51 protein-coding genes, 2 tRNA genes and 1 pseudogene (1 of these 54 only partly in view) are annotated in these 56,709 nt (G+C 62.5%); 20 read left to right on the plus strand and 34 right to left on the minus strand.

The annotated features are described in order from the left end of the window. Window positions 1-85: 85 nt before the first annotated feature. Window positions 86-1,252, plus strand: a complete 1,167-nt coding sequence (locus JQ624_RS31460; protein WP_212422792.1) for a tyrosine-type recombinase/integrase — start codon at window positions 86-88, stop codon at window positions 1,250-1,252. Window positions 1,253-1,278: 26 nt separating this feature from the next. Here the strand turns inward: JQ624_RS31460 and JQ624_RS31465 are convergent. Together JQ624_RS31465 and JQ624_RS31470 are read right to left on the minus strand one after the other, a co-directional pair. Then, window positions 1,279-1,363 (minus strand) — tRNA-Leu (locus JQ624_RS31465). 97 nt (window positions 1,364-1,460) lie between these two features. Continuing rightward, window positions 1,461-1,703 (minus strand): FliM/FliN family flagellar motor switch protein, encoded by a 243-nt coding sequence (locus tag JQ624_RS31470; protein ID WP_066505938.1) that lies wholly within the window; start codon window positions 1,701-1,703, stop codon window positions 1,461-1,463. A gap of 63 nt (window positions 1,704-1,766) precedes the next feature. On the opposite strand from JQ624_RS31470, the gene lipB reads away from it, so the two are divergent. Beyond that, entirely contained in the window at window positions 1,767-2,495 is a 729-nt protein-coding gene (gene lipB / locus JQ624_RS31475; protein WP_212422793.1) for a lipoyl(octanoyl) transferase LipB, read from the plus strand. Between the two features lie 121 nt (window positions 2,496-2,616). Beyond that, a complete protein-coding gene (locus JQ624_RS31480; protein WP_212422794.1) occupies window positions 2,617-2,916 on the plus strand; it encodes a hypothetical protein in 300 nt (99 codons plus the stop codon). A 39-nt stretch (window positions 2,917-2,955) separates the two neighbouring features. Here the strand turns inward: JQ624_RS31480 and JQ624_RS31485 are convergent, their stop codons facing one another. Then, window positions 2,956-3,384 (minus strand): 4-oxalocrotonate tautomerase family protein, encoded by a 429-nt coding sequence (locus tag JQ624_RS31485; protein WP_212422795.1) that lies wholly within the window; start codon window positions 3,382-3,384, stop codon window positions 2,956-2,958. A gap of 116 nt (window positions 3,385-3,500) precedes the next feature. On the opposite strand from JQ624_RS31485, the gene JQ624_RS31490 reads away from it, so the two are divergent. Continuing rightward, window positions 3,501-4,355 (plus strand): LysR family transcriptional regulator, encoded by an 855-nt coding sequence (locus JQ624_RS31490; RefSeq protein ID WP_212422796.1) that lies wholly within the window; start codon window positions 3,501-3,503, stop codon window positions 4,353-4,355. 81 nt (window positions 4,356-4,436) lie between these two features. Then, entirely contained in the window at window positions 4,437-5,951 is a 1,515-nt protein-coding gene (locus JQ624_RS31495; protein WP_212422797.1) for an ATP-binding protein, read from the plus strand. A 37-nt stretch (window positions 5,952-5,988) separates the two neighbouring features. Here JQ624_RS31495 and JQ624_RS31500 read toward each other — a convergent pair whose 3' ends face one another. Genes JQ624_RS31500 through JQ624_RS31510 form a run of 3 tightly spaced genes read right to left on the minus strand, consistent with a single transcriptional unit; the run spans window position 5,989 to window position 8,673 of the window. Further along, entirely contained in the window at window positions 5,989-7,425 is a 1,437-nt protein-coding gene (locus JQ624_RS31500) for a TIGR01777 family oxidoreductase (RefSeq protein ID WP_212422798.1), read from the minus strand. Then, the gene (locus JQ624_RS31505; RefSeq protein ID WP_212422799.1) at window positions 7,422-8,087 is read right to left on the minus strand and encodes a DUF4166 domain-containing protein; all 666 of its coding nucleotides are present in this window, start codon (window positions 8,085-8,087) and stop codon (window positions 7,422-7,424) included. Before JQ624_RS31505 ends, JQ624_RS31500 begins: the two co-directional genes overlap by 4 nt. 28 nt (window positions 8,088-8,115) lie before the next feature. Continuing rightward, complete coding sequence (locus JQ624_RS31510; protein ID WP_212422800.1) at window positions 8,116-8,673, minus strand: GbsR/MarR family transcriptional regulator; 558 nt, start codon at window positions 8,671-8,673, stop codon at window positions 8,116-8,118. Window positions 8,674-9,013: 340 nt separating this feature from the next. On the opposite strand from JQ624_RS31510, the gene JQ624_RS31515 reads away from it, so the two are divergent. Further along, window positions 9,014-10,879 carry a diguanylate cyclase domain-containing protein gene (locus tag JQ624_RS31515; protein ID WP_212422801.1) on the plus strand — a complete coding sequence of 622 codons (1,866 nt, stop codon included), beginning with the start codon at window positions 9,014-9,016 and terminating at the stop codon, window positions 10,877-10,879. Between the two features lie 101 nt (window positions 10,880-10,980). Here JQ624_RS31515 and JQ624_RS31520 read toward each other — a convergent pair whose 3' ends face one another. The 5 genes from JQ624_RS31520 to JQ624_RS31540 form a co-directional block, all read right to left on the minus strand. Next, on the minus strand, window positions 10,981-11,352 hold the full coding sequence (locus JQ624_RS31520; protein ID WP_212422802.1) for a nuclear transport factor 2 family protein: 372 nt from the start codon (window positions 11,350-11,352) through the stop codon (window positions 10,981-10,983). 126 nt (window positions 11,353-11,478) lie between these two features. Beyond that, on the minus strand, window positions 11,479-11,778 hold the full coding sequence (locus JQ624_RS31525) for an acylphosphatase (protein ID WP_212422803.1): 300 nt from the start codon (window positions 11,776-11,778) through the stop codon (window positions 11,479-11,481). Continuing rightward, window positions 11,775-12,644: an oxaloacetate decarboxylase gene (locus JQ624_RS31530; protein WP_212422804.1), complete on the minus strand. Its 870-nt coding sequence runs from the start codon at window positions 12,642-12,644 to the stop codon at window positions 11,775-11,777. The genes JQ624_RS31525 and JQ624_RS31530 overlap by 4 nt, the downstream gene beginning before the upstream one ends. Before the next feature lie 174 nt (window positions 12,645-12,818). Next, window positions 12,819-14,834, minus strand: coding sequence for an acetyl/propionyl/methylcrotonyl-CoA carboxylase subunit alpha (locus JQ624_RS31535; protein ID WP_212422805.1), 2,016 nt, complete (start codon window positions 14,832-14,834; stop codon window positions 12,819-12,821). A 139-nt stretch (window positions 14,835-14,973) separates the two neighbouring features. Then, window positions 14,974-15,183, minus strand: a complete 210-nt coding sequence (locus tag JQ624_RS31540) for a hypothetical protein (protein ID WP_212422806.1) — start codon at window positions 15,181-15,183, stop codon at window positions 14,974-14,976. Window positions 15,184-15,389: 206 nt separating this feature from the next. Here JQ624_RS31540 and JQ624_RS31545 point away from each other — a divergent pair, with 206 nt between their 5' ends. Then, on the plus strand, window positions 15,390-16,154 hold the full coding sequence (locus tag JQ624_RS31545; protein ID WP_212422840.1) for a thermonuclease family protein: 765 nt from the start codon (window positions 15,390-15,392) through the stop codon (window positions 16,152-16,154). 56 nt (window positions 16,155-16,210) lie between these two features. Beyond that, the gene (locus JQ624_RS31550; protein WP_409334396.1) at window positions 16,211-18,673 is read left to right on the plus strand and encodes a PAS domain-containing protein; all 2,463 of its coding nucleotides are present in this window, start codon (window positions 16,211-16,213) and stop codon (window positions 18,671-18,673) included. Between the two features lie 19 nt (window positions 18,674-18,692). On the opposite strand, the gene JQ624_RS31555 is transcribed toward JQ624_RS31550, so the two are convergent. Both JQ624_RS31555 and JQ624_RS31560 read right to left on the minus strand, forming a co-directional pair. Next, window positions 18,693-21,353 (minus strand): EAL domain-containing protein, encoded by a 2,661-nt coding sequence (locus tag JQ624_RS31555; RefSeq protein WP_212422841.1) that lies wholly within the window; start codon window positions 21,351-21,353, stop codon window positions 18,693-18,695. Window positions 21,354-21,504: 151 nt separating this feature from the next. Further along, window positions 21,505-22,032, minus strand: a complete 528-nt coding sequence (locus tag JQ624_RS31560) for a hypothetical protein (protein WP_212422808.1) — start codon at window positions 22,030-22,032, stop codon at window positions 21,505-21,507. A 343-nt stretch (window positions 22,033-22,375) separates the two neighbouring features. Here JQ624_RS31560 and JQ624_RS31565 point away from each other — a divergent pair, with 343 nt between their 5' ends. Continuing rightward, window positions 22,376-22,939: a phosphatase PAP2 family protein gene (locus tag JQ624_RS31565; protein ID WP_212422809.1), complete on the plus strand. Its 564-nt coding sequence runs from the start codon at window positions 22,376-22,378 to the stop codon at window positions 22,937-22,939. A gap of 62 nt (window positions 22,940-23,001) precedes the next feature. Here JQ624_RS31565 and JQ624_RS31570 read toward each other — a convergent pair whose 3' ends face one another. Then, window positions 23,002-23,493 (minus strand): ferritin-like domain-containing protein, encoded by a 492-nt coding sequence (locus JQ624_RS31570; protein WP_212422810.1) that lies wholly within the window; start codon window positions 23,491-23,493, stop codon window positions 23,002-23,004. 71 nt (window positions 23,494-23,564) lie between these two features. Continuing rightward, window positions 23,565-24,017 (minus strand): PPC domain-containing DNA-binding protein, encoded by a 453-nt coding sequence (locus JQ624_RS31575; RefSeq protein WP_212422811.1) that lies wholly within the window; start codon window positions 24,015-24,017, stop codon window positions 23,565-23,567. A 205-nt stretch (window positions 24,018-24,222) separates the two neighbouring features. Between JQ624_RS31575 and JQ624_RS31580 the strand changes: the two genes are divergently transcribed. Together JQ624_RS31580 and JQ624_RS31585 are read left to right on the plus strand one after the other, a co-directional pair. After that, window positions 24,223-25,128: a DUF6328 family protein gene (locus JQ624_RS31580; RefSeq protein WP_212422812.1), complete on the plus strand. Its 906-nt coding sequence runs from the start codon at window positions 24,223-24,225 to the stop codon at window positions 25,126-25,128. 184 nt (window positions 25,129-25,312) lie between these two features. Continuing rightward, window positions 25,313-25,651, plus strand: a complete 339-nt coding sequence (locus JQ624_RS31585; RefSeq protein ID WP_212422813.1) for a hypothetical protein — start codon at window positions 25,313-25,315, stop codon at window positions 25,649-25,651. 76 nt (window positions 25,652-25,727) lie between these two features. Here JQ624_RS31585 and JQ624_RS31590 read toward each other — a convergent pair whose 3' ends face one another. Next, complete coding sequence (locus JQ624_RS31590; protein ID WP_212422814.1) at window positions 25,728-26,030, minus strand: hypothetical protein; 303 nt, start codon at window positions 26,028-26,030, stop codon at window positions 25,728-25,730. A 201-nt stretch (window positions 26,031-26,231) separates the two neighbouring features. Here JQ624_RS31590 and JQ624_RS31595 point away from each other — a divergent pair, with 201 nt between their 5' ends. After that, window positions 26,232-28,082, plus strand: coding sequence for an alkaline phosphatase family protein (locus JQ624_RS31595; protein WP_212422815.1), 1,851 nt, complete (start codon window positions 26,232-26,234; stop codon window positions 28,080-28,082). A gap of 147 nt (window positions 28,083-28,229) precedes the next feature. Here the strand turns inward: JQ624_RS31595 and JQ624_RS31600 are convergent, their stop codons facing one another. Beyond that, window positions 28,230-29,285 carry an AraC family transcriptional regulator gene (locus JQ624_RS31600; RefSeq protein ID WP_249130214.1) on the minus strand — a complete coding sequence of 352 codons (1,056 nt, stop codon included), beginning with the start codon at window positions 29,283-29,285 and terminating at the stop codon, window positions 28,230-28,232. 194 nt (window positions 29,286-29,479) lie between these two features. Between JQ624_RS31600 and JQ624_RS31605 the strand changes: the two genes are divergently transcribed. Together JQ624_RS31605 and JQ624_RS31610 are read left to right on the plus strand one after the other, a co-directional pair. Beyond that, window positions 29,480-31,129 carry an NAD(P)/FAD-dependent oxidoreductase gene (locus tag JQ624_RS31605; protein ID WP_212422816.1) on the plus strand — a complete coding sequence of 550 codons (1,650 nt, stop codon included), beginning with the start codon at window positions 29,480-29,482 and terminating at the stop codon, window positions 31,127-31,129. Between the two features lie 109 nt (window positions 31,130-31,238). After that, window positions 31,239-32,432, plus strand: coding sequence for a serine hydrolase (locus tag JQ624_RS31610; RefSeq protein WP_212422843.1), 1,194 nt, complete (start codon window positions 31,239-31,241; stop codon window positions 32,430-32,432). A gap of 191 nt (window positions 32,433-32,623) precedes the next feature. Here the strand turns inward: JQ624_RS31610 and JQ624_RS31615 are convergent, their stop codons facing one another. From JQ624_RS31615 to JQ624_RS31625, 3 genes are all read right to left on the minus strand, one after another. Further along, entirely contained in the window at window positions 32,624-32,803 is a 180-nt protein-coding gene (locus tag JQ624_RS31615; protein WP_212422847.1) for a hypothetical protein, read from the minus strand. A gap of 41 nt (window positions 32,804-32,844) precedes the next feature. Further along, window positions 32,845-33,081, minus strand: coding sequence for a hypothetical protein (locus tag JQ624_RS31620; protein ID WP_212422817.1), 237 nt, complete (start codon window positions 33,079-33,081; stop codon window positions 32,845-32,847). 1,211 nt (window positions 33,082-34,292) lie between these two features. Continuing rightward, window positions 34,293-34,868, minus strand: a complete 576-nt coding sequence (locus tag JQ624_RS31625) for a hypothetical protein (RefSeq protein WP_212422818.1) — start codon at window positions 34,866-34,868, stop codon at window positions 34,293-34,295. Window positions 34,869-35,346: 478 nt separating this feature from the next. Here JQ624_RS31625 and JQ624_RS31630 point away from each other — a divergent pair, with 478 nt between their 5' ends. Further along, window positions 35,347-36,006, plus strand: coding sequence for a peroxiredoxin (locus tag JQ624_RS31630; protein ID WP_212422819.1), 660 nt, complete (start codon window positions 35,347-35,349; stop codon window positions 36,004-36,006). A 109-nt stretch (window positions 36,007-36,115) separates the two neighbouring features. Here JQ624_RS31630 and JQ624_RS31635 read toward each other — a convergent pair whose 3' ends face one another. Beyond that, the gene (locus tag JQ624_RS31635; RefSeq protein ID WP_212422820.1) at window positions 36,116-36,517 is read right to left on the minus strand and encodes a DUF2177 family protein; all 402 of its coding nucleotides are present in this window, start codon (window positions 36,515-36,517) and stop codon (window positions 36,116-36,118) included. Between the two features lie 112 nt (window positions 36,518-36,629). Further along, a complete protein-coding gene (locus JQ624_RS31640) occupies window positions 36,630-38,366 on the minus strand; it encodes a methyl-accepting chemotaxis protein (RefSeq protein WP_212422821.1) in 1,737 nt (578 codons plus the stop codon). A 110-nt stretch (window positions 38,367-38,476) separates the two neighbouring features. On the opposite strand from JQ624_RS31640, the gene JQ624_RS31645 reads away from it, so the two are divergent. Continuing rightward, entirely contained in the window at window positions 38,477-39,910 is a 1,434-nt protein-coding gene (locus tag JQ624_RS31645; protein ID WP_212422822.1) for a deoxyribodipyrimidine photo-lyase, read from the plus strand. Here JQ624_RS31645 and JQ624_RS31650 read toward each other — a convergent pair. Then, complete coding sequence (locus JQ624_RS31650) at window positions 39,907-40,791, minus strand: DMT family transporter (RefSeq protein WP_212422823.1); 885 nt, start codon at window positions 40,789-40,791, stop codon at window positions 39,907-39,909. The genes JQ624_RS31645 and JQ624_RS31650 overlap by 4 nt on opposite strands. A gap of 67 nt (window positions 40,792-40,858) precedes the next feature. Here JQ624_RS31650 and JQ624_RS31655 point away from each other — a divergent pair. Continuing rightward, window positions 40,859-41,041: pseudogene (locus JQ624_RS31655) on the plus strand (S-(hydroxymethyl)glutathione dehydrogenase); the annotation flags it as partial. A 114-nt stretch (window positions 41,042-41,155) separates the two neighbouring features. Beyond that, complete coding sequence (locus JQ624_RS31660; RefSeq protein ID WP_212422824.1) at window positions 41,156-42,307, plus strand: diguanylate cyclase; 1,152 nt, start codon at window positions 41,156-41,158, stop codon at window positions 42,305-42,307. Window positions 42,308-42,334: 27 nt separating this feature from the next. Here the strand turns inward: JQ624_RS31660 and JQ624_RS31665 are convergent, their stop codons facing one another. Next, the gene (locus JQ624_RS31665; RefSeq protein ID WP_212422825.1) at window positions 42,335-42,781 is read right to left on the minus strand and encodes a hypothetical protein; all 447 of its coding nucleotides are present in this window, start codon (window positions 42,779-42,781) and stop codon (window positions 42,335-42,337) included. Between the two features lie 341 nt (window positions 42,782-43,122). Here JQ624_RS31665 and JQ624_RS31670 point away from each other — a divergent pair, with 341 nt between their 5' ends. Further along, a complete protein-coding gene (locus JQ624_RS31670) occupies window positions 43,123-43,380 on the plus strand; it encodes a hypothetical protein (RefSeq protein ID WP_212422826.1) in 258 nt (85 codons plus the stop codon). A 155-nt stretch (window positions 43,381-43,535) separates the two neighbouring features. After that, window positions 43,536-43,612, plus strand: a tRNA-Arg gene (locus JQ624_RS31675). 117 nt (window positions 43,613-43,729) lie between these two features. On the opposite strand, the gene JQ624_RS31680 is transcribed toward JQ624_RS31675, so the two are convergent. The 10 genes from JQ624_RS31680 to polX form a co-directional block, all read right to left on the minus strand. After that, a complete protein-coding gene (locus JQ624_RS31680) occupies window positions 43,730-46,414 on the minus strand; it encodes a cation-transporting P-type ATPase (RefSeq protein WP_212422827.1) in 2,685 nt (894 codons plus the stop codon). A gap of 802 nt (window positions 46,415-47,216) precedes the next feature. Beyond that, window positions 47,217-47,474 carry an acyl carrier protein gene (locus tag JQ624_RS31685; protein WP_212422828.1) on the minus strand — a complete coding sequence of 86 codons (258 nt, stop codon included), beginning with the start codon at window positions 47,472-47,474 and terminating at the stop codon, window positions 47,217-47,219. Then, window positions 47,471-48,655 (minus strand): dihydrolipoamide acetyltransferase family protein, encoded by a 1,185-nt coding sequence (locus tag JQ624_RS31690; protein WP_212422829.1) that lies wholly within the window; start codon window positions 48,653-48,655, stop codon window positions 47,471-47,473. Before JQ624_RS31690 ends, JQ624_RS31685 begins: the two co-directional genes overlap by 4 nt. 18 nt (window positions 48,656-48,673) lie before the next feature. Continuing rightward, window positions 48,674-49,681, minus strand: coding sequence for an alpha-ketoacid dehydrogenase subunit beta (locus tag JQ624_RS31695; RefSeq protein ID WP_249130215.1), 1,008 nt, complete (start codon window positions 49,679-49,681; stop codon window positions 48,674-48,676). 6 nt (window positions 49,682-49,687) lie between these two features. Beyond that, window positions 49,688-50,629, minus strand: a complete 942-nt coding sequence (gene pdhA / locus JQ624_RS31700; protein WP_249130220.1) for a pyruvate dehydrogenase (acetyl-transferring) E1 component subunit alpha — start codon at window positions 50,627-50,629, stop codon at window positions 49,688-49,690. Between the two features lie 59 nt (window positions 50,630-50,688). Further along, on the minus strand, window positions 50,689-52,446 hold the full coding sequence (acsA, locus tag JQ624_RS31705; RefSeq protein WP_212422831.1) for an acetate--CoA ligase: 1,758 nt from the start codon (window positions 52,444-52,446) through the stop codon (window positions 50,689-50,691). 99 nt (window positions 52,447-52,545) lie between these two features. Beyond that, the gene (locus JQ624_RS31710) at window positions 52,546-53,025 is read right to left on the minus strand and encodes a universal stress protein (protein ID WP_212422845.1); all 480 of its coding nucleotides are present in this window, start codon (window positions 53,023-53,025) and stop codon (window positions 52,546-52,548) included. A gap of 86 nt (window positions 53,026-53,111) precedes the next feature. Then, window positions 53,112-53,576: a CBS domain-containing protein gene (locus tag JQ624_RS31715; protein WP_249130216.1), complete on the minus strand. Its 465-nt coding sequence runs from the start codon at window positions 53,574-53,576 to the stop codon at window positions 53,112-53,114. A gap of 207 nt (window positions 53,577-53,783) precedes the next feature. After that, window positions 53,784-55,130: a nicotinate phosphoribosyltransferase gene (locus JQ624_RS31720; RefSeq protein WP_212422833.1), complete on the minus strand. Its 1,347-nt coding sequence runs from the start codon at window positions 55,128-55,130 to the stop codon at window positions 53,784-53,786. A gap of 153 nt (window positions 55,131-55,283) precedes the next feature. Further along, window positions 55,284-56,709 carry the 3' portion of a DNA polymerase/3'-5' exonuclease PolX gene (polX, locus tag JQ624_RS31725; RefSeq protein WP_212422834.1) on the minus strand. 281 nt of this gene lie beyond the right edge of the window, so the window shows 1,426 of its 1,707 coding nt (coding positions 282-1,707); the start codon falls outside the window, past its right edge; the stop codon is at window positions 55,284-55,286.

A 56,709-nucleotide genomic window follows, 5' to 3' on the forward strand; every position in this document is an offset into this window, starting at 1 on the left:
CCTGATTTTGTCTATTTGGCCAAGGACGACGTCTATCGCTGCCCGGCCGGCGAGAAGCTGGCGCACCACTTCACCGCCGATGAAGATGGCCGGCACGGCTGAATTCGAGGCCGAGGTTGACACCGCGATCGCCGCTCAGATCGCGCTGTTCGGCAACGAGGGCGACTACATCAATGCGCAGAAGCAGCGCAACGAGCCGCGCCCTGCTCTGCCGGAGACGCCGGCGAAACCCGGCACGCTGCGCTGGTACTGGAACGGCTACAAGCAAAGTGACCACTGGCTGGGTGATCTCAGCGTCGGTCATGAGGGCTTAGCGGAATCGACCCGGCTGCAGCGCACTGGGCTGATCGAGTCGTTAGTGCCCGAGAATGGCGAGAAGCCGTTCGCAGTGTTAACACGCAAAGTCATAAAGGCGGAAATGAAGGCGCGCACGCCGTCTCAGGCCGGCAACCTGCTGTCGGCGCTGCGCGGCCTGATCCGCTGGATGATCGACGAAGGCCATCTCGATGAGGACGATGACCCGACTACCGGACTGAAGTCCGGCAAGGCAAAGGCGAGCCGCGAGACCGGCGGCTTTGTGCCCTGGAGCGAGGACGATATGGCGCGGTACCGAGCGAAGTGGCCGCTTGGGACCGAAGCGCGGCTGATGTTCGATATCCTCCACTATACTTTCCTTCGGCTGGGCGACGCGCATCGCTTCGGGCCGCCACATCTACGACAGATCGTTCGCAAGATGGCGGTGCAGATTGCGACCGAGAAAAGTAGGGGCAACACGACCGTTACGGTGCCCGTTCACCCCGAATTTGCAGAAAGTTTGCGTGCGGCCCGTACCTCGGGGATCATTGGCGCCGAGGTATTCACTGGCAAGGTTGTGCGCGGCCGAGTCGTGCCGATGAACAAAAAGGCCTGGGCGGCCAAGTTCAAGAAATATGCTGTTCTGGCTGGCGTGAACGAGCCCAAGAAGAGCTGCCATGGGGTACGCAAGGCCCGTGCTGAGGTTGCTGCCTACGCCGACTGCACCGAGAGCCAGATGATGGCGATGTTCGGCTGGACCGATCCGAAGATGCCCGCGCACTACATCGCGCAGGCGAATCGAGAGAGGCTCGGCATCAGCGGAATGGACAAGATCGTCGCGTTCGACCAGAGCCAGTCACTCGATGATTTCATGCCGCTGCCGGAGGCGAACAACGGGGGAACGCCACGCGGGAACGGAGTGGTAACATTCCCGGGTAACATCGGGAAAAAAGCTTAAGGATTTCAACGCGAAACGTGGGTTTATGGTGCGCTCGGAGGGACTCGAACCCCCACGATTTTACTCACTGCCACCTCAAGGCAGCGCGTCTACCAATTCCGCCACGAGCGCTTTGGGATACCGGCTGGAGCGATGCAGCCCGCCGGATCAACGGCGCCGATGTAACAAATCAGGGATGGGGGGACAAGGCAGTTTTGCGACCGAATAACTACCTGACATCAGGCGATTTCGGCAGCATTTGCTTGACTTCGACCGCGATACGGTTGCGATCGACCAGCACCACGCCTGAAGCCACCGGAAGGTTGTTGGCGAGGATCTTGACCTCGTCCGCCTCGGTGGCGTCCAGTTCGATGATGGCGCCGCGGGAAAGCCGCATCACCTGGTGGATGGGCATGGTCGTGGTGCCGAGCACCACCATGAGATCGACGCTGACTTTATCGAGGGTCGCCACTTATGAACCGCCAAACGGGGACTAGATTGCTGTGGTTCCACCTGACCACGTTATGGTTAGCCAATGGTTAATGACCGCCAAAGCCTTGATTTGACGACATTCGCGCGCTCCCAGGGCGGCGGCGAGGTCGAATGGCGGATTTCGGCCGATTCCGTGCCCTACCCCGAGGCCGTGACCGCGATGGAAGCCCGGGCGGCCGATATCGCCGAGCGAAAGGCGGCCGAACTGGTCTGGCTGCTGGAGCATCCCCCGCTCTACACCTCCGGCACCAGCGGCAAGCAGACCGACCTGCTCGACCCGCGCTTTCCGCTGTTCACCACCGGCCGCGGCGGGCAGCTCACCTATCACGGCCCCGGCCAGCGGGTGGCCTATGTGATGCTCGACCTGAAGCGGCGGCGGCCGGACGTGCGCGCCTATGTGGCGGGTCTTGAAGAATGGATCATCCGCACGCTCGACGCCTTCAATGTGCGCGGGGAACGCCGCGAGGATCGCGTCGGCGTCTGGGTCAGGCGGCCGGACAAGGGCGCAGGCTACGAGGACAAGATCGCAGCGATCGGCGTGCGGCTGCGGCGCTGGGTGTCATTTCACGGCATCGCCATCAACGTCGAGCCGGATCTTTCGCATTTTTCGGCGATCGTGCCCTGCGGCGTCGTCGACCCGCGGTATGGCGTCACCTCGCTGGTGGATCTCGGCCTGCCCGTGACGATGGAGGATCTCGACGTCGCGCTTCGGCGGGCGTTTGAAGACGTGTTCGGCGCCACCAGCGCGCGCCTGCCGGAAGCAACGGTCTAGCTGTTCTGGTCAAGGGTCAAACCCGCGGTCTCTTTTTGCGATCGGGCAGTGACGGATATTCCGTTTGGAGTGGACGGCGCCACATATCCAGAGGCAGGCGGATTTGGAACAGGAGGTCACGATGAAATCGCATCGGCTTCCCTTCGAGAACCGGTGGACCAACAGCGCGCACGCCTGGGAATGGAATTGCGAACTTGACCGCTTGGGCGTGCCGAATGTGCGGGCCATGTTCGCAGATCACGAAGCTCATGATCCCGAGAGGCCCGCCGTCGTATTCGATATTCCGACAGGCTTCGTCCGGGATTGGCTTGCCTTCCAGGATCGCCGGGCCGCGCGCCAACAACTTCTCTGGCGCGCCTCCGTGATTGCACTCACTCTTGTCGCAGCCACCGCAGCAGTGCTGGGTGCGCTAAGGGCGTGACCCACGCCATACTCGCGCCGTCCGCAAGTCAGGCTATCTTCACGCCGCCGCCTTCCGTGGTGCGACCTCGAGCTGGCCGGCGATGTAGCGGCGCTCCTGGGTTAGGCCGCCGAAGCCGTAAGAATCGCCCTTCACCTCGTCGACATGCGCGTAGCTCTCCTCGTGCAGCGGCCCGAGCAGTTCGCCCATGCGCTGGAACAGCGCGGCGAGATAGGCCGCCTTCTCGTCCTTGGTGTTGGTGCCCTCGCTGACATGAACGTCAAGCCAGAAGCTAGCGAGGCTCTGCTCGGCGAGCGACTTTCCACCGGCGAACCAGTCGGCGGCATCGACCGATTTCACGATGATTGCGGTGACCCTGGGATCCTTGCGCAGGATTTTGGCGGTGAGATCGCTGACGGCGGAGGCAATCTCGGCCTTCAGCGAAGGCGACTTGCGAACGCTGGAATAGGTGACTGATATGAGCGGCATGGTCGTTCTCCTTTTAGAGGCGCGCTGGCATCGCGCTCCCCCATACCTAGACCCGCGGCCATCATTTTGGTATCTTATCTCTGTTCATAACAGTGATAACATATGTTGATGATGAGATGAGCACGCTGGATATCGATACCGTTCAGGCGTTCCTGCTGGTCGCCGAACTGCAAAGCTTTACCCGCGCCGCCGAGGCGCTCGGCACCACCCAGGCCGCCGTCAGCATGAAGCTGCAGCGGCTGGAGAGTGTGCTCGGCAAGCGGCTGGTCGAGCGCTCGCCGCGGGCGGTCGCGCTGACCGCCGGGGGTGCTGCGTTCCTGCCCTACGCCCGCACGCTGATGGAAGCGCATGACCGCGCGCTGTCGGGCGAGACGCCCGCGCGCCAGCAATTGTCGCTCGGGATCTCCGATCACGCCGCGGGACCGGAACTGGTGCCGCTGCTCGAACGGCTGCACGCGATGTCGTCGCAGCTGGCGCTGTCCGTGACCATCGGCTTTTCGCGCGAGATGCTGGACGCCTACGATGCCGGCGAACTCGATGCCGTGGTGGTGCGGCAGGAAGGCAGCCGCCGCGGCGGCGAGAAGCTGACCGAAGACGCCTTCGGCTGGTTCGCCGCCAAGCGCCTCGTCTGGCGCCGCGGCGAGACGCTGCCGCTGGCCACACTGGCGCCGCCCTGCGGCGTGCGCGCGCTCGCTATCCGCGCCCTCGACAAGGCCGGCATCGCCTGGACCGAGAGCTTTGTCGGCGGCGGCGTCACCGCCGTGGTCGCAGCCGCATTGGCCGGCCTTGCGGTAGCGCCGCTGGCCCGGCGGATCGCGCCGCCGGGCCTGGTCGATATCGGGCCGGCCGAAGGGCTGCCGCGGCTGGCCTCTTCAAAGGTGATGCTGCACTCGAAGGTCAGCGATCCCGCCAAGCGCGCAGCATTGCGGACGCTGGCCGCGACGTTCAGGAGCGTGGTTGGCCAGGCGTAACGAACCGTTTCGTTAAAAAGACTGATTTTTCGGGAACCAATGGCCACGTTGTGCGTTTGCGCCGATTAAACGGGCAGTCGGATGTTCAAGAAAGATCAACAACAGGAAAGGGATCTCTTCGAATCCGAACGTAATTTCCGACTCCTGGTTGAAGGCGTTGCCGACTACGCGCTTTACATGCTGGATCCGACCGGGGTGGTGACGAGCTGGAACGTCGGCGGCCAGCGGATCAAGGGTTACTCGCCCACCGAGATCATCGGGCAGCATTTTTCCTGCTTCTACACCGAAGTCGACCGCGCCAACGGCAAGCCGCTCCGCGCCTTGCGCACGGCCCGGGAACAGGGCCGCTACGAGGAGGAAGGCTGGCGCGTCCGCAAGGACGGCACCTTCTTCTGGGCCAGCGTCATCATCGACCCCATCCACGAGGACGGCAGGCTCGTCGGCTTCGCCAAGATCACCCGGGACATTACCGAGCGCCGCGAAGCCCAGCTCCAGCTCGAGCAGATGCACCAGCAGCTTGCGGAATCGCAGAAGCTCGACGCGCTCGGCCAGCTGACCGGCGGCGTGGCCCATGATTTCAATAATCTCCTGATGATCATCAGCGGCAGTCTTCACACGCTGAGGAAAGCGGTGGGCGACGATCCCAAATGTCAGCGGGCGCTATCGGCGATCGAAGGGGCGACCAAACGCGGCGCCTCCCTCACCAGCCAGTTGCTGACATTCGCCCGGCGGCAGAGCGTCAACCCGCAAGCCGTCGATGTTGCCGAGCGCATCGATGCGGTGCGCGAAGTGCTCGATGCCGCCGTCGGCAGCGCGGTGAAGCTGCAATTCGACGTCGGCCCGGGCGTCTGGCCGGTCATGGTCGACGTCGCCGAGTTCGAGACAGCGCTGGTCAATCTCGTCATAAATGCACGCGACGCCATGACCGGCGGCGTCATCACGATATCGGCGCACAACGACACGTCCCAGGCTGGTGCCGGCGGCCATGTCGCGATCTCGGTGGCGGACACCGGCACCGGCATCGCGCCCGATATCCTCAGCAAGATCTTCGATCCCTTCTTCACCACCAAGCCGATCGGCAAGGGCACCGGTCTCGGACTGTCGCAGGTTCACGGCTTCGCGCATCAGGCCGGCGGAACGGTCAAGGTGGCGAGCGAACTCGGCAAGGGCACCAGGATCACGATCCTGCTGCCGCGAAAGGAAACCGCGCCCGCGGCCGAGGACGCCAATGTGGTGGATATCGGTGGCAGCGGCACCGTGCTGCTGGTCGAGGACAATCCGGAGGTCGCCTCCGTCAGCGCCGGGCTGCTCGAACAGCTCGGCTACACCGTCCGCAGGGTGGCGAATGCCGAAGCGGCCTTGCGCGAACTCGAGCTCGACGGAGTAGACCTCGTCTTCTCCGACATCGTGATGCCCGGCAAGATGGACGGCCTCGGTCTGGCGCGCCACCTGAAGGCTGTCAGGCCCAGACTGCCGATCCTCTTGACCAGCGGCTACAGCGACGCCGCGCTGAACGTGCGCGGCGATTTTCCCATTCTGCGCAAGCCTTACGAAATCCACGAACTCAGCCAGGCGATCGCAAAACTGCCGCGGTGATGGGACTAGCCCGGCTCCCGGCCGGTGCTTTCCCTCCTCACAGGATCGCCTCGAACGCGCTGCGCAGCGTTTCATGCCGGAACACGAATCCGTTGCTGAGCGCCTTGTTCGGCAACACGCGCTGGCCCCCCAGCAGCAATTCATTGGCGAAGTCGCCGCCGACCCGGCGCAGCAGTCCGCCGGGAATCCGGAAAATCGCGGGCCGATGCAGCCGGCGGCCCAATTCCTCGGTGAACTTCGTATTGGTCACGGGAATTGGTGCGGTGGCGTTGATCGGTCCTGCCAGTTCAGGCTTTGCGATCACATGGACGATCAGGCGGATCAGATCGTCGCGCTCGATCCAGGACATCCACTGCCGGCCCGAGCCCAGCGGCCCGCCGAGGCCGAACTCGAACGGCGTCAGCATTCGCGTGATAAAGCCGCCATCGGTGCCGATCACGAGGCCAATCCGCAGACAGACCACGCGTACGCCATGCTCTTCGGCTGGACGCGCCGCGTTTTCCCAGGCGTCGCAGAGTTCATGGCTGAAGCAGGCATGTGATTTTGCCGACTCCGTCAGCACCTGATCCTGCCAGAGCCCATACCAGCCAATGGCCGAACCGCTCACCAGCACGGCCGGCTTGCGTTCGAGCCGCGCGATCAGCCCGACCACATCGCCCGTCATGTTGATGCGGGAATCCAGGATCTTGCGGCGCTTGGCTTCGGTCCACAGCCCGTTGCCGATCGGCTCGCCTGCGAGATTGACGATCGCATCGATCCTTGTGTCCGCCGGCAGCTGATCGAGGCTCGTGATCAGCGTGATCGGCGGCGGCAGCATGTCGGCTTTCGTAGGGTCGCGCACCCGCGCGATGACCTGATGGCCTGCGCCACTCAGGCCTGCGACCAGGCGGCTGCCGATGAAGCCGGTGGCGCCGGTCACCAGCACGGTCTGCCGTGCGGGCAGTTTTTCGACCAGGCTTGCCGCGGGCGCGCAGGTCATGCGCGCAAGACGCTTCGACGCCGTGAAATCGCGCAGGCCGCACAGCGCAGCGCCAACGGCTGCCGCCGCCGCGATCAGGCTGAGCCAACCCGTGTAGGCCGACTTGACGCCGGTCGGCTGCCCTGCCCAGCCGATCAGGACCGGCAGCAGCAGCACCAGGATGGCGCCGTAATTGATCGCGAGCAGCGTGTGATTGATGCGTTCGCTGGCCGGCAATTTCCGGCTCATGTCCTCCTCGACGAAATCCATCAGCGTGATGACGATTTCCGCGACCAGCACTGCGATGATGAGAACGGCGAAGACGCCGTGCACCTCCAGCCAGCCCAGCACCAGGAACAGCAGCGCATAGAGCATGTTGCGTAGCGCATGAAGCTGCAGCTCGTAGCGCTGCGAGGGACGCCATGCGAGCCGTTCGGTCAGCTCATGGTGATAGAACGTGTCGAACACGCCCATCGCGACCTGAATGGCGATCAGGATCCAAAGCAACGACGTCATGATGCGGCCTCCCGGAACACGGCGGATTGACGAATGAGTCTTCCGAAGCGCGGATGAACGATCTCCAGCGTGAAGCGGAACGTGCCGCCGCCGAGATCGGAATGGGTCACGGTGAGATCGCCTGGCGTGAGCCGTGGCAGCAGCGGCAATCTCAACGGCCCGATCTGCAGGGAATAGCCGACGCTGCGAAACACCAGGGCTTCGTGCTCGACGGAGATGCGCAACGCGATGCTGACGCCGTGGCCGACATATTCTTCGAGCCCAGTCGGACCGGCAAAGCGCTTGGCGGAATGGATCACCTGCGGAAAGCCGTTGCTGCGCGCGCAGATGCGGGTCCAGATCTGGCCGCCGCTCGCCGCATCCTCGGTCACAGTCACGACCATCGGGACACCGGTCTCGCCGCCCGTCGGCAACGGCCCGCCGATCACGCGCGCAAGCTGCGCCAGCCACCAGCCGGCGCGGCTAAAACTCACTTCCTCCACCGTGCCGACATAGACGACGGTCTCGCCATCGGCAAAACGCTTGGAGAAGCGCCGCCAGATCGCCAGCGGCAGGCGGCCCCACTCCTCGTCGGGCAGCAGATCGTGGAAGCGGCGGTCGTCGAGCAGGATGGTGTTCGAGGCGGGTGTTGCGGGAAACCTTGGTGCTCTTGTGGACGCCATCACACGCTCCTGCTCAGCCCCTCTGCCCCTATCTGGATTTCCCCGCCGGCAAGAAACTGACGATCTTCTCGCCAAGCTTGATCAGCGCGACCAGCCTCGGCCGCGGCACCTTGAGCATCTGCGTGTACCAGCGGTCGACCAGTTCGGTGAAAGCCAGCATTTCCTTCAGCCGCTTAGCCGCGACCGGGCTGATGGTCGGATCGTCAGCCGCGTCGGAAACGCAGGCGCGCAGCGCATCGACCGCGGGGTCGATCTCGCGTTCCTTGCGGCCGGCGGCGATCCGCGCCGCCACTTCCCAGATGTCGGTCTCCGCCTCGAAATGATCGCGGCGGTCGCCGAGGATCGGCACCCGGCGGATCAAATTCCAGGCCAGCAATTCCTTGATGGAGTTGGAGACGTTGGACCGCGCCATGCCGAGCGTCTCGGCGATATCCTCCGCGGTCATCGGCGCCTCGGCGAGATAAAGCAGGCCGTGGATCTGGCTGACGGAGCGGTTGACGCCCCACTCGTCCCCCATGTCGCCCCAGTGAAGGATGAACCGTTCGACGACGGCGGGGAGTTTCTTTTTGTCGGTTGTTTCTGTCATAACAGAAATATCTGACGTAACTGTGCGGATGTCAAGTCCCGCGCGAGCCCGCACATTCCGGGTCGCGCCCGACGCAACCGCCCTCCGTCGAGGACCACGCTCCGCCTGGGCCGGGTTCCCCGACACGGAACTCTGTGTCGCACTTCGCTTCCGTTGTTTTCCCGGTCGATCCGTTAACCCTTTGGCACCGGTCGCCTCCTAGATTCCCTTCACGCGTTGCCGGCAACGAGGTCTGGCGCGATCATCAAGGCAAGCAATGCCCCATCGAAATACCCCAGACCCGGGCGGTCCGCCGCGGCGGGTAACATCGACGGCCGTGGTCATCACGTTTGCGCTTGTCATGACCGCCTGCGTCCTGGGCGTCATGGCCTGGAAGGCGCTCGACGCCAAGAAGGCCGCACTGGCGAGCGGCAGTGCCGAAATTCAGAACCTTGCCCATTCGCTTTCCGAGCATGCCTCGCACGCCATTCAGGCGGTCGATATCGCGATGGCAGGAATGGTGGACCTGCTGAAGTATAGAGATCCCGAGCCGGACCGGTTCAACACGTACCTGGCTGAGACGGCGAAAACGCTGCCACAATTGCGCGGGATCGGCGTCGCCGATGCCAAGGGCAACTGGACCTATTCGTCACTTCCGGAACAGCCGCGCCACAACGTCTCGGACCGGAATTATTTTGCCTACCATCGCGATACGCCGGACAACGCGCTTCGGATCAGCGAGCTGTTGCAGTCCCGTATCGACGAGCGATCCTCGATGATCGTTCTCTCGAAACGGATCACCAAGCTCGACGGCAGCTTCGGCGGGGTCGTCGCCGCAGCGATCGACAAGGATTACTTCAACGGCTTCTACCGGACGTTCAAGCTCGGTCCGGACGGCGGCATCAGCCTGATACGGAATGATGGCGCCCTCCTGATACGCTGGCCCTTGTCCGACAAGGGCGCAGATCTCTCAAAAACCGACCTGTTCTCAAGGCATCTCAAGCTGAGCTCTGTCGGATACTACAAGATCATCTCGCCGTTCGACGGCATCGTGAAGTATTTCGGCTACGAGGAAACGCCGCAATACCCGATGGTCGTCACCGTGGCCGTGTCGGAAGACTGGATTCTGGCCGAATGGTGGAAGACCCTGCGGACCGATGTCATCGTTGCCGGCGTGCTGCTGTGCATGATCCTGATGCTGGCGGCGTTGCTCGCGCTGCAGTTCCACTTCCGCAGCAAGACCGAGCGTGCGCTGCGCGAGCTGGAGGCGCACTACCGATTGCTGGCCAACAACATTGCCGACATCATCATCCTGATCGATGCCCGCAGCCTGCTCCGCTACGTCTCCCATTCCGTTGAGCCGGTGCTGGGGCTGCGTGCCAAGGACCTGATCGGAAAATCATGCTTCGATCTGGTCCACCCCGAGGACCGGGAAAGCGTCAAGCAGGCGACCGCAAGGCTCAGGAGTATCGACAGCGTCAGCACGGTCGTGTTCCGGCACTATCGCGCCGACGGAACGCTGGCGTGGGTCGAAAGCAAGTTCAAGCTGGCGACGGAACCGAGCGACCCTGCCAGGACGGAATTCCTCTGCGTCATCCGCGACGTCACCGAACGCAAGCGGATGGAGGATGAGCTGACCCAGCTCAACCGCCGCCTCACCCAGCTCGCTGCAACCGACGGACTGACCGGGCTCACCAACCGCCGCACCTTCGACAGCTTCCTTCGGCGCGAATACGAAACCTGCGAAGAGATTTCGGTTTTGCTGTTCGATATCGACAATTTCAAGGGCTACAACGACACCTACGGACATCAGTCCGGCGACCGTTGCCTGCAGGCGGTTGCGAAAGCCATCGGCGATGCGGCCGCCGATACGTCAGGCCTTTCCGCGCGTTATGGTGGCGAGGAATTCGCCGTTGTGCTGCCGAATACAACGGAAGACGCCGCCCTGAAGGTCGCCGAGAGTATTCGGCTGACGGTGCGGGCGCTGGGCATTCCGAACACGGCCTCCAGCCGCGGCTACATCACCATCAGCGCGGGCGTCGCCGCCAAGAACCGCTCGACGATCGACGAGGCGGCGTTGGTGGGAGAAGCCGACACGGCGCTCTATGAGGCCAAGCGTCTCGGCCGCAATCGCAGCATCGTGTATTCCTCACTCGACCTGCGATATGTCGACAGCGCCTCCATCCAGCACGACGGCGAGTTCGCGCCGGGTGAACGGACGCATTAGCGGACGTAATCTCGATGTGGTTCTGTAGGAGGTCCGCTTTGCTTCGAAAGCGACTGGATTGCCGTGATGTCGCGAACTGACGCTACTCGCCGGCATTGGACTCACTCCACGATCTTCCAGTACGAGTCCTTGCGGATCACCTTGCCGTCGCGAAACGTGTAGAAGTCACAACCTCTGACCTCCTTTCTCGCGCCCTCGCGGGTGGTGCCCGTGAGGGTCCATTTTGAGATGCCGGTGCCCGCAGCCGAATCCACAAAATGCTCATCGTTGCCGTAGTGGACGTCAGGCAGACCTTCAAAGCGTGTTGCCAGCGCTTCCCGTACGTTCCGTTTGCCCTCGAAACGCGAACCCCACGGCTTGCTTCCCCTCGGCATCTCCAAGATGCAATCGTCAGAAAAGAACGTCATGATGCGATCAAGGTCGTGCGCGTTGAAGGCATCACATAGCTCCGTCAGCGTCGATCTAATGTCCATCGCGCGTCTCCATCCAATCGGATAAATTGATATCTTGTACGGCGCGTCGATGTCCGAAATAGGCCATTGGTGGCCAGGCCGGTCAAGATCGGGATCTCCGCATCTTGGTTCGGAGGGGTGCGGGCGCTAAATCGTCGGCAGCACCGAGAACCGCTCCCCTGCCTCCCGAAGGTTCAGCATGTCGGAACTGGCCGCTTCGTCCCGCAGCGCCTCCACCAGCGCCGATGCCGGCCCGCGCCGGCATGCCGCGATCATGGCCGTAACGGCTTCCGCGGAGCCGGCGAACACCGCCTCGACGCTGCCGTCCCGGCGATTGCGCACCCAGCCTTCGAGATCACGCGACCGCGCCGCGCGCTCGACAAAGTAGCGGTAGCCGACGCCCTGCACCCGCCCGCTGATCGTGACATGGCGGATCGTGTCGCTCATGGCTTTTTCAACCCGAGAAATGCGCCACCGCGTGCTTTCACGTCCGCTTCGCGCATCGCCCGGCCGGTCAGTTCGGACGGCGCCAGACCTTGCAGGTTCTTCGGCGACGTTCCCTCACGCAACGCCTTCAGCGTTTCATAGACGGCTTGGGTGGCGGCGGCGAACGGCGCGTGGCCCTGCAATGCGATCCGCACGCGCTGGCTTGCAAGATAATCGAGCGCGGTCATGTCCTCGGGCGCGCCGCCGAGCACGATCGGCAGCCTTGTTGCGGCGGAAATGGCTTCGAGCTCGCCTCGGTTCTTGATGCCGGTAAAAAACAGCGCATCGACACCGGTGGCCTCATACGCCCTCGCGCGGGCGATGGCGTCGTCGAGGCCGGTTATGGATACGGCGCCGGTGCGGCCCATGACGACCAGCGAGGAATCGCTGCGGCCATCGAGCGCGGCCTTCATCTTGCCGACGCCCTCCTCCAGCGAGATCAATTGCGTTCCGGCCTGCCCGAACGCCGGCGGCAGCAGCGTATCCTCGATCGTCAGGCCGGCCGCGCCGGCCGTCTCCAGTTCCTGCACGGTGCGGCGAACGTTGAGCGCGTTGCCATAGCCGTGGTCGGCATCGACCAGCACCGGCAAGGTCGAGGCGCGCGACATCCGGCGCATCTGCTCGGCCAGCTCCGTCAAGGTGATCAGCGCAATATCGGGATCGCCGAGCACGACCAGCGAGGCCACCGAGCCACCAAACATGCCGAGCTCGAAGCCGAGGTCTTCGGCAATGCGGATCGAGGTCGCGTCATAGACCGATCCCGGCCGGGCGCAGGTGGGGCCGTTGAGGATGGAACGCAATTTCTCTCGGCGCTGACGGAAAGCCATGGTGCCCTCAGTTCTATCCGCCGTCATTGCGAGCGAAGCGACTTGTCCGCCGTAGCTCGAAGAGCGAAGGCGGAAGCAATCCCGTTCTTTGCCTAGCTCAGGATTGCTTCGTCGCTGACGCTCCCTTGCGCAAACGCTTCGCGTTTGTCGCAGGCAATGACGGAACGGGAAGCGTTACGCAAACTCCAGGATCAGCGCGTCGACCGCCAGCGTGGCGCCGGCCGCGGCGTGGATCTTCTTCACCGTGCCGTCGCGTTCGGCGCGCAGTACGTTTTGCATCTTCATCGCTTCGACCACGGCCAAGGTTTCGCCCAACTTGACCTCCTGCCCTTCGCTCACGGCAATCGACACCACGAGCCCCGGCATTGGGCATAGCAGCTTCTTGCCGGTATCGGCCGCCGAGTTCACCGGCATCAGCCGGGCGGCGGCGGCCTCGCTTTCGGTGAAGACGTTGACCGCAACATCAAAGCCCTGATGCGCCAGGCGGATGCCGTTCGGAATTGCGCGCACCTGCATCGCCACGAAGTGGCCGTCGATGGTGCCCTGCCAGACCGGCTCACCCGGCGTCCAGGTCGAGACCAGATTGTGCGGATTGCCGGGTAGACCGTCGGTACCGATGAAGCGCACGGCGATGCCCTCGGCCTCGCGCGCCACATCGAGCGCGATTTCGTCGCGATCGAGCCACACCGCGCGGCGGCGTTCGCGCTGCACCAGGCGCCCGGTCAACTGGCCGGAAATCTGGCGCTTGCGCTCGCCGAGCACGTGGTCGATCGCCGCTCCCACGGCCGCCAGCCGCCGCGCGATCTCGCCTTCTGGCGGGCGCGCCGAAAATCCCTTCGGGAATTCCTCCGCGATGAAACTGGTGGAAAGTTTGCCCTCGCGCCAGCGCGGATGGTTCATCAGCGCCGACAGGAACGGAATGTTGTGCCTGATACCGTCGACGTAAAACGCGTCGAGCGCGGTGGACTGCGCCTCGATCGCAGCGGCGCGCGACGGCGCGTGCGTGACGAGCTTGGCGATCATCGGATCGTAGTGGATCGAGATTTCGCCGCCTTCCTGCACGCCGGTATCGTTGCGGATGGTGACGCCGTCATGGCTCGCTTCCGCGGGCGGGCGGTATTTCACCAGCCGGCCAATGGACGGCAGGAAGTTGCGGAACGGGTCCTCGGCATAGACGCGGGATTCCACCGCCCACCCCGTCAGCGTGACGTCCTTCTGAGCGATCGAAAGTCTTTCGCCGGCGGCGACGCGGATCATCTGCTCGACGAGGTCGATGCCGGTGACCAATTCGGTGACGGGATGTTCGACCTGCAGACGGGTGTTCATCTCCAGGAAGTAGAAGCTCTTGTCCTGGCCGGCGACGAATTCGACCGTGCCGGCGGAATCGTAATTCACGGCTTTCGCCAGCGACACTGCCTGCTCGCCCATCTTGCGGCGGGTGGTCTCGTCGAGCAACGGGGACGGCGCTTCCTCGATGACCTTCTGGTTGCGGCGCTGGATCGAACATTCGCGCTCGCCGAGATAGATCACGTTGCCATGCTTGTCGCCGAGCACCTGGATTTCGATGTGGCGGGGATCGACGATGAATTTTTCGATGAAGACGCGGTCGTCGCCGAACGAGGATTTTGCCTCGGCCTTGGAGACGTTGAAACCTTCGGCGACTTCCCTCTTCGAATGCGCGATCCGCATGCCCTTGCCGCCGCCGCCGGCGGAGGCCTTGATCATCACGGGATAGCCGATCTCGTCGGCGATCTTCACCGCATGTTTTTCGTCTTCGATGACGCCGAGATGCCCGGGCACGGTCGAGACTTTTGCTTTTGCGGCGGCCTTCTTGGATTCGATCTTGTCGCCCATCGCGGCAATGGCGCCCGGATTGGGGCCGATGAAGACGATGCCAGCCTTGGCAAGCTCGCGCGGAAACGCCTCGCGCTCGGACAAAAAGCCATAGCCGGGATGCACGGCCTCGGCGCCGGTCTTGCGGCAGGCTTCGATGATTTTATCGATCAGAAGATAGCTCTCGGCCGCCGCGGGCGGACCGATCAGCACGCCGTCATCGGCCATTTCGACATGGAGCGCATCGCGGTCGGCCTCGGAATACACGGCCACCGTCTTGATCCCCATCCGGCGCGCAGTCTTGATGACCCGGCAGGCGATCTCGCCGCGATTTGCGATCAGAATTCTCTTGAACATGTTCTTCTTGCTTGAGCTTTGGGCAGGATCCTCCCCCGCAATGTGACATGCGGGGACGCGGGTAACAAACCCGTGGTACAGCAAAAATCGGTGGAGGCAACGGTCTCGTATCAGCCTCGCCGCACCGGCCGGCGGCAATTCACCCGGAATAGGCGTTAAAGCGCCCCCGCGCATAGGCGCGGGATACCGCCTTCATCAGTTCACCGACCTCGGATTCCAGATATTCGTTGGCCACGATCAGCGCGCGGATCGTCGCCCTCAGGTCGCCGCCGCAGGCTGAAATCGCTTGATCCACCGCGGCTTCCAACTCGTCGTTCTCTTCGAATTTCGGCTGTGAAGAGGACGACATGGCAAATATTCCGTGTTGAGCGATGCCGGCCATGTTCCTATTTTGTTCTCATGAAGTCAATGCTCCGTTCGGCGCATGGCCGCAGGCGACGCCGACGGTTTTCCCCAACTCGCTTCATGCGCGATTAGCGCCAGCGCCTTGGTTCAATCACGTCACCTTATGCTAGAAGGCAGCGGCAGGTGTGGAATTGATTTGAAATGAAACAGATGCGGTCACGAATTTTTCTGGTTGCGGCGTTGCTATCGATCGTACTTGCGGCCAGCCAAAGTTCGGCCGCCACCGCCATAGTCCGGGATGGCAGCACGCTTCAGCTGGGCAATGTCACCTACCGGCTCGACGGCATCGATGTCCCAACCGTCGACCAGCTCTGCATCGACGAGCACGCCGATAGCTGGACCTGCGGTATCGAGGCGCGCGATCAACTGGCAAAACTGATCGGCGGCAAACAGGTCCGCTGCGACGATCTGGGTCCCGATCCCGCCTACAAGAAACGACACATCGGCGTGTGCAAGATCGAGGGCGAGACGACAAGTCTCAGCCAGTTGCTGGTCCGCAACGGCTTTGCCTTGAATGTCGAAGCCTCCGCCACCGGCCGCTTCAAGACGGACGAAGCCCACGCCAAGGACGACCGCCAGGGCTTGTGGAAAGGCTGCTTCGCCGCGCCGCGCGAGTTCCGCGCCGGCAAGAAGGACGGCGCCCTGCTCGGCGCCGCGTGCCGCACCGACCGCGACCGCGAAATCCGCGAGGCCTTGTTCCCCGAGGATCTCGTGATGCCGGCGAGTTGCAACATCAAGGGCAAATACGCGGTCCGCGCCCGCGTCACCGGGAACCTCGGCATCTACCACCTGCAGATGTGCCGCTCCTATCCGGGACTGACGAAGCCGGACCGCTGGTTCTGTTCCGAGGAAGACGCGCAGGCCGCCGGGTTCCGCCGAGCCTATAACTGCCGCTCAACCACCAAGAGCAAATGAAGCTGGCAAAGCCGGCGCGTCCTGTGTGAAAGTGCCGGCAGAGGTTGCCGGCACGCATGACCCCTTCCGACACTGCAAACGTTTTGCCTGAAATTGCCGCCGCCGAACGCTTGCGGCAACATCTGCAGGAAATCGCGGACGAGCGCGACAGGGCTCATCGCGCCTTGCAGGAACGCGAAGCGGAGCTGGCGCGGATCCAGCGCATCGCCGGTGTCGGCGGCCTCGAAATCGATTTCCGCGACGGCGTCAAGAACCGCCGCTCCCCCGAATATCTCCTGGTTCACGGCTTGCCGCCCGAGGCGGCCAACGAGACCTACGAGGAATGGGTCAGCCGAATCCATCCCGAGGATCGCGAACGAACGGTCCAGCATCTGTTCGGCGTCCTGAAAAGCGAGAGCGAGGACTATTCGGCCGAATACCGCATCGTGCGGCCGAACGACGGCACGACCCGCTGGATCCGCGTCGTCGCCAAGATCGAGCGCGACCGCGACGGCCGCGCGCTGCGCCTGGTCGGCGCCGATTGCGACGTCACCGCTCAAATGCTGGCGCAGGCGACCTTGCGCGAAAGCGAGGAGCGCTTCCGCCTGATCGCCGACAGCGCGCCGGTGCCGATCTGGGTGACCAAGCTCGACCGCACGCGTTCCTTCGCCAACCAGGCCTATGTCGATTTTCTCGGACTGCCGTTCGAGGAAGCCATCGCATTCGACTGGCGCAAGCGGTTACATCCGGACGACCAGCAACGCATCGTGCAGGAATCAATCGCCGGCGAGGCTTCGCTCAAGCCGTTCGTGCTGGAAGCGCGCTACCGGCGCGCCGACGGCGAATGGCGGTGGCTGCGGTCGGAATCCCAGCCGCGCTGGGACCCGACCGGCGCGCACATCGGCTTCATCGGCGTCGCCCACGACGTCACCGCCGCCAAGCAGGCCGAGCACGATTTGCGCCGGCTGAACGAAATCCTCGAATTGCGGATCACCGAGCGGACGGCGCAGCTGGAATCCAGCGAAGCCCAGATGCGCGCGATCCTGGAAACCAGCCATCAGTATCAGGGGCTGCTGAACCAGCACGGCGACGTGCTGTATGCCAACAAGACCGCGCTCGCCGGAATCCGCAGTGACGCCAGCGACGTGGTCGGCAAGCCGTTCTGGGAAACGCCGTGGTTTTCCGGTACCGAAGGCATGCGCGACACCGTCCGCGACGCCTTCATCGCCGTGATGCAGGGCGACGAAATCCAGATCGAGATGCGGCTGTACCTGCCGATCGGCGAGCGCTATTTCGACTTCGCGATGCGCCCGCTGCGCGATCAGCACGGCGCGATCATCGGCGCGGTGCCCGATGCCATCGACATCACCGAACGCCGCCAGGGCGAGGAAGCGCTGCGCCAGTCGCAGAAGATGGAAGCGGTCGGGCAATTGACCGGCGGAGTGGCCCACGACTTCAACAATCTGTTGACCATCATCCGGTCCGCGACCGATTTCCTGCGCCGCCGCGAACTGCCGGAAGAGCGGCGCCGGCGCTACATCGACGCGATTGCCGAGACCGTGGAGCGCGCCTCCAAGCTGACCGGACAATTGCTGGCGTTCGCCCGCAGGCAGCCCTTGAAGCCGCAGGTATTCAATGTCGGCACCCAGGTCGAGGCGGTGGCGCAACTGATTCGCCCGCTGGTCGGCGCCCGGATCAGGATCGACGTCGACATTGCCGATCTCAACTGTTTCGCGATCGCCGATATCGCGCAATTCGAAACCGCGCTGATGAATCTTGCCGTCAACAGCCGCGATGCCATGAACAGCGAGGGCCGGCTCACCATCCGCGTCCGCAAGGTGGATGCCATTCCCCCGCTCCGCGCCCAGCCCGCCCGCAGCGGCGACTTCGTCGCCATCACCGTGACCGACACCGGCACCGGCATTGCGCCTGCCCTGCTCGAGACGATCTTCGAGCCGTTCTTCACCACCAAGGAGGTCGGCAAAGGCACCGGCCTCGGCCTCAGCCAGGCGTTCGGCTTTGCCAAGCAATCCGACGGCGACATCGCGGTCGCGAGCGAGCCCGGCCAGGGCGCGACGTTTACGATCTACCTGCCGCAGGCCGCGGTGCCGGCCGATGCCGTCGAGGCTGCAGCGACCGGCAGCGAACCCGCCACGCGCGGCCGCGGCTACCGCGTCCTCGTGGTCGAGGACAATGACGACGTCGGGCAGTTCTCCACCGAACTGCTGGAGGATCTCGGATATACGGTCCGTCGCGTCGCCAGCGCGGACGCCGCGCTCGCGATCCTTGCCGAGGACGAGTTTTCCGCCGACCTGGTGTTTTCCGACGTCATCATGCCCGGGATGAACGGCGTCGAGCTCGCCGGCATCGTGCGCGAGCGCTACCCCGGCCTGCCCGTGGTCCTGACCAGCGGCTACAGCAACGTGCTGGCGGAGAGCGCCCACCGCGGCTTCGAGCTGATCCAGAAACCCTATTCGGTGGAATTGCTGTCGCGGATTCTCAGGAAGGCTATTTCCGAGGCGCGGCCGCAGCCGGGCTGAAGCAACCTGGTCTCCAGCCTTACGCCGCGGCCTCTGCGCCGGCCTCCCCCGACGCCAGCAGCGCGCGGATTTCCTGCGCCGGACGCGCCGCGCTGAACAGAAAGCCCTGCATCTGGGTACATCCGAGATTCTGCACGGTCTCGCGCTGCTGCAGGGTCTCGACGCCTTCCGCCGTGGTGACCATGTTGCGGTCGGCGGCGATGCTCACCACCGCGCGGATGATCGAGGCCGACGAGGAATTGCGCGTCACTTCCTTGACGAAGGAACGGTCGATCTTGATCTTATCGAACGGGAAGCGCTGCAGATATTGCAGCGAGGAATAGCCGGTTCCGAAATCGTCGAGCGCGATGTGAACCCCGAGCGCGCGGAGCTGGTTCAGCGTCGCCAGTGCTGCGTCGTCGTCCGCGATCAGGACGGCTTCCGTGATCTCCAGCTCCAGCCGGCGCGGGTCGAGCCCGGTCTCGGAGAGGACAGAAGCGACCTTCAGCGACAGCGTGTCCGACCGGAACTGGATCGGCGAGACGTTGACGGCGATGCGGACATTGGCCGGCCAGGTCGCGGCTTCCGCGCAAGCGGTGCGCAACACCCACTGCCCGATCTCATCGATCAGGCCGGTTTCCTCGGCGACCGGCACGAAGTCAGCCGGAGAGACCATGCCGCGCACCGGATGCCGCCAGCGCAGCAGCGCCTCGCAGCCGGTGACACTGTCGCTGCGCAGATCGACCTGCGGCTGATAGTGCAATTCGAAGCTGCCCTGCGCCAGCGCCGCGCGCAAGTCCGCCTCCAGCTCGCGGCGATGATTGGCCTGCTGCTCCATCGCGGGATCGAAGAAGCGATAGGTTCTGCGGCCGGCCGCCTTCGCCGCGTACATGGCGAGATCGGCGTTCTTCAGAAGATCGAACAGGTCCAGGCCGTCGCGCGGCGCGATCGCGATGCCGATGCTGGCATCGCTGGCAAGCTGGTGGCCGTGGCAGTTGAACGGGGTCCGCAGTGCCTGATAGATCCGCGCGACCAGTGCGTGGACATCCTCGGCGCTCTCGATGCCGTGCTGGAGGATGGCGAATTCATCCCCGCCGAGGCGGGCGATGAAATCTTCAGGTCCGACCGACTGGCGCAACCGCTCCGCCACGCCCTTGAGGAACTCGTCGCCGATCAGATGTCCCAGCGTGTCGTTGATGCGTTTGAACTCGTCGATGTCGATATAGAGGATCGCGAATTCGCGCCCCTCGGTTTCCAGCAGCAATCCCTCGGCGTGGCGCTGGAACAACGAGCGGTTCGGCAGATTGGTCAGCGCGTCGTAATGGGCGAGATGCTCGATCCTGGCCTGGTCACGCCGCCCTTCGGTGACGTCTTCCAATGTCGTGGCCCAGCCGCCGTCCGGCGAGCGCTTGAAGATCAGCCGGATCGTGCGCCCGTCCGGCGTCGAGGTCACGGTATCCTGAACCAGGCTGCCGTTGGGATCGAGAAACCGGGCGCAATAGGCGTCGACGTCGCCGACAAAGGAGCCGCGCTCCTGACGGTGCCGGATCAGATCGCGCAGATGACAGCCGGGTTTGACCACGTCGGTCGAGAGCCCGAACATGTCGATATATCGGCGGTTGCAGATCACGAGGCGCCCTGAGGAATCGAACAGCAGCAGGCCCTGCATCATGTTGTTGATGGCGGTGTCGAGATGCTGGCTCTTCTCCGAGAGCTTGCGCTGCGCGGCGGCATGCTGGCCGCGCAGCTGGCGCACGATCAGGAAGACCATGCCGATCACGACGACGATCGCCGGCGCCGCCGCAAAAAATTGCAGCCTGGTCTGCGCCCGCCAGTCGGCGAGCGCCGTCTCCGTCCTGGTGGTTGCGACGATCAGGATCGGAAAGTGCATCAGCGACTTGACCGCGCCGACCTTGTCTTCCGACAATCTCGCGCTGGTGAAGCGTCCGGAAATATTGCCGTCCAGCGCCAGCGCGCGCTGAAATGCCTCGGTGCCGGCAACGTTGAAGCCGATCAGGCTGTCGTCCTTGGGATAGCGTGCGATGATGGTGCCGTTGCGGTGAATCATCGAAATCGCGGTATCGTTGTCGAGCTCCAGCGATCCGACAAAGGCCTCGAAATGCGAGGGCTCGACGCCGCGGCTGGCAAACCCGATGATCTCGCCGTTGCGGCCGACGATCTTGCGCGCAAACAGCGTGGTCCAGTTTTTCGTCACCTTGCTGACGACCGGCTCGACGATCACGTCGGGCGTCGGCCGTCCCGACGTGAACTCCTTGAAATAATGGCGGTCCGCAATGCTCAAATCGGGCACGGGCCACATCTCGGAGGAATTGATCAGCCATCCCCTGGCGTCCCACAGGTTCAGCGCGCCGACATGCGGCAGCGCCGAAAGCTTGGTGCGCAGCATCTCGTGCGCGCTGAGCGTCGACATTCTCTGTTCGAATTCGTCCGACGTATCGACCCCGTCGGCTCGCATGCCGGCCACGACGTCCTCGTGCACGTGCTGGAGATCGCTCAGTTGCTGGTCGAAATGCCGCGACAGCAGCAGCGCGCTGTTGTTGAGCTCGCGTTCGGCGACTTCCAGCGCCCGCTCGCGGTATTGCATGGCGAAATAGCCGGTGCCGAGCATGATCGCGATCACGAGCGCCGCCGCGTTCAGGATCAGCCACTGGATTGCACTCAGCCTGATCCGCCACGGCATGCCGGCACCGAACAGCGGCTGGCCCGCCGCGATGACGTCTTGCGATGAATTATTCAGCATTTCCGCTGCCCCCACAGGCGCTTGTTGTAGGGAACACAACCCAAGAGGGCGTTAGCAAAATGAGTTATCGCAAGGTTAAGGGGCGGCGGAATCAGGCGGTTTCCGCCATCTCGTCTTCCGTGAGGCTGCACTCGATCAGCGCGCCATCGATCGTGAACTTCGAAAACAGCGAGCCCGGCGTCGAAGCCTGCAGCGCCGCGAAGTACTGTGAATCTCCGGGGCTCTTCAGGAAGAAACGGATATGGCTTGCCGACATCGTATCCCTCGATAGCCATACGATGCCGGAGAACAGCGCCACCATCATCTGGGCGTACTGGCCGGCGTCTGCGATCCCCAGTTCATAAATCGGCGACACCACGATAAAGCGCGCCCGCAGGATCGGCGACGGGAATTTGCTCATCATCAGGCGGCTGACCTGGCAGGCCGCATGAATCCGCTCGCCGGCGGAAAGGCAGTACAGGCTGGGGTGGTCGCCTTCCTTGGTCAGGCCGTCATAGGCCGTAAAGCTTCCCGTCGAAAAGGTCGAAAAGTCCTCGCCGACGCTTTCGGCGTCCTTCTTCCATTGGGCCTTGATCGCCCGCCAGGACCTGTCCGGCTCTTTCATCGGCAGAAGGCGCATGACTAACCACGGGTTAATGCAGGAAATGAATGCCGTCATCTTACGGCCTGCGGCTAAACGTTTGCTTACGCCGCTACCTTGGCAACCACGTATTTGTACGGCCATGCAAATATACTACCTCGGCGCGCGTTTTGCCGTGGCGCTTCCTCGCGTCGCCGGCGTCGGCGCGATCAAACGGACACCCGGACAACGCAATCCTTCCTGCAATCAGGAACGATCGAGCACGGTCCGGGTTTTCCCGCATCGGCGTTTCTTCCCCCGTAACGTCGAACCCGAGCCCCGCCGAAACTCCCATGGACGGGGTTGGCGGGGCTCCGTTATTCCGGCTGCGACAAGGCGGACGATGGCGCTGTTTTGGATACGGCCAACCCGGGCCGACATCGAAATCGCGGAATGGATTTCCGACCACACCGGTCCGGAAGTCGAACAGATTGCGGGGGCCATCACCTGGGGCGCCGATGAGCGTGTCGTTTGCGCCCTCGCCGCAGGCTGGTGGCTCTACTGCAGGCATCGAAGCGCGCGTCATCGCACCGGCAGCAACCATATCCTGCTGACCACAGTCGCCGTTACGCTTCTGCCGCATCTGCTGAAGTCGATCTTTGACCAGAAACGCCCCGACCGTCTGATGGTCCGCGCGCACCTTCACGGCGTGCCGTTCTCAGGAAAACCTCTCGACGCCTTTCCATCCGGCCATGCCGTCCATGTCGGCGCGTTGGCATCGGCCGCTACGGTACTGCCGCCTGCGAAACGCAACCTGGCTTGGTCGATCGGCGCGGGCCTGGTGCTGACGCGGATCGTCCTGTTGGCGCACTGGACCAGCGATGTGATCGCGGGCCTTGCGATCGGCGCCGTGGTCGAACGGTTGCTCAGGCGTTGGACGGGTTTCGGATTGTCGCGCCGGGAATAGGTTGAGCCGGCTGGCGGCGCTGGCCACAAGGACAATCAGCGCCGCCGGCCGGCTACTTGGCGCTATGCCGCGGCCTCATAATTGACTGCGGTCTCGGCAAGCTTGGTCAGGCTTTCGTCGGTTTTCTTCTCCTCGGCCAGGGTCTGATCGAGCAGCTTCGCGGCTTGCGGATTGTTGAGCTTGACCGCCCAGGCCTTCAGGGTGCCGTAGCGTGAAATCTCGTAATGCTCGACGGCCTGAGCCGCCGCCAGCAGGCCGGCATCGAGCGCGGGCGTATCGGCATATTCCTCCATGATCTCCTTGCCTTCATCGAGAATGCCCTCGATCGCATCGCACTTCTTGCCGCGCGCGGCCTTGCCCAGCAGTTCGAAGATCTTTTCCAGACGCTCGACCTGCCCCTCGGTCTCGTCGTGGTGCTTTTCGAAAGCGGCGCGCAGCTTGTCCGAGTTGGCCGCCTTCGCCATTTTGGGCAGCGCTTTCAGGATCTGCTTTTCGGCGTAGTAGATGTCCTTGAGGGTATCGAGAAATAGTTCGTTGAGGTCTTTCTCAGCCATGACGTTCTCCATTGTTGGTAGGCAGACAACATTGGATTGAATGAAATGGTTCCTATGCCGCGCGCGGCGCCTCAGCCGCGCCCCGCCGCAAGATCGATCAGCGCAATCCCGAGGTCCGCCCGCTTCTTTCGTCGAAGCGTCGCCGGGACTTCGGTCAAGACCACTTCGAGCGTCGGCCTCACCGTGCCGGCCAGCAGGTGGCCGCCGCGGGTCGAGCCGTCGGCGAGCCCCAGCACGATGTGGACATGAAGGCTGGGCTTGCCGTCATCGCCGACGGCTATGTCCCCGATCGCACTGAGCACCTCGCATTGCTCATTGACCTCGATTTTGCGGTAGCTCTTCGAGGCAATGTCGAACCAGCCGACGGTAGCCCGCTCGAACGCGCCGATCGCCGTTAGCGATGCCGCGGAAATCCCTGATTCATTGGCGAAGCGGGTGAGCGCTGCAAACGCCTCCTCACCCGTGTCAAGAATGATGACATGAACCTGCGCCTCCGCGTCGGCGGCGATATGCCTGCTCTTCATAGGTGATCTCCATTGCTCATAGGTGATCTCCATTGCGGTCAGGCCGCGCTACGTCGGCCGCGCCGGCTTAACTCCATGAGAACGCTCCTGAGATTAAGCTGTCCCGGTCAATCGGGACCGGCAGACATCGTTCCCTGCGCGGTCCGAATCCAGCACCCTCGCCGGTTTGGAACCTCTCAATTCGAGGGAAGTTCAATAGGCGGAGATGGCGATGAATGTCGAAAGCCGGCTGAAGACTGCGCTCGATGAGTCAAGGCTCCTGATCCTCGGAGCCCAGGTGCTGTTCGGATTCCAGTTCGAGGCCGTCTTTCAGGAACGCTTTCCTGATATCTCCGACACCGCCCGGCATATGCATGGTGCGGGGCTTGTGCTGATGCTGATCAGCATCAGTCTGCTAATTGCTCCCTCGCTATTTCATCAGATCATTTTCGCCGGAGAGAGCCGACCGGGGGCGATCAGGACGGCGACGACGCTGGCAGGCATCAGCCTGCTGCCCCTGACCGTCGGATTGGGCATCTCGGTCTTCGTGGCCCTGGAGCACCTGTTCAACCGCACCGTTGCTATCGCTGCCGGCTCGTCGTTCACCGCGATTGGACTGGCGCTGCTGTACGGACTCGGCTTCGCGCTGCGCCGGGATCGGAAGAACCAGATGCAGGAAATGTCGAACACGACCTCGCTGAAATCCAAGATCGAGCAAATGCTAACGGAGGCCCGGGTCATCATCCCCGGCGGCCAGGCCCTGCTCGGGTTTCAACTGATCGCCACCTTGACGAAGGCGTTCGGCGAGCTGCCCGATCTGTTCAAATATGTTCATTGCGCCGCGCTATGCACGGTGGCGCTAGCCGTCATCCTTCTGATGACGCCCGCCGCGCTTCACCGCCTTGGCTTTCAGGGCGAAGACGCTCCGGAATTTTTCGACATCGGTTCTCGCCTGGTGATCGGCGCTTCGATTCCATTGGCCATAGGTATCTCCGGCGACGTCGCGGTGGTGTTTTTCAAGACCACCGAAGACACGATCATTGCCTTGAGCGCCGGTGCGATCGCGCTGCTCGCGTTGCTTGCGCTCTGGCTGGCCTATCCACTCCGGCACCGCCTCCGCCATACGGCGTGACGAAGCCGCTGCTGCAAGCGCGTTGATGCTGGAAGTTCATTCGCAGGAACACACAATCGGTCTTGCAGTGGAACATGAAACCGGAACTGAAACCTCACATCGGTTTGAAATGACCGCATCACGATATCGGAACGGTCGCTATCGCTGTTCGTTGGCCCTTGCGTCACTGCAACGGAGGCAACTTATGAACTTGAAGCTCCTGACAGCAGCGGCTGTTCTTTCCACTGCGGTCGCAGCGCCAGCATTGGCGCAGGATCCTCACGGACGGTCGGATGCCATCCGTCAACAGCAAACCCAGGACCGCGTTTATAACAGACACAGCGGATTCTGGCCGGGTGAAGTAGCCGCGGGCGTGGTTGGCGGCGCGATCGGAGCGGCCGGCGTTATCGCCACCGCTCCGTTCCGAAACGACGTCTACGCCTATAATGATGGCTACTATGGCCGACGCTACAACAGCGGCTTCGTCTGTCAGCCCGGAACGATGTTCTGGGGTGAGGACGGTCGACGTCACCTCTGTCAGTAACGAGAGAGCATACGTGACTTAAGAGAGAGGCGGCTCGCGGGCCGCCTCTCTTCTTGTCTGCCGATTCCTAATACAGTTAGGTAACTGACGGCGCGCGCTTGGGAACAGCTTCCTCCCTCTTTCTCTTCTTTCCCGGTGAGTCGCCGCCCTCGTCTACTCTGCTCACGCGCTGAGCGCGCTCCTTGTCCCGAGGCTGCTCTTGTCCGCGCTCATCGCGGACGATGCCTTGGTCATGGCGATCATCGTCGTGACCGGTCGATTCCGGCTCGGTGGCTTGACGTTGCTGCTTCTTGGCTTCCTCCACTAATAGCTCGTCGCCGAGCATCTGCCCGATGATCTGTTTGGTCTGCCCTTCGGCTTTCTGTTGGAACTTGCTCATGGCTGGCCTCCTGGCAAGGAGAACTGCGCCGGGGCCTCGATGTTTCCTCCAATCGGTCCAAACCTTTGGCTCGACGCGGCTGCCTGTACCGGTGTCCGCCCTTGAGGCCCGTTCCACACAATGTAACAATCCTATCGCAGAGCAAAACTAAACGGGAGCGAGGGCCTATCGCCGGAACCGCTTCTTGTGGGGGAGAACCTGATGCGCCGCACAATCGTATTGCTGTCCGCCGGACTGATCGCACTTGCCGCAGGCTCCGCGTCCGCGCAAAACGCCAACCCGCGTAACCTGATCCTGTTCGTGCCGGACGGCCTGCGCGCGCGCATCGTGACGCCGCAGACCGCGCCTGCGATGGCCGAGTTGCGCGACAAGGGCGTCAATTTCAAGAACTCGCATTCGCTGTTTCCGACCTTCACCATGGCGAACGGCTCGGCGATGGCCAGCGGCCATTACCTCGGCGATACCGGCACCTTCAGCAACACGATCTACACCGGCCGCCCCATCGCCCACTCGAACAACACCGTCACACCGTTCCTCGAAGTCAATCCCGTCCTTCTCGAGGTCGACGAACATTTCGGCGGCGACTATTTGAACGAAGAGACGCTTTTGAAGATGGCACGCGAGAAGGGTTACAGCACCGCGGCCATCGGCAAGCACGGCCCCACCTTCATCTTCGACCATACCGACAAGGTCGGCACGGCGGGATTGCATTCGATCATCATCGACGACGCCACCGGCAGCAAGAACGGCGTTGCGCTGTCGGATGAAATGAAGGAGGCCTTGACCAAGGCCAACCTGCCGCCAGCGACGCCTTCACGCGGCGAAAACGGCAAGGCCGGCGACGCCAAGACGCCGGGCACGACGACGGCCAATGTCGCGCAGCAGGCCTACATGGCCGACGTCGCAGCCAAGGTCGTGCTGCCGATGTTCAAGGCGCGCAACAAGCCATTCGTGCTGGTGTTCTGGTCGCGCGATCCTGACGGCAGCCAGCACAATACCGGCGACAGCCTCAACACCATCACGCCCGGCATCAACGGGCCGACCTCGATGGCCGGCATCAAGAACGCGGACGATAATCTGGCGCAACTGCGCAAGGCGCTGGACGAGCTCGGCCTCGCCGCGAACACCAACATCGTCGTCTCCTCCGATCACGGCTTCTCGACGATCTCGAAGGAGAGCAAGACCAGCCCCGCAGCGAAGATTTCCTACGAAGACACGCCGAAGGATTTCCTCCCCATGGGCTTCGTTGCCATCGATCTGGCGAAGGCGCTGGACCTGCCGCTGTTCGACCCCAACGACAAGAACGCGCGCGTCGCAGACAATGCCCATCCCAAGGCAGGCAACGGCTTGATCGGGAAGGATCCGGCGAAGCCGGATGTGGTGGTCGCGACCAATGGCGGATCGGACCTGATCTATATCCCGGCCAAGGACCGCAAGCTCGCGGACCGCACCATCAAGGCGCTGCTGGAACAGGATTACGTCAGCGGCCTCTTTGTCGACGATGAGTTCGGGAATTTCCCCGGCACGCTGCCGATGTCGCAGCTCGGCCTCAAGGGCAAGGCGGTCGTGCCGCACCCGTCGATCGTGCTGAACTTCCGCTCCTGGTCATCCGGATGCGACGAGCCGACCAATTGCTCGGTCCAGATTGCCGACACCGTGCTGCGGCAAGGCCAGGGCATGCATGGCAGCTTCAGCCGCGGGGATACAATGAACTTCATGGCGGCGATCGGACCCGACTTCAAATCGGGATATGTCGACGCCCTGCCCGTCAGCAATGCCGATGTCGGCGCCACCGCGGCCAAGCTCCTGGGGCTCACGCAACAAGCAAAGGGCAGACTGATCGGCCGCGTCATGACCGAAGCGATGCCCAACGGCGCAACGCCCAAAGCCTATGCCGGCACCGTGACGTCGAAGCCGTCGGGGAACGGGCTGCGCACCGTGCTGAACTTCCAGCGCGTCGGTTCGCAACGCTATTTCGACGCGGCGGGTTTTCCCGGCCGCACGCTCGGGTTGGAGGCGAACGGCGGCAAACAGAAAACGGCGGGGAAGTAATCGCAATCCGGCCAGGCGCGACCGTTTCGTAGCCCGGATGAGCGCAGAATGTAGGGTGGGCAAAGCGTAGCGTGCCCACCGTTGAGAATGACGCTCTTCGACAGATGGTGGGCACGGCACGAGCGCGCCTTTGCCCACCCCACGCATCTAAGCGCTGCAGTTATGCTTGCGATATTCGGCCGGCGTGACGTTCATGTACCGGCGAAAGACCCGATTGAGATGGCTCTGATCGGAAAAGCCGCTCAGAAGCGCGATTTCCTTGAGCGCCAGGCGATCTTTGCGCAGATGCTGGCACGCACGCTCCACTTTGCGTTTCAAGACATAGGCATGCGGTCGGGTTGCGTAATGCGACTGGAATTTGCGCGCAAACTGAACCGGCGTGCAGCTGCATATATTGGCCAACTCCTCGAGCGTGATGTTCCGGAAGATGTTTTGTTCGATGTAGTCCTCGATCAGCCGCGCATGGGCCGGCCTGAAACGTCCCTGCGAGCGCGGCAACTTGAACTGGACAGAGGCGTATTTTCGCAGGATGTGCACGCTGGCCTGCAGCGCCAGCGCATCATAGCAGAGCCGCCCGCCCGGCCCCCCAGCGGCCACCTCCTGAATCATTTGATCGCTGATCCAGGCCAATACCGGATCTTCCGCGCGCACCAGATCATGGAGTTCAACCCGCTCCGCGTCGCGATCGAAAGCCTCGCTTGCCGTCTTCATCATGAGCGCGGGCGAGATATAGAAATGAGACACTTCGATATCGTGTCGCCAGACCCAGTTCGAAGGCTCCGCGCGCGTTAGCAATGTCGTCACGCCTCGGCCGACATGATCCTGCTTCCATGGACCGGTTACGCGGCGGTTCATGGATGTCGCGCCTTCCCGATAATTGACGATCAGGAAATTCTCCGACGGAGGGACCGAGATGTCGGATGGGGCGTAGCGGAACACCCGCATTCGAAATTCCGGCATTCCCGTCGCCACGCTGTCGAGCTTGAGGTCGCCACCGGCGTATTGCGGGAGCTCCTCCACCGTGATCAACCGGCCCATCGCGCACCTCCCGCGTCTGGAATTCTGGGGGCGGTTGACCGCTCTTTGCTCTTTAGCCAGACGGCAGCCGGCGAGCATAAGGCCGTTTCTTAATTTGCCAAGGGCCAATGCGGAACGCAGTGCGATGCCACCATTTTCGTTCAAAAGAATGCGCAATTCGTCCAAGCCGGGAACGCCGGACGGCGACTAGCTTCCCCATCCGACACGGGTAACAGCACAGGCAAGCCAGAAGAGACGCAGGAGCGAGCGTCCGGCCGCGTGTTCTGCCGTGAACGACACCACGACGTGTGCGCCGTCCGTCTCGCGACGGGCGAACGAAGTCGCATGTCTTCAGCAACAAACGCCAAATGGAGGGAAGCATGAGCCAAGCAGCAACAGAGAAAGGCAGAGGCAACGGGGCGCAGAAGACGGCGAGCTTCGATGCCGTGGTCATCGGAGCCGGTGTCGCCGGGCTTTATCAATTGTATCGCCTGCGCGAGCAGGGATTAAACGTGAGAGTGATCGAAGCCGCCTCCGGCGTCGGTGGCACGTGGTACTGGAATCGATACCCTGGCGCGCGCTTCGACTCGGAAGCCTACATTTATCAGTACCTGTTCTCCGAACAGCTCTACAAGGGATGGAGCTGGAGCGAAAAATTCCCCGGCCAGCCCGAAATCGAGCGTTGGCTGAATTACGTCGCCGACCAGCTCGACCTCCGCAAGGACATTCAGTTCAATACGACCGCCGAGCGCGCGCATTTCGACGAGGCGGCGAAGCGCTGGACGGTTTTGACCGACAAGGGCGATACGATCCACGCCCAGTTCCTGATCACCTGCTGCGGCATGCTCTCGGCGCCGCTGGCATCAAGGTTTCCGGGGCAAGAGACGTTTAGGGGTCAGCTATTCCATACGGCGCGCTGGCCCAAGGAGGGCGTCAATTTTGCCGGCAAGGGCGTCGGCGTGGTGGGAAACGGGGCGACCGGCATTCAGGTCATCCAGACGATCGCCGCCGACGCCGGCCATCTGAAGGTCTTCATCCGCACGCCGCAATACATCATTCCGATGAAAAATCCCAAATACACGTCCGCGGACGTCGATGCCTACAAAGCGAAGTTCCAGTTTTTCACCAAGCAGCTGCCCAGTACGTTCACGGGTTTCGAGTATGATTTCGAACATGCCTGGGCCGATCTCGCGCCCGATCAGCGCCGCGAGGTGCTGGAAGACTGCTGGAACGACGGTTCTCTGAAGCTGTGGCTCGCCTCCTTCGGCGAGATGTTCTTCGACGAGGAGGTCAACCGGCAAATATCTGAATTCGTGCGCGAGAAAATGCGCGAGCGGCTCCAGGATCCGACGCTGTGCGAACTGCTGATTCCGGCCCCGACCGACTACGGCTTCGGAACGCACCGCGTGCCGCTGGAACAGAACTTCCTGGAGACCTTCCATCGTCCCAATGTCGAAATCGTCAGCGTCAAGAGCAACCCGATCGAGCGCGTGACCCCTGACGGGCTGCAGACAGCGGACGGGACGGTCCACAAGCTCGATGTCATCATTCTGGCAACCGGCTTCGACGCCGGAACAGGCGCGCTGACGCGCATCGACATCCGCGGTCGCGATGGAAGGGCATTGAAGGACGATTGGAGCAAGGACATCCGCACCACCATGGGCCTGCAGATTCATGGCTATCCGAACCTGTTCACGACGGCCGTGCCGCTCGCTCCGTCGGCCGCCCTGTGCAACATGACAACCTGCCTCCAGAAGCAGGTCGAGTGGATCGACAACTGCATCAAGTACATGCGCAGCAGGAATCTGGAGGTCATCGAGCCGACAAAGGATGCCGAAGACCAATGGGTGGCGCATCACGACGAGACCGCCAATGCGACGCTCATCGCCAGGACTAACTCCTGGTATCTCGGCTCGAATGTCGAGGGCAAACCGCGCCGGGTGCTGTCCTACACTGGCGGCGTAGGCACCTATCACGGCAAATGCGACGAGGTCGCAGCAAGCGGCTACCGCGGCTTCGCCATGCATTGAGCGCGGCGCCGCCGGGCCTAGTGACAACGATCCTGTCGCACGCGACCGCAGCGGTCGCGTGGGCCAGGCAGCGATCGAAAGCATTCCATTACATAGAGGGAGAAAGACAATGGGTACTGGTTTCAATGCGTCGGCAAACGCCGTTCTCGATGGGGTCGTTGCGTCAAACCCGCGCGTTCCCGGTGTGGTCGCGATGGTCACAGACCGTCATCGCAATATCTACGAAGGCGCGGCCGGCAAACGTCGTCTCGATCAGGCGGCCGAAATGACGACGGTCAGCGTTTTCGCTATCTTCTCGACGACCAAAGCGATCACCGGCACGGCGATCCTTCAGCTTGTCGAACAGGGCAAGCTCGATCTCGATGCGCCTGCCAGGACCTACGCGCCCGACATCGGCAAGCTGCAGGTGATCGAGGGCTTCGACGCCAAGGGCGAACCGAAATTACGCCCCCCGAAGCGCGATGTGACCACGCGCATGCTGATGGTTCACACCGCCGGCTTTGGTTATGATTTCTTCAGTCATACCTATAATCGCCTGGCGCAGGAGAAGGGTCAGCCCAGTGTCATCACGTCTTCCAAGGCATCGCTGATGACCCCGCTTCTGTTTGATCCGGGCGACAAATGGGAATACGGAACCAATATCGACTGGTGCGGTCAAATCGTCGAGGCCATCACCGGAAAGCGGCTCGGCGAGGTGTTCAAGACGCGCATTTTCGAACCCCTCGGGATGAATGACACGAGCTTCGACCTCACGGATGCGATGCGCAGCAAGCTCGCCGGGGTTCATGCAAGAGGCCCTGATGGCTCGCTCACGCCAATGGACTTCGAGCTTCCCGCAAATCCTGAAGTTCACATGGGCGGCCATGGCCTTTACGCCACCGTCGGCGATTACATGCGCTTCATCCGCATGTGGCTTAACGATGGTGCGGGCGACAACGGCCGGGTGCTAAAGCCCGAGACCGTGCGCATGGCGGCGCAGAACCATTTGGACGACAAAAAGGTGACCGCGCTTCCGGGAGTCATTCCCTCGCTGTCCAATGACGCGGAGTTCTTCCCGGGCCAGTCGAAGTCCTGGGCGCTGACATTCATGATCAACGACGAACAGGCCCCAACGGGACGTCCGGCCGGCGCTCTCGGTTGGGCCGGCCTCGCCAACCTCTTCTACTGGATCGACCGGGCGAACGGGTTCGGTGGATTCTGGGCCACACAAATTCTGCCCTTCGGCGATCCGGCTTCGTTCGTCGGTTACTTGAACTTCGAAACGGCGTTCTACGACAGCCTGAAGCTACGAAAGGCAGGCTAGAGTTCGTTCAGCTTGAAAGTTCGTAGGGTGAGCAAAGCGTAGCGTGCCCACCATTCGGGATAACGCACTTCGATAGATGGTGGGCACGGCGCAAGCGCGCCTTTGCCCACCCGAAGTTGCAAAACCATACGGGTCCAAACGCACCGAAACAAAAAAACGGCGGGGAGATAACCCCCGCCGCATGTACCTGACTATCCGATGAGCCATAGCCCCTTGTGGATGTCGAATTTCACCAGACCTTCGTCGCGCATTTTCAGAAGCAGGGCTTGGCAGGCTTCCTCATTCGGGAGATTGGCACGCCGCATGACCTGGTAGGCCTTGAGCGGCTTCTCTCGAAGCGCATTCAGAATATTCTCGCGATCTTTCAGCATAATTGCCCCGCAATCCAAAACCGGCGTTCGTGATGAATGGCTCAGGCCATGACGAGTTTGATCTGGCCGTCTTCAAGATCTCCCGCCGCGAGCGCGTCGCGCGCCATCTTTTCGATAACAGGCCAATTTGTAAGAAGATACTTGTGGGCCAGCGCCTTCGTCGGCAGCTCGGTTTGCAGAACGCAGCGTTGCCGCGCATTCCCGTTCGCGATCAGAAAGGATACCGCTTGCGGCCCCTCGATGATCTCTTGTTCGGTGGGCTTGGCAGCTATCCGCATCCGCTATTCCTTTGTGAACGCCTGATTGGGCTGAGCGGTCGGGATCGACATCAACCGCAGCGCTGTGGTCTGTTTCTTCAGCTTGTCTGTTTCTTCAGCTTGGGGGAGTGAGCGGCGGCCAGCTAGGGCTGCTCGTCCTCGGCCTCTGGGGAGCGCTTCGGCCTGTGCTCCGCGACTGGCTGCGTATTGCGGACCGCCTCGGCCAGCATGAGGCGCAACTCATCCTTCGTCATCGGTGGTTGCCGCGTGGTCGACGCTTTCCATTGTGCCATCGTGTCTATATGGGGACGCCGGAGCCGAATTAAACCCCCGGACGGCAGGAACTTTGTTCCAGGCCAATTCGCTCGAATTACCCAGCCGGCTCGTAGGGGGCAAAGGCACGCTAGCGATGTGCCCACCATCAAGCATTCCGCTCATGATGGTGGGCACGCTGTCGCTTCGCCTGCTACGATATCCGGACGGCTTCGCCTTGCTCACAAGAACAGCCCCGATGTACGGCCGCAAGATATTGTACGCGCCGGGAGGGCAAATCACCCAAAGGTCTGTCCAGCCCTTCCCGCAAAAATATTCTGCTTAACGTGCAGGCCAAATCAGTCCCATAACTCCGCCCGTCTCACGGCGGATGAGGGGCGTCGGCCATCGTCACGAACGCGCGGTGAGATGCGATGGACGCTGAGGGCGCGATAGACGTACGCGCCAAACGCGTACGGCGAAGTCGTGTGGTTCGGGCGCCGCGGTGCTGGCGCTAAGTTGGCGGGAAGTATCCCGCTGGCGACGGAGGCAAAAGAGCCGTTCTCCGGGAAGAGCACGAAGTAAGCCGTAAAGCCATTGCGCAGGGAAGGCCGGAATGCTCCCGCTGCCCTGTACGCTCGTGTGCACCTTTGTTTGCGCAAATCGCACGCGAGACCGCGGGTGCAGCAAGCACCCGGTCTTCCCTGCGCCCTCTGATTTTCGAGGGCAAGGTGAATAGCAAACCTCGGGCGTATCACGTCGCGAGAATGCGAATGCTCGTTCAGCCGTCATTGCGAGCGCAGCAAAGCAATCCACCTCACCACTTGCCACGCTATGGATTGCTTCGCTGCGCTCGCAATGACGTGGAAAGGCCGCGGCGTATTGAATGCCCTGCCCTTCGCGTGGACACGATAGAAGGCCGAAACAAAAACGGCGAGAATAATCCCGCCGTTGTGAAACCGATCAATCGCCGGATGAACCTACAGCATTCCCATGTCCAGCATGCCCGGCAACTGCGCGAGCGGCAGGGCTGCGGCGCCGATCAGGGTTGCGACCAGCGCCGTGAGGCGGTGGTTGATGCGGCGCTTGCCGCGCATCTGGCTGGCGAGCCATTCCAGCACCTTGGTATCGATCTTGGTGGCTTGCGTCGGCGCCCAGCTCTCGATGTCGGTATGGGGCGACAGCGCAACCGTGCGCGGCGGCACCGGCAGGCCGGACTCGGACGCCGCATGATGGGCGACCGCCTTGGCCAGCAGATCGTCGAAACGTCCGTCGTCGGTACGCTCGGCGGCGGCGTCGCTGATTTCAAACAGAGCCTCGACTTCGGCGCGGCTCACGGGCTGATGCTCGACCGCGCTCACGGTCAGGATTCGCGCGCACCAGGCGGCGTCGTCAGCATCGAGCGCGCGGGAAAAATGGATACGCCCCTTGGTCGTCGGCCCCTCGCCGGTGATCACGCCGTCGCGCACGATCGTGAGCGCGTGGGCAGCGGTCTTGCGGCAGGAAGGTTGGGGAACTTCGGAGGCCTCAGCGGCCTTGGCAGTCGCGGCAGACATGGGTTGCACTTCTCAATTTCTATTCCAGGTCCAGCATTTCCATGCGGGGCATGAACGGGCGGTTAACGATTCAAAACCCGCATTCCGAGATTTTTAGATGGTTGCCAATTGGTCGCTGTGAGGTCGGTCACGGTTCGGGCCAAGGCACTCCTCAAGGCACTCCCGGGGGAAAGCGGCCCGGCGTGATGCGGGCGATAAAAGGCAATATCGGGGCAGAGAGGGCAGAAAAGTGGAACAGCCTTGAAAACATTGAGATCAAACAAAAAGATAGCTCAAGGATCTGACTCGACCCCGGTCGAATGCGGGAGCAAACGGGTTCATTTCGTCGCAGAGGCGCGGATCAAAAGAAGATGCTAGGAGTTCCGGGCTTGCGCAGAAGGATCTCACCTTTTGCGCTAACCGGTTCACTTAACCGCTTCAGGCTCCTATAATCCAAAAGACGAATTTCCCTGTAACTAGAATAAGATGAGGTCGAACCATGGCACTCCAGATTGGCGCAACCGCCCCCGATTTCGAAGCCCAGACCACCGAAGGAAAAGTCAAATTCCACGACTGGATCGGCAATAGCTGGGCGCTTTTGTTCTCGCACCCGAAGGATTTCACGCCGGTTTGCACCACCGAACTCGGCGCTCTCGCGAAGTTGAAGCCGGAATTCGACAAGCGCGGGGTCAAGCTGATGGGCCTGAGCGTCGATCCCGTCGACAGGCACTCGAAATGGTCCGAGGACATCAAGGAGACGCAAGGCGCGGCGCCGAACTATCCGATGATCGGCGACACCGATTTCAACGTCTCCAAGCTCTACGACATGCTACCGGCCTCAACGTCGGGCGATCCGCTCACGCGCACGCCCGCCGACAACCAGACCGTCCGCAACGTGTTCATCATCGGGCCGGACAAGAAGATCAAGCTGGTGCTGGTCTATCCGATGACCACGGGGCGCAATTTCGCGGAAATCCTGCGCGTGATCGACTCCCTGCAGATGACGGCCAAGCATCGCGTTGCGACGCCGGCCGACTGGAAACAGGGCGAGGACGTCATCATCGCGGGCTCCGTCAGCGACGACGAGGCGAAGACGATCTATCCGGCGGGCTGGAAGGCGCCCAAGCCGTATCTCCGGATCGTGCCGCAGCCGAAGTGACGGCGTAGCCGCTGTCGTAGATTCGTAGCGTGGGCAAAGCGCAGCGTGCCCACCATCGAGAGCCACGCACGTAGTGGTGGGCACGCTTCGCTTTGCCCACCCTACCGATTCACCCCTTCGCCACCACCCAATTCGCCACGAGCAATCCGGCGGTCGATGAGACCGCCGTCACGAACGAGCCCCAGGCCACGTCGACGATCGCAACCGCCCAGCTCCAATGCTTGAGCAGCGCCAGCGAGGTCAGGTCGAACGTCGCGTAGCAAAAGAAGCCGAACAGCGCGCCATAGAGCAGCGTCGCTTGCCAGGTAGCGCCCTGCCCGCCGCTGACGAAGACCACGGTGCCTGCGACGTAAAGCAGATAGAAGAGGATCGCGGGTGCGAGCTTGATCTCGCCCAGCATGTTGCCGACCTGGGAGGTAAAGAAGTCCTTGGCGACGACGCCAAGAAACAGAAAATCAAGGGGAACGATGACGAACAGCGTCACCAGATAGAGCGCGGCGTATCGGTTCACGGAAGCCCTCCAGCCCGGGAAACGAGGGGCAATCATTCGCAGTATAGGCAAACTACGAATCCGGAGGCTTCCGGTTTCACAGGCGGCGGGCGCCGCCGCCGTGGCGCTCCCGTCAGGCGGCGCGGACGCGGTCGAGGAATTTTTCGACCTCGGCCTTCAGTTGCAGGCTCTCGCTCGACAGATTCTGTGCGGAGGCAAACATCCGGCTCGACGTCTCGCCGGTCTCGTCGGCGCCCTGCGCGGCGTTGCGGATGTTGGCGGCGACATCTGCCGTTCCGCTCGCGGCTGCGCGAACGCTCTGGGCGATGTTCTGGGTGGCGGCGCGCTGCTGCTCGACCGCCGCCGAAATCGAAGTGGCGATATCGCTGATGCGTTCGATGGTCTGGCCGATCGCCTTGATCGCGCTGACCGACTCTTCGGTTGCAAGCTGCATGTTGCCGATCTGGCTGGAGATCTCCTCGGTCGCCTTCGCGGTCTGGCCCGCGAGGCTCTTGACCTCCTGCGCCACCACGGCAAAGCCGCGGCCGGCGTCGCCTGCCCGCGCCGCCTCGATGGTGGCGTTGAGCGCCAACAGGTTGGTCTGCTCGGCAATCGAGGTGATCAATTTCACTACGTCGCCGATCCGGGCGCCGGCTTCCGACAATTCGTTGATGCGCTGGTCGGTGGCGGCCGCCTGCTTGACGGCGTCGGCCGCAATCCCGTTCGATTCCTGGACCCGGCGGGTGATTTCCGCGATCGAGCTGGAGAGTTCGTCGGACGCGGTCGCCGCGGTGCGGACATGCTCGGAGGCAGTTTCCGAGGCGCCTGCCGACTTGCCGGACAGCCCGGCGGTGGTCCGCGCGGTCTCGGTGAGCTGCCGCGCGACACGCTCGAATTCGCCGGAGGAGCTCAACACCTTGTCGAGGATGCTGCCGACGCTGGTCTGGAACTCGTCGACGAAGCCACGCAGTTCAGTCTTGCGCTGTTCGGCGGCGGCAGCGGCAGCCGCGGTCTGCTCGTCGCGCATCCGGCGGCGTTCGACCGAGTTGTTCTTGAAGACTGCGAGGGTCCGCGCAATCTCTCCGATCTCATCCATGCGCTCTTCGCAATCGATCTCGACATCGGCGTTGCCGTTGGCGATCGCGGTGAGCGAGGCCGTGACCGAGGTCAGCGGCTTGGTCACGCGGCGCACGATCAGCATGGTGAGCATCATCACGAGCAGCGCGGCAATGCCGGCTGCGATGGCCATGTTCTGGATGGCATGCGACAGCATGCTCTCGAACTGCGTCATCGGGATTCCGACATAGAGCAGTCCGATGACCTTTCCGGCTGGATTCACGATCGGGTAGTAGGCCGTCATGAACGTCTTGCCGAACAGCGTCGCCGGCCCCTTGTAGGCCTCACCGCGACGCACGACTGCCTGCCCCGGATGGTCGGGGGCGAGCTGGGTGCCGACGGCGCGGTCGCCGTTCTCCTTCTTGACGTTGGTGGTGCGGCGGACGAACTGGTTGCTGGCGTCGTCATAGACGAACAGGGTCGCGTTGCCGCCAGTATAGCCGACCGCGCGATCGACGATCGCGTGGTCCTTGAACTCGGGCATCTTGGCAATTTCGGCGCGGGCGACGGCCCCGTCCTTGAGGGTGATCTTGGCGTCGCTGTAGGTCTCGGCAAAGGCCAGGCCCAGCGTGCGCAGGTTGACCTCGATGTCCCGCAGCGCCCTGTCGCCGAACTCGTTGGTCAGCGACCAATGGGCAGCTCCTACAACCAGCCCGGTATTTACAGCAATCAGCAGGATGGCAGAGATGACGGCCTTGGTGCCGAGCCGCAGCTTCAGCGCCGGCAGGAACTTTCCAATGGATCGCGTGGTCATAACGAGAAATCCCCCAAAATCGGGCCCAATCTGACCTGTTTTGCTTACGATCGCCTTAATGGGCACAACCCTTGGCAAAGCCTGAGAAATTCAATGGAACCTATGAGCGCATGACCGCCATCGTTTGGTACCGCGACGACCTCCGCGTTTCCGACCATTTTGCGCTGTACGCAGCCACGGAATCGCACGCATCGGTTGCGTTCATTTACGTGCTCGACGACAAGGCGCCGGGCATTCGGCCGCTCGGCGGCGCGGCGCGATGGTGGCTGGCGCAGTCGTTGCGCACCCTGCAAGCGAGCCTGCGTGAGCGGGGTGCATCGCTTGTGTTGCGCAAGGGGTCTGCGCCTACGGTCATCGCCGCGCTCGCTCGCGAGGTCGGTGCGGACGCGGTCTACTGGAACGAGATCGCGCTGGCGCCACACCAGGCCATTGAAAATCAGGTTGCCGCGGCGCTGAGTGAGATTGGCATCGTCACGCATCGCTTTCCCGGCGATCTGCTGGCTCCGCCGAATCAGATCCGCAACCAGGAGAACCGGGGCCTGCGCGTGTTCACCCCATTCTGGCGGCGGGTGCAGGCGCAGGGCGATCCGCCGAAGCCGTTGCCTGCGCCGAAGAGATTGAGCGGCGTAGCCAACCTCGCAAGCGACAGGCTGGAAGACTGGAAGCTCGAACCGGCCAAGCCAGATTGGGCCGGCGGCCTGCGCGACAACTGGCAGCCAGGCGAGGCGGCGGCGCAGGCGCGGCTCAAGGCGTTCCTCGACGGCAGCATTGCCGGCTACTCCGGGGATCGCGACCGGCCCGACCGCGACGGCACATCGAGGCTCTCGCCACATCTTCGCTTCGGCGAGATCAGTCCGCGTCAGGTCTGGCATGCCGCGCGCTTCGCCGCGGCCGAGCACCCTCGCCTGTCCGCCGATATCGAAAAATTCCTCAGCGAACTCGGTTGGCGCGAGTTCTGCCGTCATCTGCTGTTCGACGTCCCGGATCTCGCCACGCGCAATCTGCAGCCCCACTTCGACGGCTTTCCGTGGAAGCAAGACGCCGGGGCGCTGCAGGCATGGCAGCGCGGCCAGACCGGCTATCCCATCGTCGATGCCGGCATGCGTGAACTCTGGCACATCGGCGTAATGCATAACCGGGTGCGGATGGTGGTGGCGTCGTTCCTGGTCAAGCATCTCCTGATCGATTGGCGCTGTGGCGAGCAATGGTTCTGGGATACGCTTGTTGACGCCGATGCCGGCAGCAACCCGGCGAACTGGCAATGGGTGGCAGGCTCGGGTGCCGACGCCGCACCCTATTTCCGTGTCTTCAATCCGATCCTGCAGGGCGAGAAATTCGATCCCGATGGCGCCTATGTCAGGCGCTGGGTACCGGAGTTGTCGCAATTGCCCGACAAGCTGATGCATCAGCCCTGGACCGCAACGCCGCTTGAACTTGCAAGCGCGGGCATCGAGCTCAGCAAGACCTATCCGCATCCGATCGTCGATCACAGAGCGGGCCGCGAACGCGCCCTTGCAGCCTACGCCACGATCCGCGGCAGTTAGGTCTTTGCTGGTGCGTTGCGATTGACCAGCAGCACGGCGGCGGCACAGGCAATCATGCCGGCAATCGCAATGGCATCGAGCCGCTCGTCGAACAATACGAAAGCCATCAGCGAGGTCACGGCGGGCACCAGATAGAACAGGCTCGCCACCGATGTCGCGGCCTGATGCCGGATCAGCCAATACAGCAAGCCGATCGAGCCGATCGACAGCGCCACCGCGAGCCAGGCCAAGGCGAGAATGAATTCGGTAGTCCAGTGCACCACGCGCTGCTCGAACAGGAAAGCGCCGATCGTAAAGAACACGGTCACGGCGACATATTGCACGAGGTTGCCGCTGCGCCAGTCGATGCGGCTGCAATAGCGCCGCTGGTAGAGCGTGCCGAGCGTGATGCTGACCAGCGATATCGCTGACGCAATCCAGCCCCAGCCGGCCTGCCCGCCCATCGGCCGGTCGTGCAGGATCAGCGCAACGCCCGCAAGCCCGATCAACAGCCCGCCCCATTGCATCGCGGTCACGCGCTCGCCCAGCCAGCGGTTCGCAATGGTGGACGTCAGGATCGGCTGCAAACCCGGGATCAGCGCTGAAAGGCCCGCGGGAATAGACAGCGAGATCGCGACCGCCGTGCCGCCGAGGTAAATCCCGTGTACCAGAATGCCAGCGACGATGCTGTGCCCGATCTCGACGCGGTTCGGCCATGCCGGCCGGGCGATGGCGCAGATGACGGCCATCAGGCCAACCACAATCGCCATGCGGATCGCGAGATACGTCAAGGGGTCGGCATTGTTGACAACATACTTGGTACCGATGAAGCCGGTGCTCCACAGCAGGACGAAAATCGCCGGCGCCGCGCGGGCGGCGAATTTGTCAAAGTCCTGAGTCATTTGCCGCCCCTGTTGCCCGATCATATGCTATGCGGCAAGAACTGATCGCGCGGGGAGACCGGCGCATTCCGCCTTCGGCGGCGCAAGGGGCCGCACCGACGTGCCAAAAATCGTCGACTGGTACATGCAGGGCAAGATCCAGATCGGCCCGATGGTCACGCATGTGATGCCGCTTGCCGAAATCAACAACGCGTTCGAGCTGATGAAGCGCGGCGAGTCGGGCCGCGGCGTGGTGACGTTCCAGGCCTGAGAGACCCGTAACTCGACCGGCGCCGCCGCTGCGCTTTCAGCCAAAATTAAACATCGCCACGAACACGCGGCGAGGTTTAACGCCCCCTTAGCCGCAACCACGTTGATATGCGGTATGATTGCCTCGTCGCCGGGCGCCCCATCTGCAAAACCTGACAAGGCTGCCGGCCTTCGGCCGCGCGCGGCCGCAGGCGCATGGGCGCAGCGGTCGCAGGCGCGGTGGCTGGTCGGAATTCTCCTCGTCAACCTTGCTTCCAGCGCCTTCGACACCGCCTTCCAGGGCGACACCCTCGCCTTTGCGCTCGAGCTTCGGTTGCTGTTCCTGACGCCGCTGATGCTGGCGGCGCTCGTCTTCAACCTCGTCCAGATTAACGCGGCATTGCAGAATGCGGCGGGCGCGCTGGCGAGCTTTTCGTTCATCGTGACGGTCGCGGTGATCGGCCAATACGCGCCCGAGCCGTTCGCCAGCCGCTATCTGATGTCGGCGCTGTTCCTGCTCTGCGGCGTGGCGCTGTTCGGCGCCCTGCCGTGGTGGGAAACCAAGGCCGTGACGCTGGCTTCCCTGGCCGGATTTGCCGTCGTGACCGCCACCGGACTGCAGATGCCTCCGGCGTGGACCAACCTCGACCTCGTCGGCCTGGCCATCCCGCTCTGCTTCCTCGCCCTGAAAATGCGATTGCAGCGTGACACGCGGCTGGCCGAGCTGCGCCGCATGCGCGTGATCGACGCCGAGCGCACAGCCGAGCTTCGCAAGGCGAACATCCAGCTGTCCGAGCTATCCAACACCGATTCCCTGACCGGCGCATTCAATCGCCGCTACCTCGATCAGTTCGTTCGGCAATCGTCCACCTCGATCGTTCCAGCGTCCTGGCAAGGCGTACTGATGATCGACGTCGACCACTTCAAGCTGTTCAACGACTACGGCGGACACGCCGAGGGCGATCGCTGCCTGAAGCAGATTGCCGAGGCGCTTCGCCACGCCATGCGCTCCGAGGATGATCTGGTGATCCGCTACGGCGGCGAGGAATTTGCCGTCATCCTGGAGGACGCCGACCTGACCGAGGCGCGGCAGGCGGCAGAGCGCCTGCGCAAGGCCGTGCACGATCTGAAAATTCCGCATCCGGGCCTTGGGCCGGGCCGCACAGTTTCCATCCGCATCGGCGCCTGCGCGGTCGCACCGGAAGAGAGCATCAGCGATGCCCTCACCCGCGCCGATAAACTGCTCTACGAGGCAAAACAGGCCGGCCGGGATTGCGTCGCCGCCTGAGTGGCGCCGAGCACGATCAACGTGCGATCACCATTCTTCCGGGCAAGGATCGACGATCTTCCAGAGCTCGCCGCCGTTCTTGATCTTCTTCATCTCGGTGGTGAGCCCGCCATTGCGGCGGATCCAGTCCTTCACGGTATCAGGATAATAGGACATCAGATCCGACGTCCCTTCCGAACTCGTGACCTTGATGCCGAAGGTGAAGGCTTTGTCGTAATAGGCCTGATGGAAACCGAGGCTCGCCTTCGGCGTCACGCAGATCTTGTTCATCGGCACTATGCCGAACACCAGCGTGCAGGCGGAGTTGCAGATGCCGTCGATGATGACGCGCTCCCTGCGGTCGCGGATGCGCTTGTACTTGGCCTTGTACTCCTCGACATATCCGCCATGATCGCGCGTGATATGCAGGTCGGCGCGTGCTGGCGTCGCGACCAGAACCGAGAGGGACAGCAGGGCAAGAGACGTGATGCGCATGGGTCGATCGGGAACCGGATGGCCTTTGTCAGACGCGGGATAAGTCGGCCCGTAACTTAGAGACCGGACAGCAGAACTTTGGCCGGACTGTGTTGGGAATTCGTTAAGCATCCCTTGAGGCTAAAAATGGGCGCGTTACTGTGGTTTTCCGCAGCTTTTCTACCCGCTTCTCCCGGAATGGGAAATCGAATCCACCAAATTCCAGGGAGGCACAGGTTTCGACCGAATCAGAAGTCAATCTCCTATCTTGTTGTTTTAACACGATTTCTTCCTTCACACGAACGGCTATCCGCCCAGCTCGAAATCGCTATAGTTTCAGGTAGGACTTCCGGAGAATCGAAATGACCAAAGCGAAGTTTTTGATTGCTGCCGCCCTGCTGTCCGCCGCGACCCTGGCCCCGACCCTCGCCGATGCCCGCCACAATCGTCATCACCTGCACAACTGGGGGCTGCCCTACCCGATCAGCTACCTGCACAATTACGGTCCCGGACCGCAGCCCGGTACCTTCGCCTATTATGATGGCCCCTCCACCATCCTCTGCCGCCAGGGCGCGGCTGCCTATATCGGCCAGGACCGCCGCCAGCACCCCTGCTACTAGAGCGTTCTCCAGCGAACTGGGCACCGGTTCGCGTCAAGAAAGCGCGTCACATCAAGAATCTAGAACCCCGTTCCGATTTCAATCGGAACGGAAAAAGGTTCTAGGCTTCCGCTGCTGGCCCTGCCGGGCCAAGTCTGATAATCGACCCGTCGCACGCGCTCGTAGCTCAGCTGGATAGAGCATCGGATTTCGATTCCGAGGGTCGGGAGTTCGAATCTCTCCGAGCGCGCCAGCCCCACTTTCACAACCTTTCATCCACCGTCGCCAGCCGGGAACGCAAAGCATTAAAAAGTAAGACTCTTCTTTGTCGCTGGAGGTCGCAGCCGGCGGACGAGCTTGAGCCGCGGGATTACGACATGACTGATAGCTTTGGGCGTCGCCTGAGCTTGGTCAGGATAATGGTGACGAGTTGGATTAACAGAAATGGCGCCACACTTGACACCGCGACGATGGTCCACGTGGCGGGGTTCGGCTGGGCTAGATGCAGCACCCCTGCCATGGCGGGCCAATAGGGAGGCAGCGCCAGCAGCGCGGTGCACAGGACCAAGGCCGCCCAAACCCACGGATTGCGCGTCACCTCGTTGACGATGAGACCGGAGCCCGCGCCGCGCATATTGAACACATGCCAGAGCTGCGCAAAGGCCACCGTGAGGAATGTGGTAGTGACCACGGCCCTATCATCCAAGCCGGCCAAATTGGCCCACGCGAGCGCCACAAAAGTCCCTGCCGTCATGGCGAAGCTTTGGAGAACGATGGCAACCCATTGCGGTCGCCCGAGAATGGCCTCCTTCGGACTCCGCGGCGGGCGACTTAGAACATCGGGCTCGCCTTCGCTCATCGCCAGCGCAAAAGCGGGGAACACGTCCGTGATGAGGTTCAGATAGAGAATTTGCAATGGCTGGATTGGCAGAGGCAATGCCGAGGCAATGGCAAGGCCGACGATCAACACTTCCGTCAGATTGCACGACAACAGGTAAGCGGCAAATCGCCGGATGTTGCCGAATATGACACGTCCTTCCCGAATGGCCTTGACGATCGTCGGGAAGGCGTCGTCGAGCAGGATCATGGCGGCGGCCTCCCGCGCCACGTCGGTACCCCGCATGCCCATGGCGACGCCGATGTCAGCCTGCTTCAGCGCAGGCGCATCGTTGACTCCATCGCCGGTCATGGCGACGATTTCGCCCTCCTTCTGATAAGAGCGCACGAGCGCGATCTTTTCGGCGGGGCTCACGCGCGCGAAGATGCCGACCTGCTTCAGTTCGTAGTGAGGGCGTCTGATCAAACGCTCCACTTGCCGGCCTTCGACCACCATGGCCGCATGTTCCTCCAGCCCCACCGCGCGAGCGATGCTACGGGCGGTAGCGGCATGATCTCCGGTCACCATGATGACGCGGATGCCGGCACGCTGGCAGTCCCGAATAGCATGCGGAACGTCCGCACGAGCGGGATCCTCGAGGCCGAGCAGTCCAAGAAACGTCAGTCCCTCATATGGCGCCGCCGCAGGATCCGCCTCCGTTTTGCTCGCGCAGGCAAGCACGCGCAAACCGTTGCGCCCGAGTTCCTCAACGCGATCGGTCCATTGCCGACGGGCTATTTCGTTCAGCGTCGTCTCGCCCGCCTCAGAAAGTACGTGGCTGCACGTTTTCAGCACGGCTTCCGATGCTCCCTTGACGGCGAAAAAGTACTCGCCGGCGTGTCGGTGCACGGTAGCCATCATCTTGCTGTCCGCTTCAAAGGCATGCTTGCGGACGACGGGCGCGCTGTGGAGAAGATCACGCCGGCTCAGGCCCGCTGCCCGGCCCGCCCGGAGCAGGGCAATTTCCATTGGATCGCCGCTATGCGCCGCCCCTTCGTGACCGAGCGTGGCATCGTTGCATAAGAGGGCTACTTCAAGTAGCCGTCGGACCAGAGCATCGCCCGTAATCGGTGACTTGCCGGCGGTATCCACTTCTCCCGAAGCCACCCACAGGCGGCGAACGATCATCCTGTTCTCGGTCAGGGTGCCCGTCTTATCGGTGAGAATCACTGTGGTCGCCCCCAACGTCTCCACCGCCGAAAGGCGCTCAATCAAAGCGTTCTGCCGAGCCATCCGCCACATTCCCCGGGCGAGCGCAAGCGTAGCGACAATCGGGAGGCCCTCCGGAATAGCGGCAACCGCCAAGGCGATAGCCGCTTCGACCATCAGAAAAGTGTCCTTGCCGGTCGACAAGCCAAGCGCGGCGATGGCCAAAGTCAGAATTCCGATGGCCCACACAAGCTGCGCCGACAAGTGCGTAAGCCGGCGTTCGAGCGGAGAGCTTTCCGGCTCTGCCTTTTCAACGAGCTGTGAGATACGACCGAGCTCGGTGTTTAGGCCGGTGCCGACTACCACGCCGACTCCACTGCCGCGGATCGCGGCTGTTCCCTTGAAAAGCATGCAGCAACGTTCGGTAATTCTGGCGCTCTCGACTACTGGCTCGGGCCCTTTTTCGACCGGCACCGACTCGCCCGTGAGCGTGGATTCGTCGGCGCCGAGATGAGAGGCCTCCACAATGCGGAGATCGGCGGAGATCGCATCGCCGCTTTCGACCAACACGATATCGCCTGGAACCAGCTCCTCGGCGGGGATGACACGGACGTGCCCGCCGCGGCGAATGCGTGCCGATCGTCGCCCCAGCGCGCGCAGCGCCTCGATGGAACGCGCAGCCCGGATCTCAGTGAAGAATCCAATCAAGCTATTGATCGCGAGCACAGTCGCTATAGCAGCGCCCTCCTCGACCTCGCCGAAATAGAAGGCCAGCGCCGCGGCTGCGGACAACAGATAAACAACCGGGCTCCGTAGTTGGTGGATCAACACTGTGAAAGCGCTGATTGGCTGGCGTGCGACAATCGTGTTGGGCCCGACCCGGCGCAATCGCTCCAACGCCTGCCTGTTGTCGAGGCCTTCGTCGACGGTGACACTCAGGGCGCCGAGGACGCTTTGAACCTCCGTCGAATGCGGTGCGGCAGGAACCAGGTCTTGACCCTCAAACGGTGCTCTGACATTCGTAGACATTTATTTAGTATAGGCTGAACATCCCGCCGGCCGTTGACCTGCATCAGAGGGCGGTCTGTCTGAACAACACGAGCCACCCATCAATGGGCCAGATGGTCTTGTGATCTGCGCGACGTTCCTGAAGTCTTGAAGACGCGGCTGGATGCGGCTGGAGCTTCGCTCGGCGAGAATTGATCCAGAACCTCTCCGCGGCTGCACAGTCCGGCGGGACTCGAACGACGGGAGCGCCGAGGGCGCCGCGCAGTTTTCTGTCTGTCCGCCCCTCTCTCCACCTACCGCTTCACCTACCCATCTACCAATCCCCCTTACAAATCTCTCACTGTGACCCGAGGATAGGGCTATCTGGGACACCGCTTTGATCTGGCGCAAAGATCAGGCCCTTTATTGCTGTCTCGCGGGCCCAAATTGCCTCGTCCTTTTTGCCTGTCCTTATAGTTCGATCTGGATTTTCTGCGAACCGTTCTCGCCGGTAGCCGAAGCCGCTAGTGCGGTGTCAGTTCCGCTCGCGTCCGCGGTTGGCGTCCGCCACGGTTATTGATCGCTGGATTGGTAAACTCGCCAAAAAAGACGACGGATGCAGGACCGTTGGCGCAATAGCGTGCGCAACCTGAAAATGAATTGCGGCATTCGACAGACTTTAGCCTCTACAGCAAACAGCTGCCATTGAGCGCCCACTTCGCGAAAGCCATAAGACTATGCTCGTCGGGGCGCTACCAACCCCAATCTTCGTACGCGGCCATCCGATTTCCGCGATCGCATCACAACGACCAGGTCGATGGCGTCAAACAGCCGGGCGGCCCCCTTACGTCTTGCTCGTTCCGAGTTTCGCCGCGATGTACGCCACCGCGCCGTCGAGGGTGACAAGCTTTGGATAGTCGAGCTCAGGTATTTCGACCCCGAGTCGATGGTGAATGGCCGTGACGAAGTTCAGGAAATCCATGGAGTCGATGTCGAGGGCCTCGCGCAGATCCGCGGCCGGATCGACGCTCGCCAGATCAACCTCGGGCGCGATGTTGTTAAGCTCTTCCTGCACCACCTGACGAATGTCGATGTCATTCATAGCTTGTCTGGCTCCTGCAGCAGGCGGCCGATCTCGGCCAGGAACAATGCGCCCGCATGTCCATCGCTGACGCGATGATCGGCAGACAGCGTGATGGTGACCACCGAACGTGGACCGATGGCGCCGTCGATAACCCATGGCCGCGTCACCATCTTGCCGATACCGACAATCGCCACCTGTGGCGGATAGATAATGCCGTACAGCGTTTCGACACCGCGTTCCCCGAGACTCGTAACCGTGATTGTCGGATCGGAAAACTCCGAGCTGCGAATGCGGCCGGCACGGGTTCGTTGAACGAGGTCGCGCATACGCGCCATCAACTCATCGACCGAGGTTCGATCGGCTTGATGCAGGGCTGGCGCCGCCAACCCGCCACCGCGAATGGCGATGGCGACGCCGACATGCACCGCGCTCGCCGGTTCGAATTTGCCATCGCGGTAGAACCCGTTAAACGCGGGGAAGCGGCGCGCAGCCAGAGCAAGCGCCTTGATGGCGAGCGCGCCGATCAACAGTCGGTCGTCGGGCGGCCGCGCCGCGTTCGTGCGGGTCAACCATTGCACGCAGGCCGTGACGTCGACGTCATGCGCGAGATAATAGTGGGGAATTTCCCGCTTTGATCGCGCCATGGCGGCGGCAATTGCCGATCGCATCGCGTCAAGATCGAGCCCGGGCGCTCGCTTCCGTTCCGGTGGTGCGACGGCCTCGCCGAGACGGCGCTCGACGTCCGCATAGACGATCGCGCCGGCCGGGCCGCTTCCGCTCACCGTCGAGAGATCGATCCCGCACGCTTCGGCGAGCCGCCGCGCGGCTGGCGACACCCGCGCGCGTGCCGCCGCGGCTGGCGAGACGGGCGGTGGCGATGGCGGGGTAACGGGCGCCCGCACCAAAGGCGGCGTCGCGAGCGGGACGGCCGGCGCCGCCGGCGGCGGAGCGGCTGCTACCGCGCCAGGCGGTCCTTCGGGTTCGGTCTGGATCCGCGCCAAGGGCGTCCCGACCGGCACCTTGGTGTCGACACCGACGAGAAGCTGCTCGATCTTGCCGGCCTCGAAGATTTCGATCTCGATCGCGCCTTTCTGGGTCTCGACCACGGCAACGATGTCGCCGGGCTTGACCCGATCGCCCGGTTTGACCAGCCACTCCACCAGCGTGCCGGCTTCCATGTCGGCACCGAGGGAGGGCATGCGGAATTCGGTCACGGTTTATGCCCGCCCAAACACGGCTTTGGCGGCCGCGACGATATTGGGCACCTGCGGGATGGCCGCATTCTCGAGATGCCGGGCATATGGAATTGGCACCTCCGCGCTGCACACCCGGCCGATCGGGGCATCCAGTTCCCAGAATACCTGCTCGACCATACGCATGCCAATTTCCGCCGACAGGCTGCCACTCCGCCACCCTTCGTCGACGATGATCGCTCGGCGCGTCCTGGCGACCGACGTCATGATGGTCGCGTCATCGAGCGGCCTCAGGCTGCGCAAATCGATCACCTCCGCATCGATATTCTCGCCAGCAAGGACCGTGGCGGCTTCGAGCGTCTTCCACAGCGAACCGCCGTAGGTGATGAGCGAAATATCGCGCCCGGGCCGCCGAACTGCGGCCTTGTCGATATTCACCGGGCCAGCGTCAGCGGCCAGCTTTCCCGTCATGTTGTAAAGCATCACGTTTTCGAAGATCAGCGCCGGATCAGGGTCCTGCAACGCCATCCACAACATGCCGCGCGCATCCTCCACGGTCGCCGGCGCCAGCACCTTGATACCCGGTATATGCGCATACCAGCCTTCGAGGCTATGCGAATGCTGGGCCGCTAACTGGCGGCCGGCGCCCGTCGCCATGCGAATGACCAGCGGAACACCGAACTGATTTCCCGACATGTGGCGCACGGTAACCGCGCTATTGAAAATTTGGTCGAGCGCGAGAAGGCTGAAATTTACCGTCATCAACTCGACGATTGGGCGCATACCGGCCATCGCCGCGCCGATGCCGGCGCCGGTGAAGCCGGACTCCGACAGGGGCGTATCGCGGATCCGCTCGGGGCCGAACTCGGCCAGGAGTCCCTTGCTCACCGCATAGCAGCCGCCATAGCGGCCGACATCCTCACCCATTAGAAAGACGCGGTCATCGCGGCGCATTGCATCGCGGATCGCCTCACGCACCGCGTCGCGGTAGGTGAGTTCGGTCGTTCCGGGATGGATCATCTCTTGCGGCATGACACCTCAGCGATCGGCTTGCGCGGCTGCTTCTGCGTAGGTGAAGCGGGTGAGCTGCTCGACCGGTTCCCATGTCCCGGCTTCGCCGAATGCGACTGCCTCAGCAATCTCGGCCGCCACTTCGGACTCCATGCGCGCCAGGTCTTCCGGATGAATCAGGTGATTGGCCTCCAGCCACCCCTGATAGCGCACGATCGGTTCCTTGTGCCGCCAGACCTCGACCTCGGCCTTGTCGCGATACAGTTGAGCGTCGAACATCGAATGCGCGCGCAACCGATAAGTCCGGCATTCCAAAAAATAGGGTTTGCGGGTTTCGCGTACGGCCTGCACCGCCCGGCGCGCGGCGGCCTCGACGGCGATTACATCCATGCCATCGACCGCTTCGGAAGCGATCTGATAGCACGCCGCCTTGCGCTGAATATTGGTTTCAGATTCCGAAATGGCCAGGGCCGTTCCCATGGCGTAAAGGTTGTTTTCGCATACGAACAGCACCGGCAATCCCCAAAGCGCGGCCAGATTCAAACTTTCATGAAACTCGCCCTCGGCAACAGCGCCCTCGCCGAAGAAGCAGGCCGTGATGCTATCGTCACCGCGCATGCGATCGGCGAGCGCAAGTCCGACCGCCGTCGGCAGACCGCCGCCCACGATGGCGTTGCCGCCATAGAAATTTGTCGCACGATCGAACAGGTGCATGGAGCCGCCGCGTCCCCGGCTGCAGCCATCCTGCTTCCCGTACATCTCCGCAAGCACCGTGGTCATCGGCACGCCGCGCACCAGGGCGTGTCCATGCTCGCGGTAGGTTGCCACGATCCTGTCGCGCTTCTCCAGCACCGGGATGACGCCGACGGCAACCGCTTCCTCGCCGTCGTAGAGGTGCATGAAGCCCCGGATCTTTTCCTGGGTGTAGAGTTCGGCGCACTTGGCCTCGAAGCGACGAATACGGATCATCTGCTTCAACAAGCCCAGCATGTGTTCGCGCGACAGGCGCGGCTTGTCGGTGGGCGGGGTCATCGCTCCTCGCTTTCGAGCGTCGAGATGTCGCCCACTGGCAGGCCCAGCTCACGGGCCTTGAGCAAGCGACGCATGATCTTGCCGCTGCGCGTCTTCGGCAGATTCTGGCGAAAGGCGATGTCCTTTGGCGCAATAGCCGGGCCGAGACGCTGGCGCGCATGGCCAAGCAATTCCTTGCGGAGCGCATCGCTGGACTTGAAGCCGTTCTTGAGGGCAACGAATGCCTTGACCATCTCGCCGGCGGTCGGGTCGGGAATGCCGATCACGCCGGCCTCGGCCACGGCCGGGTGCTCCATCAGCGCGCTTTCCACTTCGAACGGGCCGATGAGATGGCCGGCGCTCTTGATCACGTCGTCCGCCCGGCCGACGAACCAGTAGTAGCCCTCGCCGTCGCGCATCGCGAGGTCGCCGGTCAGATACCAGCCGCCTACGAAGCACTTGCGATAGCGTTCCTCTTCGTTGAGATAGGCGCGCATCATCGACGGCCAGCCCGGGCGAAGCGCGAGCTCGCCCATGGCCATCGGTTTGGTGATTTCGCGCACGGTCCCGTCTTCAAGGCGCTCGATGATGCCAGCGATGACTCCCGGCAGCGGGCGGCCCATCGACCCCGGCTTCACGTCCATCGACGGGTAGTTGGAGATCATGATTCCTCCGGTTTCCGTCTGCCACCAGTTGTCGTGGAACGGCTTGCCGAAGGTCGCCGCGCTCCAGACCACGGCCTCCGGATTGAGTGGCTCGCCGACACTCGCCATCAGACGCAGTCCGGACAGGTTGAACCGCTTGGTGATTTCAGTTCCGACCTTCATCAGCATGCGGATCGCCGTGGGCGCCGTATACCAAACAGTGACTTTCTGTTCTTGCAGGATGCGATACCAGCGTTCCGCATCGAATTCGGCCTGGTCGACGATCATGGTCGCACCGTTGGTGAGCGGCGAGATGATTCCATAGGACGTACCGGTCACCCATCCCGGGTCGGCGGTACACCAAAAGATGTCATCCGAATGGAGATCGAGCGCGAGCCGGCCGGTGATGTGATGGGCAACGACGGCTTCATGGACATGCACGACGCCCTTCGGTCGTCCAGTCGTCCCGCTGGTGAAGTGTAGCAAAGCCATGTCTTCGGCACCCGTCCATACCGTATCGAACGTATCCGACGCTTGCGCCAAGGCCGCGGACAGATCGATGGTGCCTGCGGGAAGACTGCTCGAACATTCAGTGAGGAAGACGTGCTGCAGGCTCGCGAGTTCTTTTCGCCAAGGTTCTATCTTCCGCCGGTAAAACGCCTCGGAGGTGACAAGCGCCTTGGCATTGCCGATCGTCATACGGGCCTTGATGGGCTCCGGACCGAATGCCGAGAACAATGGCGAGAAGACGCTGCCGTTCTTGAGCGTTCCGAGAGCGGCGATGTACAGTTCGGGCACGCGGCCAAGAAGCGAGAATACCCGCTCGCCTTTCGCCACCCCGCGCTCCGCCAGGATATTGGCAAACCAGTTCGTTTGCGCGCGTAGAGCCGCGTAGTTGAAATCGCGAACCTGGTCGTCGCGCCCGATCCAGCGCAGCGCCAGCTTGTCGGCGTGGCCCGCAAACACGTGTCGATCGACGGCCTCATGCGCGATGTTGATCCCGCCACCAGGCAGACCATCGAGCATGGCCCGCGCCTGCGACCAGGCAAATCGCTTGGCGTACTCTTCGTAACCTTGAAGGTTGGCGCCGACATAGTCCTCGGGGCGCTTCCGGATACGCTGCCATTCCATGGTCGACCTAGAGGCCATTTTGCGCCGACAAGATAACGGCCGATATCGCGGGAGCCTTGACGTGGGTCAAGACCCTCAAGCGGCTGTCCCAAACCTCCGTCAGGTCAGCGACGCCAGTGCCGCGAAGACTCCCTGGTGCGGCGGCCGAACGACGAGTACCGGGATGGTGCTGTGTGTCAGCACCTTGACGGTTTCGCTCCCGAGCACGATCGCTGCAACCCCACGACGGCCATGCGAAGCCATGACAATCAGATCGCAGGATTTTTGTGCCGCCGTCTCGATGATGGCCAGATATGGCTGATCGTGCTCGATGCGCATCGTCTCGCAGCTCACACCGGTTGCCACTGCGGCCTCCTTCGCCACCGTGAGGTATTTGGCGGCAAGGGTCGCCATGCGCTTTCCGTAACGTTCCGGCGTATCGGTGATCATGCTTGGCTCAACCGCGAACGGGTGAAATGGCATCGACACGGTCAGTACCGTGACTTTGGCATTGACCGACTTCGCCAGAGCCATGCCATAGTCGATTGCATTCAGTGACAGCTCAGAGCCGTCGGTCGGGATCAGGATATGTCGATGCATGCATCCTCCAGATTCACTTGATCCAGGATCGGCTTCGGGGCGGCTCGGCATACAAAGAGTATCGAGTCGCGATGCCTGCACGGCACCTACGATCCTCCTGAAACCGGACTTAACGCGCGCGCGACGGTGGCCAACAACTCGGCACGGCCTACGATACCGACCACGGAGCCACCGCAGACAACGGGGAGCTGTGCGACATGGCGCGTATCCATCAACGCGACGACCTCGTCGAGGGTCGCTTCCTCATCGACGCAGATCGGGTCGCGCGCCATCACCTCACGGACCAGTCGGGCACGCATGCGCCGGCGAGCCGGGGTATCTTCTTCGATGCCAAGCAATTCTTCCAACCAGTTTCCGGGCGGCGGGCTGATATCGAGCTCGGTCCGATGCAAGAAATCGCCCTCCGAAATGACGCCGACAAGCGCCCCGTCGCGGTCGATCACCGGCAGGCCGCGCTGATTGGTCTCAATCAGCAAATGCGCGGCGTCCAAGAGCGGCGCATCGGGTTTGATCGTTGCAAAGGAACGGCGCATTATATCAGACACGTTCATGGGCATATCTTTCGAATTGGCAGGGCATCCGGCGGCCGTTCCCGCAGCCCAATTCCGAAGGCATAATTAGCGGTCGTAGACCGTGCCGATTTGAGATGGATCAAGTCGCGCCCACGCCTTTGTTTCTTGGTGGCGACATGGCCTCGGCAGCTGGTTTTATTTCAGAAGGTACGGAGCAGCCCAACAGGGGATGCCCGGCCATTCTCGTCACGTGATGCCTGCGCATCGGCGATCGACTTCCGCCGCGAGCGCTATCAGTCCCGGCGTTACGGCGACCGGGAGCGTTGTGCCGTCACTCAGGTGGCGCAACGACTCGGGCAACTGCGAAAGGCCCTGCGCCGCCCTCTTTCGGATATCGGGTAGTGTCGGAGGCGCAGCGAGACGCCGGCCATGGCGCATGAAGGGCAACAGCAGCGGTTCGCCCGCCTGTCGATCATCTTGGAGAGCTAGCACATCGCCAGTCATGCGTCCGTCGGCCCCAAAACTGCGCCAGACTTGCTTGCGGCCGGGCCATGTGGCTTTTCCGACAGACCGTTTGCGCCGCGCTATGCCGGCATATTCTTGAAGCTTGTAGGCGCAATCGAGTGCCGGCACGTCTGAGGACGTCGTCAGGCTGGTGCCGACCCCGAAACCATCAATCGGGGCATTTGCACCCAAAATCCTCACAAGTTCGTCTTCGTCCAGACCCCCGCTCGCCAAAATAGTCACATGCTGCAGGTCTCCCTCGTCCAGAATGCGCCGAACACTCTTCGACAACGCGACCAGGTCGCCACTGTCGAGACGGACCCCGTGCACGGCTATCCCTGCTTGCTTCAGGCGAGGCGCCAGTGCGACGACCTTTCGGGCTGCGGCTTCGGTATCGTAGGTGTCGATGAGCAAGACAAGATTGTCGGGCCGCGAGCGAGCAAATGCTGAGAAAGCGGCTGTTTCATCGTCGTGCGCCTGGATGAAAGAGTGCGCCATCGTACCGAACACCGGAATTCCGAAATCTTTCCGAGCAAGAACCGTCGCCGTTCCGGCAAATCCCGCCAGGTAACTGGCTCGCGCGGCCATCAGCCCGGCCTCCCCTCCGTGCGCCCGCCGCAGCCCAAAATCGACCAGTTGCTTGCCCGGTGCGGCAAGCACCATCCGTGCCGCCTTGGAAGCGATAAGGGACTGAAAGTGAAGGATGTTGATAAGGCGGGTTTCGACCAGCTGCGCTTCCGGAAGCGGCGCGGTCACCCGGATGATCGGTTCGTTAGCGAAGAAAATGCTGCCTTCCGGCATGGCATCGACATCGCCAGTGAAGCGCAGGCTCGCGAGGTAGTCGAGAAACCGATCCGTAAACCGATAGTTTTGCCGGAGCCAATTGATGTCTTCGTTCGAGAACTGCAGGTTCTCAAGAAAGTCGAGGGCCTGCTCCAGTCCAGCCGCCATGAGGAAGCCTCTGCGAGCTGGAAGCCGACGCACGAAGAACTCGAATACAGCCGTATCCAGCCGACCATGGTCCAGGTACGCCTGAAGCATGTTCAGCTGATACAAATCAGTCAGCAGAGGGCTTGTCGCAGGATACATGTGGCCAGTCCGCTGTGAGGTGGCATCTAACGCCGGTTACCGACCTTGTCCTTGCAAGGGATGGAAGGTCTTGCTGCGAAGAGAAACGCCCAGATCCAGCGTCGCTTTCTCATGAAATCCTCCGCCCCGCGCACCTTCGAGCCCGGACGTGGCTCACCGCTTCAGCAGCTTGCGCAATTCGGCAAGTGGCCGGGTGTTCAGCACGTCGTTCGCCGTGAGCCAGGCGCGCCGCGCCTGATCGATTCCGAACCGCATGCACTCAAACGCATCGATTGAATGCGCGTCCGTCGAGACCGCGAGCTTTACCCCGGCGAGCTTCGCCGCGTGGGCATGAAGATCGTTCAAATCCAGACGATCCGGCTCCGCATTGATCTCGAGGTAACATCCGGCTTTGCGCGCGGCCGAGATCACGAGATCCATGTCGATGTCATAAGGCTCGCGCTCGCCGATCAATCGTCCGGTCGGATGCGCCAGAATGGACACATGACGGTTTTCCATGGCACGGACGACGCGCTCGGTCTGCGCCTGACGCGGGAGGTCGAAATGCGAATGCACCGCGGCCACCACGATATCGAGCTTCGCCAGGCTTGAATCCGGCAGGTCGAGACTGCCGTCCCGGAGGATGTCGACCTCGATACCCCTGAGGATCGTGAGGTTCTTGAGCTTTTCGTTGAGCCGGTCGATTTCGTGGATCTGGCGTGCCAGGCGCGCCGGATCGAGACCGTGTGTCATGGCGACCCGGCGGCTATGGTCGGTCAGGGCGATGTATTCGTAACCGCGCGCCTGCGCCGCCGTCGCCATTTCAGCGATGGTGACGGTACCATCGGTCCAGTCGGAGTGCACGTGAAGGTCACCTCGTACATCGGAGAGCTTCACGAGCCTGGGCAGCTTGCCGGCCTGGGCCGCCGCAATCTCCCCGTGGTCCTCGCGCAACTCCGGCACGATGTATGCCAGCTTGAGCTTCTCGTAGACATCCTCCTCCGTGGCACCGGCAATCCGCCGCTGGCCGGAGAACAATCCGTATTCGTTCAGCTTCCATCCGTATTGATTGGCAAGCCCGCGCAGCGCGATGTTGTGGGCTTTCGAACCGGTGAAGTACAGAAGTGCTGCGCCATAGCTTTCCTCCGGCACCGCACGAACATCAACCTGCAAGCCGGAGCGCAGCATCACGGTGGTGCGCGTCGACCCATGAGCGACGACTTGCGCGACGTTGTCATATTCCACCAGCCTGTTTCCAACCGCGGCACCATTCTTCGCAGTCACCAGCACATCCAGATCGCCGACCGTGTCGCGGCGCCTGCGATAGCTTCCGGCGACGACAACGCGTCCGCGATCGCGGAGAAAACCAACCAGCGCTTCAGCCTCGGCTTCGGCCACCGAGAGCTTGAACCGCTTTGCGGGCTGCGGCTTTTCAAGCGCACCGAGCAACTTCTTCTCGATCACAGGCCCGAACCCGCGAAGCTCGCGCAAACGCCCGGTCTTGATGGCTTGACGAAGGTCGTTGAGGGTACGCACTTTCAGCTTGTCATAGAGCAGCTTGATGCGCTTCGGTCCGAGGCCGGGAAGAGCCGCCATCTCG

This window comes from Bradyrhizobium sp. AUGA SZCCT0283, from assembly GCF_018130385.1.
Classification (GTDB): domain Bacteria; phylum Pseudomonadota; class Alphaproteobacteria; order Rhizobiales; family Xanthobacteraceae; genus Bradyrhizobium.

Coding starts and splice junctions, on each gene's coding strand:
- JQ624_RS31460 (WP_212422792.1), top strand. CDS start 86: ATGGCCGGCACGGCTGAATTCGAGGCCGAGGTTGACACCGCGATCGCC.
- lipB (WP_212422793.1), top strand. CDS start 1,767: ATGGTTAATGACCGCCAAAGCCTTGATTTGACGACATTCGCGCGCTCC.
- JQ624_RS31480 (WP_212422794.1), top strand. CDS start 2,617: ATGAAATCGCATCGGCTTCCCTTCGAGAACCGGTGGACCAACAGCGCG.
- JQ624_RS31485 (WP_212422795.1), bottom strand. CDS start 3,384: ATGCCGCTCATATCAGTCACCTATTCCAGCGTTCGCAAGTCGCCTTCG.
- JQ624_RS31490 (WP_212422796.1), top strand. CDS start 3,501: ATGAGCACGCTGGATATCGATACCGTTCAGGCGTTCCTGCTGGTCGCC.
- JQ624_RS31495 (WP_212422797.1), top strand. CDS start 4,437: ATGTTCAAGAAAGATCAACAACAGGAAAGGGATCTCTTCGAATCCGAA.
- JQ624_RS31500 (WP_212422798.1), bottom strand. CDS start 7,425: ATGACGTCGTTGCTTTGGATCCTGATCGCCATTCAGGTCGCGATGGGC.
- JQ624_RS31505 (WP_212422799.1), bottom strand. CDS start 8,087: ATGGCGTCCACAAGAGCACCAAGGTTTCCCGCAACACCCGCCTCGAAC.
- JQ624_RS31510 (WP_212422800.1), bottom strand. CDS start 8,673: ATGACAGAAACAACCGACAAAAAGAAACTCCCCGCCGTCGTCGAACGG.
- JQ624_RS31515 (WP_212422801.1), top strand. CDS start 9,014: ATGACCGCCTGCGTCCTGGGCGTCATGGCCTGGAAGGCGCTCGACGCC.
- JQ624_RS31520 (WP_212422802.1), bottom strand. CDS start 11,352: ATGGACATTAGATCGACGCTGACGGAGCTATGTGATGCCTTCAACGCG.
- JQ624_RS31525 (WP_212422803.1), bottom strand. CDS start 11,778: ATGAGCGACACGATCCGCCATGTCACGATCAGCGGGCGGGTGCAGGGC.
- JQ624_RS31530 (WP_212422804.1), bottom strand. CDS start 12,644: ATGGCTTTCCGTCAGCGCCGAGAGAAATTGCGTTCCATCCTCAACGGC.
- JQ624_RS31535 (WP_212422805.1), bottom strand. CDS start 14,834: ATGTTCAAGAGAATTCTGATCGCAAATCGCGGCGAGATCGCCTGCCGG.
- JQ624_RS31540 (WP_212422806.1), bottom strand. CDS start 15,183: ATGTCGTCCTCTTCACAGCCGAAATTCGAAGAGAACGACGAGTTGGAA.
- JQ624_RS31545 (WP_212422840.1), top strand. CDS start 15,390: ATGCGGTCACGAATTTTTCTGGTTGCGGCGTTGCTATCGATCGTACTT.
- JQ624_RS31550 (WP_409334396.1), top strand. CDS start 16,211: ATGACCCCTTCCGACACTGCAAACGTTTTGCCTGAAATTGCCGCCGCC.
- JQ624_RS31555 (WP_212422841.1), bottom strand. CDS start 21,353: ATGCCGTGGCGGATCAGGCTGAGTGCAATCCAGTGGCTGATCCTGAAC.
- JQ624_RS31560 (WP_212422808.1), bottom strand. CDS start 22,032: ATGCGCCTTCTGCCGATGAAAGAGCCGGACAGGTCCTGGCGGGCGATC.
- JQ624_RS31565 (WP_212422809.1), top strand. CDS start 22,376: ATGGCGCTGTTTTGGATACGGCCAACCCGGGCCGACATCGAAATCGCG.
- JQ624_RS31570 (WP_212422810.1), bottom strand. CDS start 23,493: ATGGCTGAGAAAGACCTCAACGAACTATTTCTCGATACCCTCAAGGAC.
- JQ624_RS31575 (WP_212422811.1), bottom strand. CDS start 24,017: ATGAAGAGCAGGCATATCGCCGCCGACGCGGAGGCGCAGGTTCATGTC.
- JQ624_RS31580 (WP_212422812.1), top strand. CDS start 24,223: ATGGCGATGAATGTCGAAAGCCGGCTGAAGACTGCGCTCGATGAGTCA.
- JQ624_RS31585 (WP_212422813.1), top strand. CDS start 25,313: ATGAACTTGAAGCTCCTGACAGCAGCGGCTGTTCTTTCCACTGCGGTC.
- JQ624_RS31590 (WP_212422814.1), bottom strand. CDS start 26,030: ATGAGCAAGTTCCAACAGAAAGCCGAAGGGCAGACCAAACAGATCATC.
- JQ624_RS31595 (WP_212422815.1), top strand. CDS start 26,232: ATGCGCCGCACAATCGTATTGCTGTCCGCCGGACTGATCGCACTTGCC.
- JQ624_RS31605 (WP_212422816.1), top strand. CDS start 29,480: ATGAGCCAAGCAGCAACAGAGAAAGGCAGAGGCAACGGGGCGCAGAAG.
- JQ624_RS31610 (WP_212422843.1), top strand. CDS start 31,239: ATGGGTACTGGTTTCAATGCGTCGGCAAACGCCGTTCTCGATGGGGTC.
- JQ624_RS31615 (WP_212422847.1), bottom strand. CDS start 32,803: ATGCTGAAAGATCGCGAGAATATTCTGAATGCGCTTCGAGAGAAGCCG.
- JQ624_RS31620 (WP_212422817.1), bottom strand. CDS start 33,081: ATGCGGATAGCTGCCAAGCCCACCGAACAAGAGATCATCGAGGGGCCG.
- JQ624_RS31625 (WP_212422818.1), bottom strand. CDS start 34,868: ATGTCTGCCGCGACTGCCAAGGCCGCTGAGGCCTCCGAAGTTCCCCAA.
- JQ624_RS31630 (WP_212422819.1), top strand. CDS start 35,347: ATGGCACTCCAGATTGGCGCAACCGCCCCCGATTTCGAAGCCCAGACC.
- JQ624_RS31640 (WP_212422821.1), bottom strand. CDS start 38,366: ATGACCACGCGATCCATTGGAAAGTTCCTGCCGGCGCTGAAGCTGCGG.
- JQ624_RS31645 (WP_212422822.1), top strand. CDS start 38,477: ATGACCGCCATCGTTTGGTACCGCGACGACCTCCGCGTTTCCGACCAT.
- JQ624_RS31650 (WP_212422823.1), bottom strand. CDS start 40,791: ATGACTCAGGACTTTGACAAATTCGCCGCCCGCGCGGCGCCGGCGATT.
- JQ624_RS31660 (WP_212422824.1), top strand. CDS start 41,156: ATGATTGCCTCGTCGCCGGGCGCCCCATCTGCAAAACCTGACAAGGCT.
- JQ624_RS31665 (WP_212422825.1), bottom strand. CDS start 42,781: ATGCGCATCACGTCTCTTGCCCTGCTGTCCCTCTCGGTTCTGGTCGCG.
- JQ624_RS31670 (WP_212422826.1), top strand. CDS start 43,123: ATGACCAAAGCGAAGTTTTTGATTGCTGCCGCCCTGCTGTCCGCCGCG.
- JQ624_RS31680 (WP_212422827.1), bottom strand. CDS start 46,414: ATGTCTACGAATGTCAGAGCACCGTTTGAGGGTCAAGACCTGGTTCCT.
- JQ624_RS31685 (WP_212422828.1), bottom strand. CDS start 47,474: ATGAATGACATCGACATTCGTCAGGTGGTGCAGGAAGAGCTTAACAAC.
- JQ624_RS31690 (WP_212422829.1), bottom strand. CDS start 48,655: ATGCCCTCCCTCGGTGCCGACATGGAAGCCGGCACGCTGGTGGAGTGG.
- JQ624_RS31695 (WP_249130215.1), bottom strand. CDS start 49,681: ATGCCGCAAGAGATGATCCATCCCGGAACGACCGAACTCACCTACCGC.
- pdhA (WP_249130220.1), bottom strand. CDS start 50,629: ATGATCCGTATTCGTCGCTTCGAGGCCAAGTGCGCCGAACTCTACACC.
- acsA (WP_212422831.1), bottom strand. CDS start 52,446: ATGGAATGGCAGCGTATCCGGAAGCGCCCCGAGGACTATGTCGGCGCC.
- JQ624_RS31710 (WP_212422845.1), bottom strand. CDS start 53,025: ATGCATCGACATATCCTGATCCCGACCGACGGCTCTGAGCTGTCACTG.
- JQ624_RS31715 (WP_249130216.1), bottom strand. CDS start 53,576: ATGAACGTGTCTGATATAATGCGCCGTTCCTTTGCAACGATCAAACCC.
- JQ624_RS31720 (WP_212422833.1), bottom strand. CDS start 55,130: ATGTATCCTGCGACAAGCCCTCTGCTGACTGATTTGTATCAGCTGAAC.